The organism is Klebsiella pneumoniae complex sp. WS1778 (genome assembly GCF_049472055.1).
Lineage (GTDB): Bacteria > Pseudomonadota > Gammaproteobacteria > Enterobacterales > Enterobacteriaceae > Klebsiella > Klebsiella quasipneumoniae.
Genome location: NZ_JBKGTJ010000001.1, coordinates 280,152 through 334,820 on the forward strand (window position 1 = coordinate 280,152; position 54,669 = coordinate 334,820).

Annotated in this window: 63 protein-coding genes and 3 pseudogenes (2 of these 66 running past the window's edge); 48 read left to right on the forward strand and 18 right to left on the reverse strand. The window is 51.7% G+C overall.

The genetic code is table 11. From position 1 onward, the window contains the following. The 6 genes from ACLEXF_RS01435 to ACLEXF_RS01460 form a co-directional block, all read right to left on the reverse strand. Positions 1-733, reverse strand: the 5' portion of a protein-coding gene (locus tag ACLEXF_RS01435) for a DNA-binding transcriptional regulator YciT (protein WP_004203882.1). The gene continues 17 nt to the left of window position 1, outside the view; 733 of the gene's 750 nt are visible here — the first part of the coding sequence; its start codon is at positions 731-733; its stop codon lies beyond the left edge, outside the window. Between the two features lie 73 nt (positions 734-806). Continuing rightward, positions 807-986 carry a hypothetical protein gene (locus tag ACLEXF_RS01440; RefSeq protein ID WP_004203883.1) on the reverse strand — a complete coding sequence of 60 codons (180 nt, stop codon included), beginning with the start codon at positions 984-986 and terminating at the stop codon, positions 807-809. A gap of 158 nt (positions 987-1,144) precedes the next feature. After that, positions 1,145-3,079, reverse strand: coding sequence for an exoribonuclease II (locus tag ACLEXF_RS01445; RefSeq protein ID WP_004203886.1), 1,935 nt, complete (start codon positions 3,077-3,079; stop codon positions 1,145-1,147). Between the two features lie 81 nt (positions 3,080-3,160). Continuing rightward, positions 3,161-4,318, reverse strand: coding sequence for a CMD domain-containing protein (locus ACLEXF_RS01450; protein ID WP_371331807.1), 1,158 nt, complete (start codon positions 4,316-4,318; stop codon positions 3,161-3,163). Positions 4,319-4,506: 188 nt separating this feature from the next. Then, positions 4,507-5,295: an enoyl-ACP reductase FabI gene (gene fabI, locus ACLEXF_RS01455; protein WP_004203888.1), complete on the reverse strand. Its 789-nt coding sequence runs from the start codon at positions 5,293-5,295 to the stop codon at positions 4,507-4,509. 198 nt (positions 5,296-5,493) lie between these two features. After that, the gene (locus ACLEXF_RS01460; RefSeq protein WP_407259836.1) at positions 5,494-6,036 is read right to left on the reverse strand and encodes a HutD/Ves family protein; all 543 of its coding nucleotides are present in this window, start codon (positions 6,034-6,036) and stop codon (positions 5,494-5,496) included. 209 nt (positions 6,037-6,245) lie between these two features. On the opposite strand from ACLEXF_RS01460, the gene ACLEXF_RS01465 reads away from it, so the two are divergent. From ACLEXF_RS01465 to ACLEXF_RS01485, 5 genes are read left to right on the forward strand one after another with little or no spacing between them, the layout of a single operon-like run. Then, positions 6,246-7,091: a transporter substrate-binding domain-containing protein gene (locus tag ACLEXF_RS01465; protein WP_004203890.1), complete on the forward strand. Its 846-nt coding sequence runs from the start codon at positions 6,246-6,248 to the stop codon at positions 7,089-7,091. Between the two features lie 11 nt (positions 7,092-7,102). Next, entirely contained in the window at positions 7,103-7,822 is a 720-nt protein-coding gene (locus ACLEXF_RS01470; RefSeq protein ID WP_004203892.1) for an ABC transporter permease, read from the forward strand. 9 nt (positions 7,823-7,831) lie between these two features. Then, entirely contained in the window at positions 7,832-8,563 is a 732-nt protein-coding gene (locus ACLEXF_RS01475; RefSeq protein WP_004203893.1) for an ABC transporter permease, read from the forward strand. A gap of 1 nt (position 8,564) precedes the next feature. Then, a complete protein-coding gene (locus tag ACLEXF_RS01480; RefSeq protein ID WP_017900863.1) occupies positions 8,565-9,359 on the forward strand; it encodes an ABC transporter ATP-binding protein in 795 nt (264 codons plus the stop codon). Continuing rightward, complete coding sequence (locus ACLEXF_RS01485) at positions 9,356-10,855, forward strand: HAL/PAL/TAL family ammonia-lyase (protein WP_368760932.1); 1,500 nt, start codon at positions 9,356-9,358, stop codon at positions 10,853-10,855. Before ACLEXF_RS01480 ends, ACLEXF_RS01485 begins: the two co-directional genes overlap by 4 nt. Positions 10,856-10,884: 29 nt before the next feature. Here the strand turns inward: ACLEXF_RS01485 and sapF are convergent, their stop codons facing one another. The 3 genes from sapF to sapC are packed head-to-tail and all read right to left on the reverse strand — an operon-like array spanning position 10,885 to position 13,578. After that, entirely contained in the window at positions 10,885-11,694 is an 810-nt protein-coding gene (gene sapF / locus ACLEXF_RS01490; RefSeq protein ID WP_004203898.1) for a putrescine export ABC transporter ATP-binding protein SapF, read from the reverse strand. 1 nt (position 11,695) lies between these two features. Next, positions 11,696-12,688, reverse strand: a complete 993-nt coding sequence (sapD, locus tag ACLEXF_RS01495) for a putrescine export ABC transporter ATP-binding protein SapD (protein ID WP_004203899.1) — start codon at positions 12,686-12,688, stop codon at positions 11,696-11,698. Then, on the reverse strand, positions 12,688-13,578 hold the full coding sequence (gene sapC, locus ACLEXF_RS01500; protein WP_004151901.1) for a putrescine export ABC transporter permease SapC: 891 nt from the start codon (positions 13,576-13,578) through the stop codon (positions 12,688-12,690). The genes sapD and sapC overlap by 1 nt, the downstream gene beginning before the upstream one ends. Before the next feature lie 146 nt (positions 13,579-13,724). Between sapC and ACLEXF_RS01505 the strand changes: the two genes are divergently transcribed. Beyond that, positions 13,725-14,942 (forward strand): tyrosine-type recombinase/integrase, encoded by a 1,218-nt coding sequence (locus tag ACLEXF_RS01505; RefSeq protein WP_069734229.1) that lies wholly within the window; start codon positions 13,725-13,727, stop codon positions 14,940-14,942. A 220-nt stretch (positions 14,943-15,162) separates the two neighbouring features. Here the strand turns inward: ACLEXF_RS01505 and ACLEXF_RS01510 are convergent, their stop codons facing one another. The 7 genes and pseudogenes from ACLEXF_RS01510 to ACLEXF_RS01540 all read right to left on the reverse strand — a co-directional run bounded on the left by ACLEXF_RS01510 (position 15,163) and on the right by ACLEXF_RS01540 (position 20,893). Beyond that, the gene (locus tag ACLEXF_RS01510) at positions 15,163-15,402 is read right to left on the reverse strand and encodes a DUF4060 family protein (protein ID WP_022631172.1); all 240 of its coding nucleotides are present in this window, start codon (positions 15,400-15,402) and stop codon (positions 15,163-15,165) included. Positions 15,403-15,442: 40 nt separating this feature from the next. Further along, a pseudogene (locus ACLEXF_RS01515) lies at positions 15,443-16,599 on the reverse strand (RecT family recombinase). Next, the gene (locus ACLEXF_RS01520; RefSeq protein WP_423265700.1) at positions 16,562-19,600 is read right to left on the reverse strand and encodes a RecE family exodeoxyribonuclease; all 3,039 of its coding nucleotides are present in this window, start codon (positions 19,598-19,600) and stop codon (positions 16,562-16,564) included. The pseudogene ACLEXF_RS01515 and the gene ACLEXF_RS01520 overlap by 38 nt, the downstream one beginning before the upstream one ends. A 137-nt stretch (positions 19,601-19,737) precedes the next feature. Further along, complete coding sequence (locus ACLEXF_RS01525) at positions 19,738-19,893, reverse strand: YdaE family protein (protein WP_023282477.1); 156 nt, start codon at positions 19,891-19,893, stop codon at positions 19,738-19,740. 8 nt (positions 19,894-19,901) lie between these two features. Then, positions 19,902-20,093: a YebW family protein gene (locus ACLEXF_RS01530; RefSeq protein ID WP_423265701.1), complete on the reverse strand. Its 192-nt coding sequence runs from the start codon at positions 20,091-20,093 to the stop codon at positions 19,902-19,904. 243 nt (positions 20,094-20,336) lie between these two features. Then, positions 20,337-20,408: pseudogene (locus tag ACLEXF_RS01535) on the reverse strand (hypothetical protein); the annotation flags it as partial. A gap of 77 nt (positions 20,409-20,485) precedes the next feature. Continuing rightward, positions 20,486-20,893, reverse strand: a complete 408-nt coding sequence (locus tag ACLEXF_RS01540; protein WP_040088831.1) for a helix-turn-helix domain-containing protein — start codon at positions 20,891-20,893, stop codon at positions 20,486-20,488. A 120-nt stretch (positions 20,894-21,013) separates the two neighbouring features. Here ACLEXF_RS01540 and ACLEXF_RS01545 point away from each other — a divergent pair, with 120 nt between their 5' ends. The 18 genes from ACLEXF_RS01545 (at position 21,014) to ACLEXF_RS01630 (ending at position 33,606) form a co-directional block, all read left to right on the forward strand. Continuing rightward, complete coding sequence (locus ACLEXF_RS01545) at positions 21,014-21,235, forward strand: transcriptional regulator (protein WP_032712269.1); 222 nt, start codon at positions 21,014-21,016, stop codon at positions 21,233-21,235. A gap of 11 nt (positions 21,236-21,246) precedes the next feature. Further along, positions 21,247-21,783 (forward strand): toxin YdaT domain-containing protein, encoded by a 537-nt coding sequence (locus ACLEXF_RS01550; RefSeq protein WP_114501869.1) that lies wholly within the window; start codon positions 21,247-21,249, stop codon positions 21,781-21,783. A 345-nt stretch (positions 21,784-22,128) separates the two neighbouring features. Then, positions 22,129-23,046: a replication protein gene (locus ACLEXF_RS01555; RefSeq protein WP_117113979.1), complete on the forward strand. Its 918-nt coding sequence runs from the start codon at positions 22,129-22,131 to the stop codon at positions 23,044-23,046. Beyond that, entirely contained in the window at positions 23,043-23,780 is a 738-nt protein-coding gene (locus ACLEXF_RS01560; protein WP_423265702.1) for a replication protein P, read from the forward strand. The genes ACLEXF_RS01555 and ACLEXF_RS01560 overlap by 4 nt, the downstream gene beginning before the upstream one ends. Further along, positions 23,777-24,079 carry a helix-turn-helix domain-containing protein gene (locus tag ACLEXF_RS01565; RefSeq protein WP_348889794.1) on the forward strand — a complete coding sequence of 101 codons (303 nt, stop codon included), beginning with the start codon at positions 23,777-23,779 and terminating at the stop codon, positions 24,077-24,079. The genes ACLEXF_RS01560 and ACLEXF_RS01565 overlap by 4 nt, the downstream gene beginning before the upstream one ends. A 553-nt stretch (positions 24,080-24,632) precedes the next feature. Then, the gene (locus tag ACLEXF_RS01570) at positions 24,633-25,973 is read left to right on the forward strand and encodes an AAA family ATPase (RefSeq protein ID WP_052455097.1); all 1,341 of its coding nucleotides are present in this window, start codon (positions 24,633-24,635) and stop codon (positions 25,971-25,973) included. Positions 25,974-25,979: 6 nt separating this feature from the next. Beyond that, a complete protein-coding gene (locus tag ACLEXF_RS01575; RefSeq protein ID WP_086556247.1) occupies positions 25,980-26,615 on the forward strand; it encodes an RloB family protein in 636 nt (211 codons plus the stop codon). Between the two features lie 271 nt (positions 26,616-26,886). Beyond that, positions 26,887-27,462, forward strand: a complete 576-nt coding sequence (locus ACLEXF_RS01580) for a hypothetical protein (protein ID WP_052455098.1) — start codon at positions 26,887-26,889, stop codon at positions 27,460-27,462. 687 nt (positions 27,463-28,149) lie between these two features. Beyond that, positions 28,150-28,383: a DinI family protein gene (locus tag ACLEXF_RS01585; protein WP_257707919.1), complete on the forward strand. Its 234-nt coding sequence runs from the start codon at positions 28,150-28,152 to the stop codon at positions 28,381-28,383. A 413-nt stretch (positions 28,384-28,796) separates the two neighbouring features. After that, complete coding sequence (locus tag ACLEXF_RS01590; protein WP_032416152.1) at positions 28,797-29,393, forward strand: DUF1367 family protein; 597 nt, start codon at positions 28,797-28,799, stop codon at positions 29,391-29,393. Further along, complete coding sequence (locus tag ACLEXF_RS01595; protein WP_349443610.1) at positions 29,393-29,599, forward strand: hypothetical protein; 207 nt, start codon at positions 29,393-29,395, stop codon at positions 29,597-29,599. Before ACLEXF_RS01590 ends, ACLEXF_RS01595 begins: the two co-directional genes overlap by 1 nt. 2 nt (positions 29,600-29,601) lie before the next feature. Beyond that, on the forward strand, positions 29,602-29,898 hold the full coding sequence (locus tag ACLEXF_RS01600; protein ID WP_142485516.1) for a DUF1364 domain-containing protein: 297 nt from the start codon (positions 29,602-29,604) through the stop codon (positions 29,896-29,898). Then, positions 29,895-30,710 (forward strand): antitermination protein, encoded by an 816-nt coding sequence (locus ACLEXF_RS01605; RefSeq protein ID WP_371334049.1) that lies wholly within the window; start codon positions 29,895-29,897, stop codon positions 30,708-30,710. Before ACLEXF_RS01600 ends, ACLEXF_RS01605 begins: the two co-directional genes overlap by 4 nt. Before the next feature lie 252 nt (positions 30,711-30,962). Further along, positions 30,963-31,589, forward strand: a complete 627-nt coding sequence (locus tag ACLEXF_RS01610; protein ID WP_065762164.1) for a YagU family protein — start codon at positions 30,963-30,965, stop codon at positions 31,587-31,589. A 543-nt stretch (positions 31,590-32,132) separates the two neighbouring features. After that, entirely contained in the window at positions 32,133-32,528 is a 396-nt protein-coding gene (locus ACLEXF_RS01615; RefSeq protein WP_004213330.1) for a phage holin family protein, read from the forward strand. Next, on the forward strand, positions 32,515-32,796 hold the full coding sequence (locus ACLEXF_RS01620) for a phage holin family protein (protein WP_012967892.1): 282 nt from the start codon (positions 32,515-32,517) through the stop codon (positions 32,794-32,796). The genes ACLEXF_RS01615 and ACLEXF_RS01620 overlap by 14 nt, the downstream gene beginning before the upstream one ends. After that, positions 32,796-33,422 carry a glycoside hydrolase family 19 protein gene (locus tag ACLEXF_RS01625; RefSeq protein ID WP_371334050.1) on the forward strand — a complete coding sequence of 209 codons (627 nt, stop codon included), beginning with the start codon at positions 32,796-32,798 and terminating at the stop codon, positions 33,420-33,422. The genes ACLEXF_RS01620 and ACLEXF_RS01625 overlap by 1 nt, the downstream gene beginning before the upstream one ends. 7 nt (positions 33,423-33,429) lie before the next feature. Further along, positions 33,430-33,606 carry a hypothetical protein gene (locus ACLEXF_RS01630; protein WP_012967894.1) on the forward strand — a complete coding sequence of 59 codons (177 nt, stop codon included), beginning with the start codon at positions 33,430-33,432 and terminating at the stop codon, positions 33,604-33,606. A gap of 21 nt (positions 33,607-33,627) precedes the next feature. Here ACLEXF_RS01630 and ACLEXF_RS01635 read toward each other — a convergent pair whose 3' ends face one another. Beyond that, complete coding sequence (locus tag ACLEXF_RS01635) at positions 33,628-33,810, reverse strand: hypothetical protein (RefSeq protein WP_012967895.1); 183 nt, start codon at positions 33,808-33,810, stop codon at positions 33,628-33,630. An 85-nt stretch (positions 33,811-33,895) separates the two neighbouring features. Between ACLEXF_RS01635 and ACLEXF_RS01640 the strand changes: the two genes are divergently transcribed. Beyond that, positions 33,896-34,180, forward strand: a complete 285-nt coding sequence (locus ACLEXF_RS01640; RefSeq protein WP_032735912.1) for a DUF7681 family protein — start codon at positions 33,896-33,898, stop codon at positions 34,178-34,180. A gap of 97 nt (positions 34,181-34,277) precedes the next feature. Then, entirely contained in the window at positions 34,278-34,550 is a 273-nt protein-coding gene (locus ACLEXF_RS01645) for a hypothetical protein (protein ID WP_110227683.1), read from the forward strand. Positions 34,551-34,858: 308 nt separating this feature from the next. Here the strand turns inward: ACLEXF_RS01645 and ACLEXF_RS01650 are convergent, their stop codons facing one another. Continuing rightward, the gene (locus tag ACLEXF_RS01650; protein ID WP_139015922.1) at positions 34,859-34,978 is read right to left on the reverse strand and encodes a small membrane protein; all 120 of its coding nucleotides are present in this window, start codon (positions 34,976-34,978) and stop codon (positions 34,859-34,861) included. Between the two features lie 553 nt (positions 34,979-35,531). Here ACLEXF_RS01650 and ACLEXF_RS01655 point away from each other — a divergent pair. From ACLEXF_RS01655 to ACLEXF_RS01760, 22 genes and pseudogenes are all read left to right on the forward strand, one after another. After that, a complete protein-coding gene (locus ACLEXF_RS01655) occupies positions 35,532-35,891 on the forward strand; it encodes a hypothetical protein (RefSeq protein WP_042921403.1) in 360 nt (119 codons plus the stop codon). A gap of 1,275 nt (positions 35,892-37,166) precedes the next feature. Continuing rightward, positions 37,167-37,412 carry a DUF2560 family protein gene (locus ACLEXF_RS01660; RefSeq protein WP_038421382.1) on the forward strand — a complete coding sequence of 82 codons (246 nt, stop codon included), beginning with the start codon at positions 37,167-37,169 and terminating at the stop codon, positions 37,410-37,412. 558 nt (positions 37,413-37,970) lie between these two features. Then, positions 37,971-38,966, forward strand: a complete 996-nt coding sequence (locus tag ACLEXF_RS01665; RefSeq protein WP_038421381.1) for a terminase small subunit — start codon at positions 37,971-37,973, stop codon at positions 38,964-38,966. Beyond that, positions 38,944-40,248 carry a terminase large subunit domain-containing protein gene (locus ACLEXF_RS01670; protein ID WP_423265703.1) on the forward strand — a complete coding sequence of 435 codons (1,305 nt, stop codon included), beginning with the start codon at positions 38,944-38,946 and terminating at the stop codon, positions 40,246-40,248. The genes ACLEXF_RS01665 and ACLEXF_RS01670 overlap by 23 nt, the downstream gene beginning before the upstream one ends. Before the next feature lie 4 nt (positions 40,249-40,252). After that, on the forward strand, positions 40,253-41,659 hold the full coding sequence (locus ACLEXF_RS01675) for a DUF4055 domain-containing protein (RefSeq protein WP_142484353.1): 1,407 nt from the start codon (positions 40,253-40,255) through the stop codon (positions 41,657-41,659). Position 41,660: 1 nt separating this feature from the next. Then, positions 41,661-42,773 (forward strand): phage minor head protein, encoded by a 1,113-nt coding sequence (locus ACLEXF_RS01680; RefSeq protein ID WP_423265704.1) that lies wholly within the window; start codon positions 41,661-41,663, stop codon positions 42,771-42,773. A gap of 105 nt (positions 42,774-42,878) precedes the next feature. Next, positions 42,879-43,643: a DUF6651 domain-containing protein gene (locus ACLEXF_RS01685; protein ID WP_423265705.1), complete on the forward strand. Its 765-nt coding sequence runs from the start codon at positions 42,879-42,881 to the stop codon at positions 43,641-43,643. 87 nt (positions 43,644-43,730) lie between these two features. Further along, a complete protein-coding gene (locus ACLEXF_RS01690; protein WP_004184463.1) occupies positions 43,731-44,867 on the forward strand; it encodes a P22 phage major capsid protein family protein in 1,137 nt (378 codons plus the stop codon). Between the two features lie 39 nt (positions 44,868-44,906). Further along, positions 44,907-45,182 (forward strand): hypothetical protein, encoded by a 276-nt coding sequence (locus ACLEXF_RS01695; RefSeq protein ID WP_423265706.1) that lies wholly within the window; start codon positions 44,907-44,909, stop codon positions 45,180-45,182. A gap of 3 nt (positions 45,183-45,185) precedes the next feature. Continuing rightward, positions 45,186-45,596: a protein singed gene (locus ACLEXF_RS01700; RefSeq protein WP_423265707.1), complete on the forward strand. Its 411-nt coding sequence runs from the start codon at positions 45,186-45,188 to the stop codon at positions 45,594-45,596. Between the two features lies 1 nt (position 45,597). After that, complete coding sequence (locus ACLEXF_RS01705; protein ID WP_423265708.1) at positions 45,598-45,981, forward strand: glutamate 5-kinase; 384 nt, start codon at positions 45,598-45,600, stop codon at positions 45,979-45,981. A 1-nt stretch (position 45,982) separates the two neighbouring features. Further along, the gene (locus tag ACLEXF_RS01710) at positions 45,983-46,534 is read left to right on the forward strand and encodes a hypothetical protein (RefSeq protein ID WP_012967909.1); all 552 of its coding nucleotides are present in this window, start codon (positions 45,983-45,985) and stop codon (positions 46,532-46,534) included. After that, complete coding sequence (locus ACLEXF_RS01715) at positions 46,531-46,923, forward strand: phage tail terminator-like protein (protein ID WP_012967910.1); 393 nt, start codon at positions 46,531-46,533, stop codon at positions 46,921-46,923. The genes ACLEXF_RS01710 and ACLEXF_RS01715 overlap by 4 nt, the downstream gene beginning before the upstream one ends. A gap of 23 nt (positions 46,924-46,946) precedes the next feature. Further along, positions 46,947-48,119 (forward strand): phage tail tube protein, encoded by a 1,173-nt coding sequence (locus tag ACLEXF_RS01720; RefSeq protein WP_423265709.1) that lies wholly within the window; start codon positions 46,947-46,949, stop codon positions 48,117-48,119. A gap of 53 nt (positions 48,120-48,172) precedes the next feature. Beyond that, a complete protein-coding gene (locus tag ACLEXF_RS01725; protein ID WP_423265710.1) occupies positions 48,173-48,655 on the forward strand; it encodes a hypothetical protein in 483 nt (160 codons plus the stop codon). Between the two features lie 167 nt (positions 48,656-48,822). Then, on the forward strand, positions 48,823-48,990 hold the full coding sequence (locus ACLEXF_RS01730; protein ID WP_077270065.1) for a hypothetical protein: 168 nt from the start codon (positions 48,823-48,825) through the stop codon (positions 48,988-48,990). 88 nt (positions 48,991-49,078) lie between these two features. Beyond that, positions 49,079-49,270, forward strand: a pseudogene (locus ACLEXF_RS01735) (DNA translocase FtsK); the annotation flags it as partial. A gap of 715 nt (positions 49,271-49,985) precedes the next feature. Next, entirely contained in the window at positions 49,986-50,471 is a 486-nt protein-coding gene (locus ACLEXF_RS01740; RefSeq protein ID WP_423265711.1) for a hypothetical protein, read from the forward strand. A gap of 99 nt (positions 50,472-50,570) precedes the next feature. Continuing rightward, positions 50,571-53,225, forward strand: coding sequence for a phage tail length tape measure family protein (locus tag ACLEXF_RS01745; protein WP_423265712.1), 2,655 nt, complete (start codon positions 50,571-50,573; stop codon positions 53,223-53,225). Positions 53,226-53,308: 83 nt separating this feature from the next. Further along, on the forward strand, positions 53,309-53,644 hold the full coding sequence (locus tag ACLEXF_RS01750; protein WP_015958316.1) for a hypothetical protein: 336 nt from the start codon (positions 53,309-53,311) through the stop codon (positions 53,642-53,644). Between the two features lie 313 nt (positions 53,645-53,957). Next, complete coding sequence (locus tag ACLEXF_RS01755; RefSeq protein WP_023282516.1) at positions 53,958-54,431, forward strand: hypothetical protein; 474 nt, start codon at positions 53,958-53,960, stop codon at positions 54,429-54,431. Continuing rightward, positions 54,418-54,669: the 5' portion of a DUF1833 family protein gene (locus tag ACLEXF_RS01760; protein ID WP_135686844.1), read on the forward strand. Its footprint extends 231 nt past the window's final position; 252 of the gene's 483 nt are visible here — the first part of the coding sequence; its start codon is at positions 54,418-54,420; the stop codon falls past the right edge of the window. The genes ACLEXF_RS01755 and ACLEXF_RS01760 overlap by 14 nt, the downstream gene beginning before the upstream one ends.

Consider the following 54,669-nt stretch of genomic DNA (forward strand, 5'->3'; position numbering starts at 1 on the left):
TATCGACGGTCAGGCCGCTGCGCAACAACTGCTCACGGCAGTCGTTCGGCAGACGATCGTCGGTGATAACGCGATTAAAGCGGCCGGCTGGGCCAAGCGGATAGGGGTGCACCGCGCTGAATTTTGAGCTGTCGCTGAGGATAATCGCTTCGCAGTGCTTCTCCAGAACGGCGTTAACCACGTCCGCACGCATCATATCGCGGCCGGTAAAGCCGGTTTCCGCCTGCCAGCCATCGATCCCGATGAAGGCCTTACTGAAATGCACCTGTTGAATGAACTGGCGGGTCAGTGGGCCAACCATACTTTCACTGCGTTTCTGGTAAATCCCGCCCAGCAGGATCACCTCTCCCGGCGTCTCTTTCAGCAGATGGGCGATATAGCTGCTGACGGTGATGATGGTGATATCGCCGCGTTCAGCCAGGGTGCGCGCCAGCAGGGCGTTGCTGCTGCCGTTTTCGATAAATACCGTTTCGCCGGCATTCACCAGCGCCGCGGCGCGGCTGGCCAGTTCACGCTTAATGGCGAAATGGGTCATCATGCGGGTTTCGACATCTTCACTGTCCAATGGGACGGCGTAGCCATGGGTGCGGCGCAGATAGCTCTGCTTCTCCAGCAGGTTTAGATCCTGACGGATGGTGACCTCTGAGACACCGGTCATCTTCGCCAGATCGGCGACGCTCATGCGGCCTTTATCGATGACCACTTGCAAAATACTTTGTTGTCGGGCGTTCATAGCAACATCACTGTTAGGGGGCTATACGGCGAGCAACCGGTCAGCATCGCCGGTTGCGGCATGTGGGCGATAATCAGATTTCCCAGGGCGCTTTGGGTGGTTTGTTTTGCTCGGCGTCGTCTGCCGCCAGCGCCAGCAGTTCCGCTTTGAGGATTTCCAGATTATGGATCGCAGAGTGGTAATCACCGGCAACCAGAATATCCAGCACGGTATCGATACGTTGGGCGAGCAGGTGGGCATTCACATCTGACATGGCATTATCCTGGTAACAAAAACGAATGAAATCAATGATGCTAAAAATGGGTGAAAAAGAGAAGCGAAAAAAACGCACAACCTTAATCGTTGCGACGGAAATGACGGGACAGGGAGGAAAGAAGGAGCGGTTCCCGAAGGAACCGCTGTGAAGAGACGTCAGGCTGCCGGACGAGCAATGATGCTACGCGTTTCCATGCGGACTTCAGCGATAGTGACATCGATAACATCGGTCACTTTGTAGACCACTTCTCCCTTGATCTGCACGGTGCCGTTTTCCTGGCTGCAGACCAGTTCGTCGCGCACGGCGTGGAGGAACGGGGCCGGAATAAAGGCGACCGCGCCATTGTCCACCAGACGTACGCGCATTCCACCGCGGCTGATGTCGATGATCTCCGCCGCAAAGCGGGTGTCGGTACCGGCTTTATCGTTGAGGAAACGGGCATACAGCCAGTCGGCGACATCGCGTTCGGCCATGCGGTTGAGACGACGGCGCTCCGCCATCTGCACGGTGGCTTCATCCTGTGGGCGCGCAATGGTTTCGCCTTTGATGATGGCCTTCAGCAGACGGTGATTGATCATGTCGCCATACTTACGAATCGGCGAGGTCCAGGTGGCGTAGGCCTCAAGACCAAGACCAAAGTGGGGGCCCGGCTCGGTGCTGATTTCAGCAAACGACTGGAAACGACGTATGCGGCTGTCGAGGAAACCGGTCGGCTGAGCGTCCAGTTCGCGGCGCAGCTTGCAGAAACCTTCCAGGGTGAGCACTTCCGTTGGATCAACGTGTACGTCGTGGGTCTTCAGCAGGGCCGCCAGCTGTTCGGTATTCGCCGGGTCGAAGCCGGTGTGGACGTTATAAACGCCGAAGCCAAGCTTGTCGCGCAGCACGCGGGCGGCACAGATGTTGGCGGCGATCATCGACTCTTCGACAATACGGTTGGCAATACGACGCGGCTCCGCGACGATGTCCAGCACTTCGCCTTTTTCGCCGAGGACGAAACGGTAATCCGGGCGGTCTTTAAACACCAGCGCGTGGGTCTGACGCCATTCGCTGCGGCGCTGACACACGTCCTTCAGCAGCGTAATTTGCTGCGCGATCGCCTCGCTGCCCGGCTGCCAGCTGCCGCGGCCTTCCAGCCAGTCAGAGACATCGTCATAGGCCAGTTTGGCTTTTGATTCGATGGTAGCGGCAAAGAACTCGATATTGTCTTCGATGGTGCCATCGGCCGCCAGAGTCATCCGGCAGGCCAGCACCGGGCGCACTTCATTGGCACGCAGGGAACACAGGTCGTCTGACAGTTCGCGCGGCAGCATCGGGATGTTGAAGCCCGGCAGATAGTTGGTAAAGGCGCGTACTTTTGCGGCGTTATCCAGCTTGCTGCCTTCGGCAATCCACGCGGTCGGGTCAGCGATCGCCACCGTCAGCAACAGTTTGCCGTCGGCGCCAGATTCGACATACAGCGCATCGTCCATATCTTCGGTACTGGCGCTGTCAATGGTGACGAAGTCGAGGGCGGTCAAATCGCGGCGAGTCAGCCCTTCGTCAAGCATCTCGGTGGCGACGCCGTCCGGTGCCTCTTTCTCAAGATTATGGCGCGCCAGCGTCACCCACCACGGGACGAAGTGATCGTCGCTGAAGGTGATGAACTGGGTCAGCTCCGCGTAAAATCCGCGGTCGCCTTTTAATGGATGACGGCGCATTTCTGCGACGGCCCAGTCACCCTGTTTGAAATCATGCTCAACGCCACGGGCGGCGCGGCAGGGAATGGCGTCTTTCAGCAGCGGATGGTCAGGAACGATAGCGAGGCGATCGTCTTTCTTCTGGACTTTACCGACGAAACGGGTCAGGAAGGGCTCAACCAGCGATTCCGGTTCGGCGCTTTCGCGTTCTTTTTCAGAATGGATCACCGCAACGATACGGTCGCCATGCATCACTTTTTTCATCTGCGGCGGCGGAATGAAGTAGCTCTTCTGAGCGTCCACTTCGAGGAAGCCAAAGCCCTTTTCCGTGCCCTTAACGACCCCTTCCGCGCGCGGCGTCTGGGAATGCAGTTGCTGTTTAAGCTGCGCTAGCAGCGGGTTATCCTGAAACATAATTAGGTATTTTCGTGGCTAAAAGAGCGGCTGACATTTTTACGCGATTATGCCTGTCGCAGCAAGCGCTGTTTCAGCAATTTACGTCTGCTGACGCACATAGCCGAGGGCGATTTTCAGACGATTCATCCAGCCGCATAGTCCGCTCCAGGTTAACAGATCGATCGCCTGTTCCGCTGAGAGTCCATATTCGCCGAGGGGTGTTAACTGGGCGGCGCTAAACCGGTCCGGGGAGCGGGTTAACAACTGTACCGCGGTAACGAGCGCGCGCGACCGCGGATGCTGCCCAAGCCAGCGATGGAGAGCATGATCGCCCTCGCGCAAATGGCTGCCGAACGCTTCTTCACCGTGCCAGTGGGAGAGCCAGGCGTCAAAACAGGTGGCGCTGCCATTGGTGCGCGCGGTGAGTAAGGCGACCTGCGGGCCAAAGGTACCGTTGCCGCTGAGCTGGCGTAACAGCGTCTCCAGAGGCGCCATCAGCTGCGGGTCGCAGGCCAGCAATGGAGCCAGCGGGCCCAGGCCGGGCAGTGACTGCCAGCTGGCGATACGCCGCTGGCGCTCGTCATCGGCATACTGCAGATCGGGATCCTCAATGTCGGTTACCCACTCTCCTGGTGGGTTGACGAACAGGTCGGCGGGCGCCTCCTCTTGCTGCGGCATACCGGGGATCCAGCGCACCGGGAAGCCCTGGGCCGCCTGCAGCACGGCAATCGCCCGCGCCTGGAAGCCGACGAAACCGATAATCTGGTTGATCAGGATAATATCCCGACTGGTCAGGCCCACTTCGTCGAGCTGGCTGCGGGAAAGGGCGTTAATGACGGAGGGTGAACCGGCGAGCTGACGAGCGTATTGGGTGATCTGCGCCAGACGACGGTTGCTCTCGCGCGAAGAGTCGGGCCCCGGCAGGGGCGCCAGGCGGGCGGCATAGTGGTTACACAGCCGCTGGACGCCGTAGACCTGGGCGACGGTGAGCGCAGTGCTCAGGCGATCGTAGGCGGTAAAGGTTTGCAGGCGGCTCACCGCCACCTGGTCGGGAAACAGCCGCTCGGCCAGCTGGCGCGCGGGGCGTAGCCAGCCTGCGTGGGCGTGTAGCCAGGCGTCCGGCAGCGTCAGGTCCAGCAAAAAGCGGTCTTCAACATGGGCGGCTTCAGGGACGAGCGGCAGGACATCCACCGGGCAGATTGTTGACTGGGTTTCGTGATACCAGTGGTTTTTGCCATTCACGCGGCGTGGCTCCATGGGCTTTCCTTGTTCGGTATGTGGCGAACCGCCGTTCCGCGGATCGTTTATGCAGAACTATCCTGGCGTAACCCGGAAGCAGGAGAAAATATTGATACGTGCTAACAAATAGCCGATTGGAATAACAGGGGGTGCACAAGGCCTCGGAAGGGAGAGCCCTCCTCACCGGGGCGAGGAGGGTAAGGAACTTATTTCAGTTCCAGCTCGTTCATGGCGGCGATGCTGAACCCGCCATCAACGTGAACGACTTCACCGGAGATACCCGCAGACAGGTTGGAGCACAGGAAGGCTGCGCTGTTACCCACGTCTTCAATGGTGACGGTGCGACGGATCGGGGTGACCGCTTCGCAGTGCGCCAGCATTTTACGGAAATCTTTGATACCGGACGCGGCCAGGGTACGGATCGGACCGGCGGAGATAGCGTTGACGCGAACGCCTTCCGGACCCATCGCGTTCGCCATATAGCGCACGTTAGCTTCCAGAGAGGCTTTCGCCAGACCCATGACGTTGTAGTTCGGGATCGCGCGCTCGGCGCCCAGGTAGGAGAGCGTCAGCAGAGCAGAGCCCGGGTTCAGCATTGTGCGGCAGGCTTTGGCCATCGCCACGAAGCTGTAGGCGCTGATGTCGTGCGCGATTTTGAAACCTTCGCGGGTGACCGCGTTGACGTAGTCGCCGTCTAACTGGTCAGCCGGGGCATAACCGATAGAGTGGACGAAACCATCGAATTTTGGCCAGACTTTTTCCAGCTCGGTGAACAGCGCGGTGATGCTCTCGTCTTCAGCAACGTCGCACGGCAGCACAATGTCAGAACCCAGCGCGGCAGCAAACTCTTCAACGCGACCTTTCAGTTTTTCATTCTGATAGGTGAATGCCAGTTCCGCGCCTTCGCGGTGCATTGCCTGCGCAATACCGTAGGCGATGGACAGTTTGCTGGCGACGCCAGTGATCAAAATGCGCTTACCGGAAAGAAAACCCATAGCTTTAATCCTTATCGTTATTGCTTATTTTTACTTTAACAATCATAACGTTAACATTGTTATTTCAAAATAACTCAAATTTAGCCAGGAATTATATCCCACTGACGACCCCTTGTGTCACGATATTTTTCAGCCGGCCCGCGCCGCGCGGGGCAAAAGCCGATCGTGATGGCTCAAGTATACCCTTTTCTCAGCTGATTATTTGAGCGCAATCGTTGCCAGCAGGAGGCGCCCATCGGCACCGAGAGGCCGCAGCTCGCCCGGGGCGTTGCCGCGCCAGCAGAGACCGCTGCCGGCGGCGCAGCGCCGCCCGGCCAGATCCCACTCCCCCTGCAGCACATAAGCGACGCCTTCGGTGGCCGCTCGCTGCCGGTCGCTCACCACTTCAACCTTCGCTGAGGCTCGACCCCGCTGGGTCATGACATTGAAGTCCAGTCCAGGCTCAACGATCCCGACGCTGGACAGCTCCCATTCGCCGGGGAATGCCCACGGCTGCCAGAGCGCCAGCGGATGGTCGATCTCCTCCCCGCGCAGCCGTAGCGGTTGCCCCGCCAGCAGGACGATCGTCCGGTCGACCCCGGGAAAGGGGGAGAAAGGGCCATCGGCCTGCAGGGTGGCAATGCTCGCGCGCCAGAGAAAAGGGGCATCTACGGAAGGAACGGCGATAATTTCCCGCGTGGAGCCGGCACCGTTCTTCCACGGCGTGACGGGTAAAGTAGCGTAATCAAAATACGTGATCATAGTTTGCTCGGCGGAAATCTGGAGTGGATAGTATTTGTTACACGCTTGTCTCAATGTGCTTACAAATTATTTACAACAGGGCTCACAAATCCATCATTGAGCGCGTGTGCGGGTTTGTCAATGCTTGTATATACATGAGCAGTCATCTGCGAATTATCTTATCGCCGTGACCAGAGCCATCATGACAAAACGCGATCGGGAGAATGAAAATGCAACAGCGTATTACTTTCCGCCAGGCCTGCCTGGTCACCCTGTTTTCGGGGCTACTGCTGTCCGGTGGCTCAACATACGCTAAAGAGTGGAAATCGATCACCATCGCTACGGAAGGCGGCTATGAGCCCTGGAATCTGACGCTTCCCGGAGGGAAACTCAGCGGCTTCGAGCCCGAGCTAATGGCGAATTTATGCCAGCGAATGCAGATCGAATGCAAACTGGTGGTGCAGAACTGGGATGGCATGATTGCCGGACTTAACGCCGGAAAATATGACGTGATCATGGATGCTATCGTCGTCACCCCAGAGCGTTCGAAGGTAGTGGCGTTTACCCAGGCATACGCTGCCACGCCGGCCTCTTTCATTGCGGTAAAAGGGTCGCTGCTACCGCCGTCCCCGGCGGTCAAACTTCATGATGATGAGAAAGAGATTCAGGCGGCGATTGCGCCTCTGCGCGCGGCGTTGAAAGGGAAAACCATCGGCATCGCTTCCGGTACCGTCTACACCCCGTTTATTGATAAGTATTTCAAGGATATCGCTGACGTCCGGGAATATAACAACTCAGCGGATGCGATCCTCGACCTGCAGGCTGAGCGCATCGATGCGGTGTTTGATGATATTACCTTTGCCAACACCACCCTGTCGCGTCCGGAGAATAGCAATCTGGCATTGAGCGGTCCGCTGATGAGCGGCCCAATCTGGGGAGGCGGTGAGGCGATGGGTGTGCGCCTTACCGATACCGATCTCAAAGCGAAACTGGATAGCGCCATTCAGGCGGCGCTGGCCGATGGGACGGTAAAAAAACTGAGTGAGAAATGGTTTAAAAGCGACGTGACTCCCTGAGCGAGGCAACCATGTTAAATCTTCTGAGTTTGGGTGAAAACGGGTGGGGGACGCTGATCCTCAGCGCAACGCTGACCACGTTGCTGCTGTCGCTTGCAGCGCTGGCCGTCGGTGCGGGCGTGGGCGGCGTCATCGCCGCCGCGAAATTGTCCCGGCACGCGCCAGCGCGCTGGTTCGGCGCCGCCTGGTCGGTGGTATTCCGCGGTATCCCTGAATTACTGGTGATCTATCTGTTCTATTTTGGCGGCTCAGGGATGATTTCATGGCTGGGTCGCCTGTTTGGCGCAGACGGCTTTATTGAGGTGCCGCCATTTCTGATTGGCGCCCTGGCGATTGGCTTGATCTCCTCCTCGTATCAGGCGGAAGTCTACCGTGCTGCTCGCCTGGCGTTGATGCCCGGTGAAGTGGAGGCAGCTACCGCCATTGGCATGCCGCGCTGGCGGATCCTGCAGCGCATCCTGCTGCCGCAGATTGTCCGTTATTCGCTGCCGGGGTTGTCCAACGTCTGGCAGATGAGCCTCAAAGATTCGGCGCTGGTATCAGTGACCGGGATGGTTGAACTGATGCGCGCCAGCCAGATTGCCGCTGGCTCTACCCGCGATTATTTCCTGTTCTATCTCATCGGCGGCGGTTGCTATTTGATCCTGACGCTGCTCTCTAACCGCGCGTTTACCCGGGCGGAGAGCCATCTGAACCGCGCCTGGCTGCGTCGCAGCGCCGCGCAGGCGTAAGGAGCCCGTATGATTATCGATTTTGCCTTCCTCGGTGAGACGTTGTTGAAGCTCGGCGCGGCGCTGCCGGTGACGCTGGGGCTCTTTATCTGCTCTTTTATGCTTGGCGGCGTGCTGGCCCTTGGCGTTCTGGCGCTGCGAATGAGCCGCTGGCCGCTGGCAAGCGGCTTCGCCAAAGGCTATATCCTGATCTTTCGCGGCTCGCCATTGCTGATCCAGTTGTTTCTCATTTATTACGGGCTGGGTCAGTTTGGGGTGATCCGCCACAGTTTCCTGTGGCCGCTGCTGCGTGAACCCTTCATCTGCGCCGTTCTGGCGCTGGCGCTCTGTACGGCGGCCTATACCGCGGAAATTCTGCGCGGCGGGTTGCTGGCGATACCGCCGGGCCAGATTGAAGCCGGCCAGGCTTGCGGTATGTCGCGCTGGCTGCTGCTGCGGCGGATCATTGCCCCGGTGATGCTGCGCTATGCGCTGCCAGCCTACTCCACGGAGGCCATTTTGTTGGTCAAGTCGACGGCGCTGGCAAGCCTGGTGACCGTCTGGGACGTCACGGGGGTGGCCCAACAGATTATTCAGCGTACCTACCGGACGATGGAGGTATTTCTCTGCGCGGCGGCCATCTACCTGCTGCTCAATTTCATCATTGTGCAGTTGTACGCCCTGCTTGAACGGCGTTTAACCCCGCATACCCGGCCAAATCCGGCGACCGTGTCGCTCAAGCCGATAACCAAAGGAGAGTAAGATGCTCGATTCACGTCCGGTGACCTTATCGGTCAGCGATATTCATAAGTCCTTTGGCTCCCTGGATGTTCTGAAGGGGATCACCATCCAGGCGCAGCAGGGCGATGTTATTTCGATCCTTGGCGCCAGCGGCTCCGGTAAAAGTACGCTGCTGCGCTGCATTAACCTGCTGGAAACGCCCGATGCCGGAGTGGTCAGCGTCGGCGGGGAGACGATTGAAATGAAACACCACGCTCGCGGGCATCGGCTGGCGGCGAATCCCCGGCAGATAGAACGCCTGCGCTCGCGGCTGGGGATGGTCTTCCAAAGTTTTAACCTGTGGTCGCATATGACGGTTCTGCAGAATGTCATTGAGGGGCCGCATTATGTGCTCAAACGCGATAAACGGACCTGCATTGAACAGGCCGAGCAGCTGCTGGAGCGGGTGGGGATGTTGAACCGAAAGGATTTTTATCCGGCGCAGCTCTCCGGCGGCCAGCAGCAGCGCGTGGCGATAGCCCGCGCGCTGGCGATGGAGCCGGACGTCATGCTCTTTGATGAACCCACCTCAGCGCTGGATCCTGAACTGGTCGGCGAGGTGCTAAAGGTGATGCGCAGCCTGGCGGAGGAGGGACGGACGATGCTGGTGGTCACCCACGAGCTGGGATTCGCCCGCCATGTCTCCAACCGGGTGGTTTTTATGCACCAGGGGACGATTGACTGCGACGGCGCGCCTGAGGCGCTGTTTGGCAGCCAGGGATCCGCGCGCTTTAAGCAATTTATCTCCAGCCATCAACAGCCAGGACAGGTCGTATGAAAATGATCCAGTGGGGCGATGCGCCGATACGCTGGCAGGAGGTGGCTTGCGTCGCCCGGGGCGAGGCGACCTTGAGCCTCAGCGACAGCGCCTGGGCGCGTATCGCGCAAGGACGGGCGATCGTCCAGCATATCGTTAAAGCCGGCCAGGTAGCCTATGGGATCAATACCGGGCTGGGGGCGCTGTGCAATATTACGCTGCCGGAAGCGCAGCTGCACCAGCTGTCGCGCAATACGTTGCTCAGCCATGCCTGCGGGGTGGGACCGTTGCTGGAGGTCGCCCCAACCCGGGCAATTATGTGCGCCGCGGTGGCCAATTTCAGCCACGGTAAATCCGGGATCTCCGCCGGGATAGTGCAGCAACTGTTGGCGTTTTTGCAGCATGGCGTCACCCCTCAGGTGCCCTCCCAGGGGTCAGTTGGCTATTTAACGCATATGGCGCATATTGGCCTGGCCCTGATGGGGGTTGGCGATGTGCTGTGGCAGGGGCGAACGTGGCCTGCGGCAGAGGTCCTGTCGCAGCTGAATCTGCAGCCCATCGCGCCGGGAGCGAAAGAGGGGCTGAGTCTGGTCAACGGTACGCCGTGCATGACCGGTCTGGCCTGTCTGGCGTTAGACGACGCCGAGCGCTTAATGGACTGGGCCGATGTAACCGGCGCGATGAGCTTTGAAGCGCTGCGCGGCCAGCTAGTGGCATTCGATGCCGAGATCCTGGCGCTGAAAGCCAGCCCCGGGATCCAGACCAGCGGCCAGCGGCTGCGTGAGCTGCTGGCGGACAGCCCTCTGCTGGCCGAAAGTCAAGGACTTCGCACCCAGGATGCGCTAAGCCTTCGCTCGATGCCTCAGGTGCATGGCGCCTGCCGCGATCAGTTTAGCCACGTGCAGACGCAGATAAATATCGAACTCAACGCCTGTACCGATAATCCGCTGATCCTGGGGACCGTTGAGCAGTGGCGGGTGGTCTCCCAGGCGCATCCGCACGGCGAATCAGTGGCAATGGCCTGCGATTTGCTGGCCATTGCCATGGCAGAGCTCGGGGCCATCGCTGAGCGACGCCTTGATCGGCTGGTGAACCCTCTGGTGAGCGGGCTGCCGGCGTTCCTGGTCGCCCGACCGGGCGTAAATTCAGGCATGATGATTGCCCAGTACGTCGCCGCGTCGTTGTGCGCGGAAAACAAGCAGCTGGCGCAGCCGGCGGTGCTGGACAATTTTGTTACCTCGGCGTTGCAGGAGGATCATTTAAGCCTGGGCACCAGCGCTGCGCTGAAACTGCAGCGCCTGCTGGGCAACCTCTATCAGATCCTCGGCATCGAATATTTACTCGCTGCCCAGGGGCTCGATTTTCACGAGCCGCAGAAGCTGGCCGCGGGCACACGCCGGGCGCGAGACCTGCTGCGCGAAAGCGTGCCTGGCTGGGAGGACGATCGTTGGCTGGCGCCGGACATTGCCAGCGCGGTGGCCATCCTTAAGCGAACCGCTGGCCACGCGCCGGCGTGAGGTCAGCGGGCGAGGTGAATGAGGCGACGCTATTTGCCGTCTTTGCGCCAGGCGTCGGCGGTGAGAGCCTCACCAAAGTGGCCGGCAATCAGACGTCGGGTCAGGTCGTGCAGCGGTGAGGCCAGCACATCGGCGGTGCTGCCGCGCTCAACCACTTCCCCGTTATGCATCACCAGCACCTGATCGCTGATGTGCTTCATCATGCCCAGGTGCTGGGTGACATAGATGTAGGAGATGCCCTGTTTCTCCTGCAGCTCCAGCATCAGGTTGATGAGCTGGGAGCGCATCGACATATCCAGCGAGGCCAGCGCCTCATCGCAGACGATGACCTTCGGGCGCAGGATCAGCGCCCGGGCGAGGCCAAGACGCTGCTTCTGACCCGGGGCCAGCATATGGGGATAGTAGCTGACGTGGTCCGGCAGCAGGCCGACCATGCGCAGGGTGTCGATGATCTGCTTCTGTCGCGCTTCGGCGTCGAGATCGGTATTCAGCCGCAGCGGAAAATCGAGGATCTGCGAGATGCGCTGGCGCGGGTTTAGCGACGTCGACGGATCCTGAAAGATCATGCGAATTTTCTGGCTGCGGTAGGAGTAATCCCCGAAGGTCAACGGATGGTCGTCGATCAGCACCTCGCCGCTGGTGGGCTCCACCATGCCCGCCAGCATCTTCGCGAGGGTGGATTTTCCGGAGCCATTCTCGCCGATAATCGCAAGCGTCTGCCGTTCGCGCAGGGTAAAACTCAGCGGCTTAACCGCCTCCACCGTCTGGCGGTGAAACCAGCCGGTGCGGTAGCGAAAGGTCTTACTGAGTTGGCGCACTTCCAGCAATGTTTCGACCATTTCACTCTTTCTCCATGTTCAGCGGGAAATGACAGGCGTACAGGTGATTGCGCACCCCGGTAAGACGCGGCGTTTCAATACACTCGCGCTGGGCGTACGGGCAGCGGGGCCCCAGCCGGCAGCCGATGGGCAGCTGCTCCAGCAGCGGGATCGCCCCCGGCAGGGTGTTGAGGCGGCTTTTATGCGGCATGGCGCTGCCAAAATCCGGGATCGCGCGGATTAACGCCTGGGTGTAGGGGTGATGCGGCAGGGTGATCAGCTCTTCGCTGGGCCCGCTCTCCACCGTCTGCCCGCAGTACATGACGTTGATTTTATCCGCCCATTTGCTGAGCATCTGCAGGTCGTGGCTGATCAGCAAAATGGTGGTGTTGTTGTTCTGGTTGAGCCGCGTCAGCAGGCGGATAATCTGCGCCTGCGTCGTTGGTTCCATGGCGTTGGTCGGTTCATCGGCGATCAGCAGGCGCGGCTGGTTGGCCAGGGCGATGGCAATCATCACCTTCTGGCACTCGCCTTCGGTCAGCTGATAGGGGAAGCTGCGCATGGCGTCTTTGTGATCTTTAATTCCGACGCGGTGCAACAGCTCGATAGCCCGCCGCTTGCGCCAGCCCAGTCGCTGCCACCAGCGCCCTTTGTAAGTCCAGCCGGGAATACTCTGGATCAGCTGCTGGCCGATGCGCTCAGAGGGATCGAGGCACGACTGCGGCTCCTGGAATATCATCGACACGTTGTGGCCGATCAGTTTTCGGCGTTCGCGGTTCGACAGCCGCAGCAGGTCGATGTCGTCGAAGCGCATGCGGTCGGCCGTGACCCGCCAGTTGTCCTTTGTCACGCCGCAGATAGCTTTGGCGATCAGGCTCTTTCCGGAGCCGGATTCCCCGACCAGACCACGGATTTCGCCTTCGGTCAGGGTCAGGCTGACGCGATCGACGGCTTTCACCCAGCCTTCGTTGGTTTTAAATTCGATGGTTAAGTGACGAATATCGAGTAACGGCATTATTCTACCCCGGCAATGATCGCCCGGCGAATACCGTCGCCCAGCAGGTTGACCAGCAGTACGCTGAGCATAATCGCGGCCCCGGGCAGCATCACGGTCCACGGCGCAACATAGATAAGCTCCAGCGCATCGCCCAGCATCGCTCCCCATTCCGGCGAAGGCAGCTGAGCGCCGAGGTCAAGAAAGCCCAGCGCGGCGATATCCAGAATAGCCATCGACAGGGCGCGGGTGATCTCGGTCACCAGGCCTGAGGCGATATTGGGCAGAATGGCGAACAACAGAATATTCAGCGTCGACGCCCCGTCGAGGCGGGCGGCGATGATGTACTCTTTCTCCAGCTCATCGTGGACCATGCTGTAGACGGAACGCACCATCCGCGGCAGCAGCGCCAGCCAGACGGCAAACATCGCATGGCTGAGGTGCGGCCCGGCAAAGGCGACGACGATGATGGCCAGCAGCAGCGAGGGGATGGAGAGTAGGGTATCGAGGATATGGTTCATCACCGCCGAGCGCAGGCCGTGGGTCGACCCGGCAATGACGCCCAGCACCAGGCCAAACAGCGTGGCGCCGAGGGTGACGACAAAAGCGCCGCCGACGGTCGGCGCCGCGCCGCTCAGCAGCCGGCTGAGCACATCGCGCCCCAGGTCATCGGTCCCGAGGAAGAAAGAGACTTCGCCATAGCGCGACCACGATGGCGGCAGTAGCTGGTAGCCGAGGAACTGCTGGTCGATGCCGTAGGGGGCGAACCAGCCGCCGAAGACGCAGAGCAGCAGCAGCCCCGCGCAGCCGTACAGGCCGATCATCGCCGTGGTGTCGCCATAGAATTTACGCCATACGGTGCGCAGCGCGCCGGGCGGACGCTTTTCCAGATAAACGCTATCGTAGGGCATATGAATCCGTTTTAAGTTTGTTAGTCATGCTTTAAGTCTTTTCAAAAATCCCGCTAATACCAACATCTTGCCAGCATTGAGTGCTTTAATTTTGTGTGTTCTGCATTGATTTGAAGGTTATCAATTTAACCAAAATGTGTACACTGATGTGTATATCATCTTCCGGAGTGTACACATTGCTTACCGACACAAAATTAAGAAAAGCTCTTGGCAAAAAGAGAGACCAGATCGAGGTCATATCGGACGCTCATGGTCTGAATGTCCGGTTGTCTACTTCCGGCAGTATAACATTCTTTTACCGCTACAGATGGAACGGGAAAGCCGCTCAGCTAACGATTGGCGATTATCCCACCACCTCCTTATCTCAAGCTCGCGAACGTAGACAGCAGTTCAGGGCCTGGTTGACAGAGGGACTCGATCCGAGACGGCAAACAGTTCTGGAGAAACAGAAAAAAGTCGAAGCGCTCACCGTCAAAGAGGCTTTCGATTACTGGGAAAAGTATTACTGCATCCCTGAAGGTCTTGTGAAAATCAAGGTTAACCGGCGGGACTTCAATAACCATATAGCGCCTGTGCTGGGGAACATGATTGTTGATCAGACCACTAAAGCACACTGGCTTAACCTTTTTGATGGCATGGGGCGAAGAGTTGTCACTGGTCAGATGCTTGGGCTGATGCAGCGTACGTTCCGTTTTTGCTCCAATAGAGGGGTAATTAATGTGAACCCAATTGAGAGCCTTAGGCGCTCTGACGTAGGTCTCACAGCATCCGTAAAAGATCGCAGATTGAGTGATGAGGAAATCAAAACAGTTTGGAACATCCTTCCTGAATTGAAGTACAGACAACAGCTGATAATGAAGTTTCTCATCATGACTGGCTGCCGGAGTACGGAGATCAGGACAGCAAGATGGGAGTGGTTCGATTTCCATGAGCAAACGTGGACCATTCCGGCAAGCGATTATAAAACCGGGAAATCGGTCAGAAGGGCACTTCCCGAGGCAGTAGTAAGAATGATGTTAGCAGAGAAGCAAACGTCAGTTTCGAAACACGTTGTGACACTGTCACGCTACAGAGGGCCAGAAGATGACAGACCGCCACTACAACCAAACGTCGCTCTGTTTTCTGCTCAGATTATAGCTAAAACAGGCATGAAGCCCTGGTCTCTCCATGACCTCAGAAGAACAGTGGCGACACGCCTTTCTGAATTAGGTGCGCCGCCACATGTTGTGGAAAAACTGCTTGGCCATCATATGGCAGGTGTCATGGCACGTTATAACCTGCATGATTATCTGGATGATCAGCGTCACTGGCTTGCTGTTTGGCAGGATCACCTTGAGAAGCTGGTTGGTCAGCCTCTGGTTTGATCCCCACGTTATCTTCCCAGGCCAGCAGGTCTGAAAGTCTCCACCTTTTAGGGCTGCCATTTATTTTAGGCTGCGGGAATGGCTGAGCAAAGTAAGAGGGCATCCGGGATGGGGTGCTCCAGAAATAGAGTGTGCTGCGCGATATTTTGTATCTGGACAGAACGTCATCGGTTATCAAAATTTCATCTGATTTATGAGATGTATTAGTCATAAAAACCCCTTAGTTACATTGTCCAGGCAGATGGTGTAGCCGGCGCGCGCAGCTCATGGCTGTGGCCACATAGCTACTTTTTCTGTTAACAACTTCTACAGTGATCTTTGAGCCTTGAACCACCACCGTATAAGTTCTCTTCGTTTTCTGTCGCCCGTAAGCTCCATAAAGCTCAACGTGTTTTGCCAGCGCGGCATCGCACGCCTGGCGGCCCAGAGGGGAGTGTCTGCTTCGGTTAATCAATCGCATATACATTCCTTTATCGGGAGAGTTTCCTCTCCCGATCTGGTTAGCCCACGTATTCCGGTTTCATGTCGTCCAGGGTGATGCGGAACTGGTCATACAGTTCATCGCCGAGGTGGCGTTTCGCGCCGTTGAGAATGCCTTCAGCTTTAGCGAACAGTTCGACGGCTTCCGGTTCTCCGGGATTGGGTAGAGAGTTGATCGCGGCCTCAACTTTGTTTCGGGCGTCTACCATGAAATAACGCTGCACGGCTTTACCTTTCAGCTCGGTGAAAAGAACAGTGCCCAACACAGCTTTCTCTTTATCCAGATCCGCCCTGATGGCTTTTGCTGCATCGACCGATTCGGCGCGCTCAATGCGGTCACGGAAATCATCTGCCAGGGAAATATTGAGAGCTGCATCCTGCGTGCTGGTGGTGATGTCTGTTCCTCTGGTGATCTCTGCCACAGACATTCTTTGCGCCGGCGCCGGGTTTATTTCTCGCTCGGGTCTTTGTTCAACTTCATCCGGGCTGTAAACACCCAGGATGACTTCCGGGCAGTACAGGCGAGCCCAGTATTTGACGCCCAGATAAGCGATTTGCTGTTTCGGGTTAGAAACCCACAAAGGAGAATTACGTGTGACGACTCCAGAGAGATAAAGTGGCTCCCCCCAAGTGATTTCTGATTCACCGCGCAGAATCGCGCCGACCTGGACGAATAACCCGATTTCGTCCTCATCTGTCCAACCTCGTACACGCTCGGTGACATTGTATTTCCCGTTTTTGCCGTGCTTTTCCCGGGTGACCTCTTGAGTCCTGGTGCAGCGCTCCCAGTCGCCGCCGTAACGATAGTGAAAGCGGCCATGAATGGCGCTTGAGCTGGCGATTACCGCATTGACCAATTGGGCTTCATACCCAAGCACACCGTTTACCAGATGCGTTTTTTGCGCTACTGCGTAGGGATTCATGCCCCATTGCATTGCCTGCATAACGATCGCCATGCAATCGGCTGGTTTACCCGCGAGGTGTGCAGGTACCGTCACCTGAGAATCTGCCATCAGGTTTGCAAATGCCGTTAGCTGGCCGAGCGCCTGCACATTGAAGATGGCGTTACTGGCAGAAATGGTATTTGGAGCCTGTTGCTCAGTGGTAACAATATTGGTGTTTTCCATCGTCATATCCCCTTATGCCTGTCCGCGCAGCGCTTCGAGACGGCGCACATCAAAATCGTTGAGTTCTTCGGCGTAATCCTCAGTGATTGGCGCCGGCCATTCGCCAGTGTCGAAACCGTTCGCGATGACACGCATTGCTTTGCGATATTCCAGCATGCCGAGTTCCAGCAGTTCTTCGGATGCCTCGATGATGGCGATCCAGTGGTAGTTCTCGTCTTTGTTAACGAATATCCAGAAGAACTGGTCAAGGGCTGCGGTTTCGCAGTACATAGCCGCGCTCAGGTGGTAATCGCGCTCGATGATTTCCCGGTGCAATTTGGCGCGCAGGCCTTCCTGCTTGATGTTCCACATGCTGATGGTTTTAAGGTCCGCACCGATGCGCAGGCCGCCCATGTCTATCTCAAGGTCAGGACGCACGCGAACTTCCAGCCCGGTTTCCTCATCAATGCCGAAATAGCTCACCTCGACGGCACGGCTCGGGTGCGTCAATAACTTGCCGGCGGTCGGGTGATTCAGGAGTGCTTTCTGAATGGCCAGCGCAGTACTTAGTTGCTGATGGGTAACCAGCACTTTTCCTTCAGGGTTTTCGTGCCATGCATCCAGCAGCTCATCGGCAAACACGGCATCCGGTTTAACCGATTTCACGGCCTGAATCAGATCGGCCTTTGTGCCAGAGACTTTCAGCGGCTGCGCCTTCTGTGCTTCCTGAGCAACCAGGTCAGGGTTAATGATTGCCAGCTGTTCCAGTAAGGCATCGCGGCTGCCGCTGGTTTTCACCTGGGCGGGCAGAGTAGCGTTATATTCCTTGATGCATGCCTTCATTGCGGTAGCGGTTTGCTTTTGACCGTCTTCAATGCGCTGGAACTCAGCAGGCAAAGACATATAACCCTGGCCGGTTTCTTCAACTGATGTACCCAAAGGAACCTGGGCGGGCAGGGTCGCGTTGTATTCCTCCAAGAATCTCTTGATGTCATCTGCGCTGAGCAAAACCGGAAGCCCGTTGTTGTATTCGTCGATAAACGCGCGGATCGTCGCAGTCGTGGTGAAGGCGCCTTCCGGGATTTCCGGCTCGATGCTGAACTCTGTTTCCAGCTGCTCAGGCTGCAGCGCCAGTGCATGCACCAGATTTCCCATATCCAGAACAGGGGAGCGTACCTTCTGGATGGTTTTAGATACGTGGCGTGCCTCGAAATACATCAGCGATACCCGTGCATCTTTAACCATCGTGGAGCTGATACCGTTAGCGGCGTGGTAGATCTCATTTGGCACGCCTTCATATCGACCAGGCTCGAAATACTCCGGCCATGCTGGCGCTGCTTGTTCAGCCACTTCCTCTTCATCGCTATGAGCACTCTCGGAAACCTGGCTTTTCAGCACTTCGGCGGTAAGATCCGGGCAGCGTTCAGCCAGTATTTTGCTCATGTTCACGGCAGTTGTTTGCGCAGGAGGCTCATCAGCGCCTTCGCCTGCTGATACCGTATTATCATTTTCGTCTTCGACCGGCTGAGCCGTTTCCATCTGCACATTGCTGGTGGTTCCTTCTTCGGTGGCATTAGTAGCCGGTGAAGTCATAAGGCCTTCAATTGAAAACATTCCGCCGCCGAGATTTGAAATTTCCGGGGCTCTGGGTTTGGTAAGGTCTTCGGTTATCCACTTCGGATCCGTGGGGTCACTGATACCTTCGACATATTCGCCACGTTCGGCGGCCAGAACCTGATCAGCGTCAGGACGTTTCTTTTGAGCTTCTTTCACCAGTTCGGTGCCAATTACCTGAAAGTCAGTTGGGAGAGTTTCCAGGTCAGGCACACCTTCATCTCCATCGATAGCCTTTTTCACAGCGTCCAGAGTGACGGCGGCAAATGAAACATGACCGGCTTTTTCAAGCGTCTCAGCAGAAGGGGCGTCATGCTTATGCTCGGTCAGGTTCGCATTGATATAGGTCTGCAGGCTTACCGGGAAATGGTGAATATCGCTGGTGGCGCCACGAATAAGGGCAAAAATGGCTGCGCGTGAATAATCCAGGATGCCTGCGACCTTGCGCAGCGCTGCAGACCATTCCTTGAACGGACTTTCTTTCTTCTGAACGATCTCTTTGGCCCGGCGGTGAATTGATGCCGGGAAATTGTAGATATCGAAATCCATTGGCATTGTGGCCAGGGCTATTTCTACATCGAGCGTATCAAGGGTATGGGTGTAGTCAGGGTTGCGATCGGTTTTATTACCGCCGCCAGCATTCGTACCTGCATCAGTTTTCATAACCGAAGAAATGCAGTTACCGGCAGCCCATTCCCTGGTGAGAATGCCGCGGTCGATCGCGTTCGTGGCGAACCACAGCTTTGCAAACTGGATACGTTTGCCGAGCTCATGCCGTTTCCCTTCCGGGAAGACTTTTTTATTGGCGCTGGTGAATTTCCAGAGCGCCGGCATATCGTATTTTTTGATTTCAGGGACATTCTCGGCGGCCAGAATCAGATCCTGGACGGCTGTGTTATCAGTGTCCATTTCAAGAGCTGACAGCTCCTGCCGGTGAGGCATGCTGATATGATAAACGTGACGTTCTTCGGCCATGTACTGCGCCAGCAGCTGAGCGCGAAAGGGGAGCTCGGCCACGTTAAAAAGCGCGCTGGAATCGTCCTGGTATTCGTCACTACCGAAAGTTTCCACGGTCTCACCTTGTGCCGCGTCGCCATTAGTATTGGCATCAACCAGCTCGCCACTAACGGGCTCAGCGGATACTCCGGCATCATTGATGTGATGCTCCGCAGGCGCCTGACCTGGCTTCAGAGCCCAGGTGCGACCATCGTCGCCGAGCTGGTAGCGTTGGCACCATGAGTAATCGAGAACACCTTCCGCCTGAAGGTCATTGAATACCGGGAAATCGGTGCGAATTGGTTTTTGATAGTCTTTGCCGCGGCCTGTTTCGATCCCAGCGTCTTCCAGATCGACGTCCAGCTGCAGAAGGGCGCGAGCTTCTGATTTATTGGTACGCCAGATTACGGCATCAGCTTTACCCGATTTTTGAGTCGCTTTTATCAGATAAAAATATTCCATGTGATAGCCTCTATTTTGGATGTAGAATCCCCCGGGCCATTGGTAGCGCCCATTCAGGGTGGTCATTGGTTTTGGTAATTTCCGGTGTAACTTTGGTCGGTGGCACCGGACGTACAGCCCGCTTCGGCGGGTTTACGTTAGCCCTCGTGAGCCATCTGGTCGTGAGAGGCGCAACGTTCAGAGCAATACTCTTTTTCTTTCCGTGCGAGCTGGTTCCCCTGGAGATATAACAGGGTGCTTACTACTGGTTTTCCCTCGATTGCTTTACGGCAATAACCGCATTTCTTCTGCATTCTTCCCCCTACATATGTACCGTGAACCCGGCCGGATGCTCGTCCAGTACACCTTTCAGCGGATAACATTCGGCTTTCACGTGTTGCTCTTCTGCAGCTGCCTTGCAGTCATTCTCACTGTCGTAAACGCCGAGCAGGACATCCTGATTACCGCCCGTCAGCATGCTGACGGTGAGAACCAGGGCAAACATCGTGCTCATGAAGGGTCTCCTTTTTGCGCGAGCATGTAGCACACCCGGCGGATGAAAGCTGACAGCGGACTTAAACGAACAGCCTGCTGACGAACGGGTTTGCGTGCGAAATCAATCATGTAAATAACTCCCTCAGTGCGCAGAAAAGCGCGATCCAGATGAAGAGCCCAATTACTGCCGAAATGACCATGGCTCTGATGCCTTGTTTACTCATTTCAACCTCTGCCTTGTCGCCGGCCAGCGGAACGTTTAACACCTGACAACAATGCGTTTGTTGTCGATGAAGGGAAAGATACAACCATTGGTTCGATGTGTAAAGCTAAAATAGAACTTTTGGTTGCATTTTTGGGTTTTAAAAAAACACCCAGTGGGTGCCTTTTAGTTTGGGGGGAGGTGACCGATTACTTTTTCAAATCGTTCATGATGTCGAAAACATCATTCTTTAGATGGTCAATTTCATGAAGCACTGCTTTGGTGTGCAGAATCAGACGAAGCTTTTCAGCCTCTGGTAATTGGTTAAAGAGAGAAAGGAGAGTTTCTTCTTTCTCATCCAAAACCCGTGGAACACTACTTGAAGAGTTTGCATCTTCATCGTTAGGGTCCATGAAAAACCAATGCTCAGGCCTGCCTGTGGCAGCTGAAAGTCTTTTTAGACGTTCGCCACTTGCTACAGAAGCGCCATTAGCCCACTTCCGCACCGATGTGTGCGAAAGCATCACGCGCCGAGAAAGGTCGGCCATCGTCCAGCCGTTTTCATCCATTACTTGCTGGATGCGTTTGGCAAACACTGGGTGAGAGTTTTTATTCATTTTTCCATTTTACAACCAATGGTTTCGCAATTCAGTAGAACTATTGGTTTGATTTTTGTTGGAACCTAAAGTTTTAAATGTTATTCTCCAGCCACAATCACTTGAAACTGGAAAACCTCGATGGACAAACAAACCAAAGAAAAAATTAGTAATCGCATGTCCCAGGTAGGCATTGGCGAAAAACTCGGTGTGTCTTCTCAGGCAGTAGGTAAGTGGCTGAGGAAAGGGAACATTCCACCAAGGCGCGTTATTCCTCTTTGCCAGATCCTTGACTGGGAAGTAACTCCTCATGAGGTAGACCCTATGTCATACCCAAACCCGACTGATGGCCTGCCGAAATAGGGAGACGGACCATGCAAACACTATCCTTTCAACAAAATACCGGATTCAACGCCGGCGCCCTGATAAAGCGAAATCAGCTGAGAGAGTCAGATCACGACGGTATTCGCTCTGCCGTTCGCGCCTGGGCAGCAGCTGAAGGGCAGGATGTTGTCTCGGCATACATCATCGATGAGTGGCGACAACAGGGCGGCGAGGAGATCGAGTTTCCTGATGACATCAGCCGTGCCCGCCAGAAGCTTTTTCGCTACTTGGACAATCCGGCCGAGTCTGAGCGCTATCGCGAGTACGTTCGCCTTCTTACCCCGGCAATCATGACCGTTCTTCCGTTGGAGTTCCGCCATCGCCTGATGCCTCAGGACGATATTTTGTCGCGCCTGTCTTCGGCCATGAAGGAATGCGCTGAAGCAAAGCAGGCGGTGATGCTGAACGCGCCAGAGCACCAGAAACTGAAGGAAGTGAGCGAGGGTATAGCGTCGCTTTTCAGGCTAATGCCTGAGCAGACAGGAGCACTGATGACGATCGTGAGCTCAATGCTCGGCGTGATGTAAGCGGGGTATCCATGAATCACATCGAATTTATTGAGAAGAACGTCCGCGAGGAACTTCTTCGCCAAGGCTTCACGCAAGCAGTGGCTCAGGGGGGGCATACCTGGCGGTCGATATGTACAAGCGGATGTCACAGGCAAGCCGCAAAGGGGGAATGTTTGACGATGTTATGCGACACGCAAAGTTATGGGCTGAGAAGCAGACCAGCGCAGCTGAACGTCGGGAAGCAAAGCGCAAAGTGCGAAAGGGCGGCGACCAGGCTGGGTTGTTCTGAAAGGGTGAAGACTGTTGTGCGCCAACACAGCCAGTCTTCGGGTGAATTAATTGGGTCAATTCACGGGATGAAGTATGTCAAATACCGCTGAAGTTATCAATTTTCCAATCAAAACCGAACTAACGGGAGGTCGCATGGCCGACCTGTCCAACGGCTACACCAGAATCGCCAATGAGATACAGAAACTCAAGCCGCGGCTGCGTATGTCCGGGCGCGAGTGGCAGTGTCTTGAGGCTGTTATCTGGCTTACCTACGGATGGAACAAAAAACAGGATCGGGTGACAAATACCGTCATTTCTGAGTTAACCGGGTTGAGTGATTCTCATGTTTCAGATGCGATAAAGCTACTCGCAGCACGGGGAATTATTTTTAGTCACAAGCATGGTGTGATGAAAACTGTCGGTATAAATACTGAGCTATCCGCCTGGATTTTGGACAAACCGAAAACGGGAAAACTCTTCCCGAAAACGGGAATTTCCTTCCCGGAATCGGGAAAAACCTTCCCGGAAACGGTAGACACCCAAGACTATAACAAAAACAATATTAAAAGATCTTCGTCTCGGAATTCTAAAGAATCCCGAAACGAGGAAACTTTGAAGTTTCTCTCTCGTCATCCAGAAGCGGCCGATGGGATTTATACCCCTGCAGGTAAATCCTGGGGAACAGCTGACGACCTCAAAGCCGCACGATGGATTTTCGATAAAGCTCTCACCGTGAATGCCTCCCTCTCAGAGCCGAACTGGGTTGAATGGGCGAATGCCATCCGCCTGATGCGCCTGCAGGACAAGCGCACGCACTATGAAATCTGCGAACTGTTCAAGTGGGCAAATGAGGACGGTTTCTGGCAGGGAAACATCCTCTGCCCCTCAAAACTACGTAAGAAGTGGGACCAACTCACAACTCAACGCCTGCGCAGCCATGGTCCATCAAAAACCACATCAGGCGCCAGTGCGCTGGACAATACCGACTGGATCGACGGGGTACTCGAATGAAATCAATCGCTGAAACCATGCACAACTTCGACCGGGAAAATTTCCAGCGTGTGGCTGCCGGGCTTCCTGAAATGCAGGACGAGCATGCAGTAAAGCGCCAGGCGGCCAAGACTGCGGAGATCTTCAACGAGCTGTTCCGCCAACTGCTTGCCGTATTCCCTGTGCTGGCCAACAAATCTGTGGAAGACCTTAACGAGATGCGTCGCCAGTGGCTGTTGGCGTTCAAAGAGAACGGGATCACCACAGTTGAGCAGATTAACGCAGGGATGCGGGTTGCGCGCAAACAGGAAAAACCATTCATGCCATCACCGGGACAGTTCGTCGCCTGGTGTCGTTCTGAGGAGGCGGTAACTGTAGGCCTGCCAGATGCGAGTGAGCTGGTTGAAATGGTTTACCAGTATTGCCGCACCCGCGGCCAGTATCCAGACGCTGAGTCGTACCCATGGCCTGAGCACAAAATCGAACCGTTAACGCTGAAACACAAAGCCTGCTACTGGATGGTTACTGGTTTGTACGCAGACATGCGCGCAAACGGCCTCAGCGACATTGAGCTGCGATGTAAGGCGCAGGATGAGCTGCTGCGTATGGTGCGTCGTTTAAGCGTAGGAGAAGCGATTCCAGAGCCGGTTAAGCAGATTCCAAAACTTGGTGGCCGGCCATTAAGTCAGGAGCAGGGGTTAAACAAAATCGCAGAAATTCGGGCGAAATTTGGACTGGGGAGAGGGCGGTCATGAAAAAGAACTCTGGCAAACAAGCCGTTATTAACTTCATCGGCCTGCATCCTGGATGCAGCTTTCAGGATATCCGCCGCGGCACCGGTCTTGATTCTGCAGTGGTCAATTCCTCCCTTTGGCAGATGAACCGTGACGGCCAGGTTAAGCGTGAGGGTGAGTGCAGGAGCTATCGCTACACCCTGATCGACACGACAGCCGTAACCGAAAGCGATCCGTCTGATCAGTATCGCCAGCGTCCTGGCGGCGTAAACCCAATGACCAACCTGTTCAACCAGTGCCTGACTGGGGTAAGTAACTGATTTTTATCAAATTATTACAAATTATAACGCTAAAGCTCCAGAGCAAATATGGCTGGGAACTTGAAACAGTTTTCGATCCTATATTTCATGCTGCAGAGGACATAGTAAGCATGACTCCGAATGGCATTTTAACTCTGAAAATGTCCTCTGGTGAGCATTTCGACGGTAAAGAGACAGCTGAAGAAATTATCGACTTGATTAACTGCCACCCATCTGATGGCAAAATCAGTTTTTGGTCAAATCTAGGAAAATCATCATGAGCGAACACATAGCAGCAATGGAAACCATCGAGATATGTTTCTAGCTTTCAGACTGCCCCACTGGCTTAGGTCTGTGGGAAAGGGTGAGGCAACTATCGGGCAGAATCGTCTTCCGAAGGGATCTGCCCAACTCTTGTAGTAACCCAATATGACGGTTGTATTCTTCTTGTGCTTATAAGGGTACAAAACCAAGAAAAAGTTGTATAAAAGTATCTTTTGTTAGATTACACTCTCGTGATTGGGCTTTTTTTGTCATTTTTTGGCTGTAAAATCACGTTTTAGAGGATTGTGTCATGATAGTTTCCTTAAAAGTTGAGAACTTTAGGTCGATCAAAGAAGAGGTTAACTTTGACTTGCGAAGTTCAACAAGTAACCACTTAAGCAATAATTTACTTGTGCTCCCCAAAAGCAATGAGCGGGTTGTTCGTACCGTTGGAATTTATGGTCCCAATGCTTCAGGGAAGTCAAATCTTCTAAAGGTATTTTCTGCATTAAATTATCTTGTTGAGGATAGCTTTTCATTGAAAGAGGGTGAGGATATCCCTTGTTTTGAACCATATTCTCTTTGTCAAACAACAATCTCAAAGCCAGTTAAGTTTGAAATTGACTTTGTGGTTAATGATTTAAAATATAAATATAAAATACATTATCTTCAAAAAGAAATTATATTGGAGAGTTTAGATTGTTTTTACTCCAAGCAATCTTCGAATTTGTTCTATCGTGTGAATAATGGTTGGGAAAACATTAAGTTTGGGGCGCAATTCAAGGGTGGAGTAAAGAAAATTCCATTTTCTAAAAATAACTCATATCTATCGAAGATCGGCACCGTTGCTGAGGCTCCCGAAATCGCTAAGGTAGTATATGAGTATTTTTCGCAGTTAATTTGTCCTATTGGAATGGATTCTAGTTTCAATGTACTTCATCTTGAGGATGAGAAATTTAGAGACATACTTATTCGTTTTGCCGGTGACTTCTTATCATTGGTAGATACGGGTATAAACAAATTAAGGATTGTTGAAAATAAAGAGTTGGATATTAAGCTACCTGATGAAATGCCAGAAGAAATGAAGCGTAGAATTTTGGCGGAAAATCGATTTAGCTTTAAGTTTGAGCATGACATGGAAGGCGGGGAATGTGCTGATATAGATATTGAAAATGAATCAGCAGGGACCCGTAGGTTATTTGAATTAACCCCTGCACTCCTTTCTGGTTTTTTTATAAATCGTGTATTAATTATTGACGAAATCGACCACAGCATGCATCCACACTTGGCTGCACTTTTAATCCGACTGTTTAACGATAGTGAAGTCAATAAAGTAGGTTCTCAACTCATATTTACTACTCATAACATTGAGTTGATGAAATCAGAAAATATGAGAAGAGATCAGATTTGGTTTACTGAAAAGAAAAAAGGTGTAACCGAAGTTTATAGTTTAGATGAGTTTGATAAAGAAAAGGTTAAGGCAAATTCACCTTTTAATAAGTGGTATGATGAAGGGCGCTTTGGAGGTGTTCCACTTATTAACTATATGAAAATAAAGGATTTCTTTATTTCTTTGACAGATGAAAAGTCTGAAGATACTGATTTAACAGTATTTGGTGACATCGATGATATTCCTGAAGATTTAAGGTGATGGATCATGGCAAAAAACGTGAGAAAATTAGAAAAAAGAATGCATATTTTTTGCGAAGGTACAAAAACAGAACCTCTGTACTTGCAGGGTTATATTGATGAATTTGCTAGTGAGAAAGCAAAGGTTATACATATACCGGATATAAAATATAACACACCAATAGCCTTGGTAAATGCTGCAATTAAGCACAAGGAAAGTGGTTATACCTCTGGTGATGATGAGTTTTGGGTTGTATATGATAGAGAGGCTGTCTCTAAATACCCGCATGCATTACACCATGAAGCATGGGATTTAGCCCTTGCAAACAATATTAATATTGCGTTGTCAAATATTTGTTTTGAATTGTGGGTTTTGCAACATTTTGCATTTAAAAATACGCCTTACTCAAGTTTTGATGATCTAAAGAAGCACTCTACTTTGAAAAAAGATTTACTATCAGTGGGTATAAAGGATTATAATAAAGCCGATGCTACATTGTATAAGAAAATTAGGCTTGGCATTCCTAACGCCAGACAACGAGCAAAGGCACTTAATAAACAAAGTTTAAATGCAGCCCCCCCTCATTCTAATAGGCCATTTCTTCTTGGGTGTTACACGAATGTGAATGAGTTGCTTGATGCTATAGATTCATTTGAGCCGTAATTTTTTCATTATATAAAAGCCTCAATGTTTGAATTGAGGCTTATTATAAATATAGTAATATAACATTTATCTTGCCACTTCCGGTAGACCTTACAAAATGTTTGAATATGCCGATGACAGCGGAGCGGGTAGCTAGATAATAGCCAGAGAATATGTGCGATTACTCGATGGAGCGCGTCCGCTACTACCGCGAGCAGAGCATGCAGTCACCCCGCGTATCTGATCCGTGCTATCTCGAAATGGAAGAGGCTAACAAAAAGTAGGAGGTATTATGGACGCGTGGATTGGATCAATGATCGGAGGGGTTGCCGGTGCTGTTATAGGCCATGCTACGAACCACTTTGTCGGGTGGTATAAAGAAAATAAGCAGTCTTCACCAGAAAGGAAGTTTATATGCACTGAGCTTATATTTCTCCTCGAGGATTATGCAAATAAATGTGCAGAAATAGCGAATGACTATGGTGAGTATACTGGTGACCAGGGGGAAGCTCAGCCGACTACCTCGCCTCCAGAGCTACTTGACTACTCTTCGATTAAGGGAAACTGGAGGTCACTTAGCTCCGACATTATGTACCGGGTATGTAGCTTGCCAGCGGAACAGAAAGGCGCACGGAAAAAGCTTTCAGTATCATGGGAGTTAGAGGCGTATCCTCCTGATTACAAAGACTATTTTGAAGAACGTCAGTATCAATATTCTCTTCTTGGCCTTAAGGCAGCATACATCGCGGAAGATGTAAGAAAGCAAAATAGGTTCCCTGATAGTGATTTATGGGATTATGTGATTCCCACGATGGAGAAGAAGGTCAAATCTTACGGGAAAAAACCCCTAAGAAGAAGTGATAATTAGCTTTGATTTTACAGTGGTGACCAGCCATAATTACCTCGTCAGCCTGAGCAACTGACGACTTACTTCCGGCGCCAAGTGGGGACACATGGCGCACAAAGTAAAAAACATCCGGATTAAATATTTGCATGCAATAACCCTTCTGATCGTGATGATTGTTCAGGTTGTTGTAGTAAATGCAGTATTTGTCTGCGTGGGGCTTGGGCTTCTGGGACTATCTGATGATGCCCTGACGATTTTCGCGGGATGCTCAATGTCTAATATCTGTGGTCTTGTTTACTGCGTTATCCAATCCGTTTTCCGAGCAAAAAAATGAAAAGCCCTCTCTGCGGAGAGGGCTTTTTTATTGTTGATTAAAATGAAAATCTACGCGGATCGGGGTTCTCACGGCGGAACATAATTGACATGTATTTCTGCAGTGTGAAGTGCGCTAAAGACAAGCAGGTTGCCGCTGCGGAAATGCCGTTCCGTCCCCGTTCGCTGAGGCGCTGGTTAGGGCTAATTTACCTGATATGTGGCTGAAAAAAGACATTGCAGCATGATAAAACCCGCTTCAGCGGGTTTTTTATTATGGAAAAACATCAATCTAAACATAAGCATGGTGTTGGCAAAAAGTGCTGCAGAGGGGTTGAACATTTCATGCAACCGGTATACTGTTTATTTATACAGTGTCTCTGTGGGGTGCTAACCATGAAAGTTGAAGTTACAATTGATAAACATAAAAAACTCCCTGATGGCGCAATACCAGCACTTGAGCAAGAATTGCTGCGCCGTTTGTCCCAATCTTATGATGACTGCAAATTAACCATTAGACGCACAAGCAACGATGGCCTTAGAGTTTTGGGCGGCGCTGATGGCGATAAAAAACACGTTGAGCAAATTCTGCAAGAGACATGGGAAAGCGCAGACGACTGGTTTTATTAGTTTAATTGTGATGGTGGCGGCTCTTATCCCAGAGCATCGCATACGCGTTTCCCTTGATGCTGCTACCCGTTTTTTATGAGTGCGTCTGTATGTCGCTCAGGGGGTAATGTGACAGATGGTATTGACCCAAATCAGCAGGGGAATGTGTGGGCCACCATTACGGACGGATCCGGACATGTGTTGTGCTCATTCCGATTAGCTTTGAATGACAGAATCCTTTTATCGAATATTAATAGTGAAGTATCGGTTAGGAAAATTGCTAAAGATGAACACCTCTGGACAAGAAAATCATTAGTGGAGGTTATTAAGGAAATGAGCTCTAAAAATTGACTCTTAACAGTTAGCAACATCATACTTGCAGTGCTGGTCTGAACAACCAGCCACCTGACAGTAATGCGCCACCGGAGAACGTGATGGCGCAGCTTCACTTAATAAAACAATCTCAAGGTATCCTGATCCCCGCGACGCCGGAGACCAGTGATTTTCTGCAATCAAAATGCAAGCTCGGCTCCGTTCTGGAAGCCGATTATAAGCTTGTCCGTAATCCGGCGTTTCACCGCCGTTACTTTGCTTTACTCAATCTCGGTTTTGAATATTGGGAACCTACCGGCGGGGCGATTTCGTCTAATGAGCGCAGGCTTATCACAGGTTACGCCAAATACCTTGCTGCATATGGCGGGAGTGAATCGGCGTTACTTGATGCCGCCGGGCAATATCTCGACCGTATAGCCGAGAAGCGATCCGGTTCAATCAGTATTTGCAAATCTTTCGATGCTTACCGGGCGTGGGTCATCGTAGAAGCAGGCCACTATGACGCCATACAGCTGCCGGACGGTACGCTGAAAAAACACCCTCGCAGCATTTCTTTCGCCAGCATGGACGAATGCGAATTCCAGGAACTGTACAAAGCATCGCTCGATGTTCTCTGGCGATGGATCCTCTCTCGTTCGTTCAACAGCCTGCAGGAAGCTGAGAACGCCGCCAACCAGCTTTTAAGTTTCGCGGGGTGATGCCGATGAAACGCTCATGGTTTCACCATCACGAATGCACAACGCAGCAGGCCGAAGAATTGGTAGCGAGATATCGTCAGCGGGGCGTTAAGGTCGAACGAAGCTTAAACCCTGACTTTATGACATGGACCGTCAGCGCGCAGCTGGTGGAGGACAAAAATCCGCCGCGGGCAGACTCTCGCTGGCGTAACAGGATGTGGGAGTGAGTATGGCGAACCTTCGCAAAGCGGCCCGAGGCCGCAAATGCACAGTACGTATTCCCGGGTACTGCAATGGCAATCCGGAAACCAGCGTACTGGCGCATTACCGCCTGGCGGGTACCTGCGGAACTGGATGCAAGCCTGATGATATCCAGGGAGCGATAGCCTGCAGTGCTTGCCACGATCTCATTGATGGCAGAACGAAAACCACCGATTACACCCGCGACGAACTGCGTCTGATGCATGCCGAAGGCGTGCTCAGAACTTTGGCTATATGGAAAAAAGAGGGGTTACTGAAAGCATGAAACTCGAAGGATCCTTAAAACATTTCAGCCCTCAGGGTATGCACATCAGCGACGATGTGAAAAGCACATCACCTGATCGTCTCAACGGTACGGATGTTATGGCTGGTATTGGGGTGACAAGCAGCAGGGCAAGGTTCGGACTGGCAGCGTTCTTTGGAAAGACTGGCATCAGCAAGACAGATGAGCAGTTGGCCGTCCAGGCGCTAGCGCGGTATGCGATTGAAACCGCACCGAAGAACGTACGCAAAACCGCGGGTAAAGAGCTGGGGCACTGCTGCCTGATTTTGGCGAAGTTTGCTTTTGCGGAGTATTCCCGCTCCGCGGAAACAACGGGAGCCTGCAGGGTATGCAATGGCACCGGGAAAATTGAAACAACCACTACGGAACGCAAAGTCTCTAACCCGTGGGGCAAAGCTCCATATTGGGCGAAAAAATCCCGTGCTGTCCGTCCTTCCGACTGGGATAAGTGGACTGAAGTAACAGCCATCATAAGCGCTAAGTGTGAAGCCTGTGACGGTAAGGGGAAAATTAACGCTCGCTGCCGCTGTGGTGGTTCTGGCCGGGTTCTGGACCGCAAAGCGACAAGAGAGCAGGGAGCACCGGTATATAAAATCTGTGAGCGCTGTTCGGGGAATGGCTTTTCAACGATGCCGTCTACGGCTGCTTATAAAGCGATTCTGACGCTTGTCCCAGACCTGCACATCCGAACATGGACACGCAACTGGAAACCTTTCTGCGATGCGCTGGTGGACCTATGCTGGAGGGAAGAGAAGAGGGCAGATAAAGAGTTTCAACGAGCAACAGCTGATTGAGTAAATGGGCACATTATTTTGCATTTTAAGTGCAAGGTGCTTGATTTTGTCCGAAGTTGTCGTGTATATTTTAAATCGTGGAATAAAACGCCTGAACGAAAACATTCATATAAACCCTGCTACTGCAGGGTTTTATGTTTTTGAAAACAAATGCCTGAAATCGGCTATAAAGTGTGATCTGAATCAAAATGTCATGCGCCAAACTTAAGGAATATTAAGGAACTGTAAATATTCTTTATAAGTGATGGCTTTATGGCGTTAAAAGATATTTTTGTGCGAACCGAACCTCGCAGACGGCATTATGGTGTTGCATTGTTTATCGGGCTTATTTCTGGGGTGGTTTCAGCATTTGTAAAATGGGGTGCTGAAGTACCATTACCACCGCGTAGTCCTGTCGATATGTTTACCAGTGCCTGTGGACCAGAGTCATTAATTCGAGTTGCCGGGCAGATTGATTGCTCCAGAAACTTCCTTAACCCTCCTTATATTTTTCTGCGTGATTGGTTAGGGCTGGTCGATCCAAATGCGGCTGTCTATACCTTCGCCGGACATGTGTTTAACTGGGTAGGCGTAACACATATCATATTCTCCATCGTGTTCGCGGTTGGGTATTGTGTAGTTGCAGAGGTGTTTCCAAAAATCAAGCTGTGGCAGGGTTTGCTTGCAGGTGCACTCGCACAACTGTTTGTCCATATGATTTCGTTTCCGCTTATGGGCCTAACCCCTCCGTTGATTGAGCTTCCATGGTATGAAAACGTTTCTGAAATATTTGGTCACCTGGTGTGGTTCTGGTCAATTGAGATAATTCGCCGGGATCTGAGAAACAGAATTACGCACGAACCGGATGCTGAAGTTTCTCTGAATTCAGCATTCAGATAATCTAAGCTGCAAAGTCAGAAACCCGCATAAAATGCGGGTTTTTTATGCCTGTGATTAGTCGCTCTTCGATAGCAATGTATGCAGAGTGTATTGACGCTAGCTATGTTTACAGCATAACGTATTGATGTGGTGAATCCCCCTATGCGGAGGGGCGACCAGTCAGTTACAGAAACCTGTAAATGCAGCGCGGGCCATGCCGGCTGGGGCATGCTCACCGGGAGGCACCCGGCACCACACTGCCACATAACATATTTAAGATTTATGGAAGGTTTACTTCTGCGGTTGCCTGTCTATGTTTATAGAACGTAACGGCAAAAGTGAATGCTTCCTGGTAAATCGGTAGCTCGGACTATTAGGAGTGCCTTCGTTTCGTTACTACCTAGAATGCCTACTTTCTGCCCGTTCCTCTGAGCGGGCTTTTTTTCGCCATGAATAAGTCTCCTCGGAAAGCTGAGGTACAAATCATTTGAGGCTGCGCTTATGCGTGGCCTTTTCTTTTTCCCCTCAATTCTGAGAGGACTCACAGCAATAAGAGGGGGCTTAATGTCCGATCCTTTAACTGGTACCGGCCTGATTTTTGGCGGCGGTTTAATTGGTTCCGTCGTATATGGCGTTATCACCCACACCGATTTTGGTGTGGTATTTGGGGCTTTTGGCGGCGCGGTGTTTTATGTGGCAACGACCGCAAACCTGACACGTGGAAGGCAAATAGCTTACTTCATGACGTCGTTTATTGTCGGTGTTCTGGCTGCCGGATTATTAGGCTCAAAATTTACTACCTGGACAGGCTATACAGATCGTCCGCTTGATGCGCTCGGTGCGGTGGTGGCATCTGCTGTCACCATCAAGGTCCTGACTTTCATTAACAGCCAGGACTTGAGCAGCCTGTTCGGATTACTTTCCCGATTAAGGGGAGGAGGTTCGAATGGTAATAAATGACCCGGCAGCGCTGGCCAATGCGGTGATATGTGCCGTTATTGTCTGCGCTTTGATGTTTTATCAACGTCGCGGTGCCAGGCATCGCCCTGGTATCTCCATCATTGCTTACTTGCTTGTACTGATTTACGCGAGCATACCTTTCCAATTTATCTTCGGTCTTTACGTACAGTCCCACTGGCTGGTGGTAATGGCAAACGTGATGATATGCGCCGCCGTGCTATGGGCTCGGGGTAACGTGGCGCGTCTGGTCGATACACTGAGGCACTAATGAATCAAACACAATTCCAGAAAGCGGCTGGCATCAGCGCCGGGTTAGCTGCGCGCTGGTTTCCGCATATTACAGCCGCGATGAAAGAGTTTGGCATCACTTCCGCTATCGACCAGGCAATGTTCATTGCCCAGGTAGGGCATGAAAGCACGGGATTTACCCAGCTTGTTGAGAGCTTCAATTATAGCGTGGCTGGCTTGAATAATTTTGTCCGCGCCGGGCGGCTGACGCAGGGTCAGGCTAATTCGCTCGGCCGCCGGCAGGGTGAACCATCGTTGCCACTGGAGAGGCAACGAGCGATCGCCAATCTGGTGTACAGCAAACGCATGGGGAATAACGGGGCAACAGACGGCTGGTTTTACCGCGGGCGCGGGCTCATCCAGACCACCGGCCTGAACAATTACCGCGAATGCGGGAATGCTTTGAAGATTGATCTGGTTAAACAGCCTGAATTGCTGGCACAGGATGAGTATGCGGCGCGCAGTGCTGCCTGGTTCTATACCTCACGCGGCTGTTTGCGTTATCCCGGTGACCTTACACGCGTCAATCAGATTATCAACGGCGGACAGAACGGCATTGATGACCGTAAAGCCCGCTATCTCCTGGCAAAAAGTATTCTTGTTTGAGGGAAATATGAACTATCTCATTAATCGACTGAAAGAGCCGTCAACCTGGCGCGGCATCATCCTGGTCATTGCCGGTGTCTTCGGCTATCAGATGCCTCCGGGCATTCAGGAAACCGTCATCGCTGGCGGCGTAGCGCTGGCTGGCGTTGTTGGTGCGGTGATGCCGGACAGCGTTAAGAAGTAACCTGGCCAGAAACCAGCAGGCCTACAGAAAGCCGCTTTCCTTCAGTTTTTTAGCCAATAAGTAATTGGTGATTACTCCAAGAGAAACCCCAACAATCCACGGCACAGCTGAATTAAGCATTAGCGAGTTGTTCACATTAATGCTGGCGGTGATGCAGGCATAGGTATTTGTAAAAGCAAACCATGTAAATAGTATCTGTTTCATTTGGTTATCTCCATGCTTTCCTTCCCAACAATATCCACCTACGAGCTAGTAAAAGCAAACCAGGTACAACCGAAAGGGCTACGAAATGAGTGAAGCAAAACCGCAGGACGGCAGCACTGTAAAAGGCTACCGCACATTAACCGCTGGCGACATTGAGCGGATGAACCGCCTCAAAGGTGTCAGCCGGCATTTTTGCAGTCTGCTCGATACTGAGCGAGAGGTTACAACGGCTGAAGTTGTCGAGCGTGGTAGTCAGGCCGAAACCGAGAGAGCAGAGGCTTTGCGCTGCATGGCTATCGCGCGCACCAAAATGCAGGAAGCCTGTATGTGGGCATGTCGTGCAATAGCAAGGCCTGATAGCGATTGTTGATGCCGTGACATGTCACAACAAGCCCACCGATACGTTGGCTTTTTTTTTCATCCTATTTGATATCATCACCAATAATAACAATCAGGGTGAGATGACAATGAAACAGAAAATTACAGATGCATTTGTTAATTTTACGCATAGCTGGAACGACGTGCTTCACGCTTCCATTGAAAGGAAAATCTCAGACGGTTACGACCTGGCATATCCTAATAAGAATGATTTTGAACACCGCGAGTCCACTACAAAAGCCATGCGAGAGTTTTACTACCAGCGGATGATGAATACGGCCTCGTTGCTGCTCACTGGTGTGTCACTACTGGTGGCATTGGTTGCACTGATCGTTGCGATAGTGGCCATTAAATATTCTTAGGCCCATGGGTCGTACTCGCTGATCACGTTGGGCTGCTTACCGCGGGCAGTAGGAAAGTCTGAGCGTTTCGTCACCCGATATGCGAACGCCAAACGCGTACTGGTTATTAGCGGCGATGATGTGACATGAACTCAAGGGCACGGGCGCAGAGCACTGCGAGAGTGTGGTTGTGTAATCAGGTCATGGATCTTGCGTATAGACGTTCTCTGCGACACCAGGGTGACTTAGGCCTTCTTACTGGAAGGCGGTAGTTAGAAAGCAGGGATAGTGCCGGTTGACTACCCCTTTTGTGCAGAATTGGGTAAAAGTTAATACCTTTTTTTAAAAGTATTTTTATATTTACTCGTTTCTCGCAAGTATGAAACCAGTGAACCCACTGCAACTAAAAGAAGAACTACAGCTAACGCTATCATCAGTATGGTTATCATGTGAGTTAACCCTCCTAAGGACCATGGATATTATGGTTCGCATGAGGGGTAGTGTGGGATTTAAGTGAGAAAATTCCTAACTGGAATTTTTTCTTAATTTGAAACCTGATATGAAACTTTATTGTTGGTTTTGTAATGATTCAATATGAAATGATTAATTATTGTCTGCCAGGATATACAGTTTTCCGAAAGAGGTGTTTTTACTGGTTACATCGGATTGACTATGCACTTATCGCATAGCTAATGTAGATGCGTGGTGAATCCCCCTGTGCGGTGGGGCGACCAGCCAGGTTTTCTCTTTGAGCACACACGCAGGTCTGTTGGCTGGGGCAGACTTACCGGGAGGCACCCGGCACCACAACATACTGCATAACCCCATAAAGGCCTTCCATTACGGTAGGCCTTTTATCTTCTGGTTGTATCTAATACTGTGGGCAGGTCAGCTGGCTTATGCAGGACAGATTATTTTTTCTTGTTGAATGCCGCTTCTGGTGTGCTTATATTCTACCTAAAAATGGGTAGGTGTGTTGTGATTAGAAAATGCTATGCAAGAATGTCTGACCCAGCATCGAATGACAAGCTGACACTGGAAATGCTTGTAACTGACGGTGGGCGTAAGATTTTTATCTGGGATTTTGATAAAGGGGTTGCAATTTTCTCTGAGGGTATAACAGGTAAGCAGTCTAAATACATAGTACAAGGTGAAAAGCATGCAGGGCATATCAATCTTATCAGAGATAACACGATTGAGCGCACTATTTATGGGGTTAAGGAGCTAACCTGTGGAAATGGTGATTCCGGTAAATCCTCTCCTGTGTTTTGCTCATTGTGCGAGGGGCAGATACTCATAATCGAATGCCAAAAGGCTTTTATAAGAAAACCATTAAGGCTTGATGAACTCACCTTTGAATAGAACTACCTACGATACATTCCTCATATGATCGAAGGATATAACATCTCTCAGGTATCCTGCTTCTGGATGCCGGGAACGTGTACCGCTGGTGGGCTGGATTCTTGGAGCCTTTGCCCAGCAGTTTCAGGTGATAAAAAAACCCGTGGAGTAAATCCGACAAATTGACGGGGCGCTGCAGAGGCAGTCAATGTCGGAGTTTAGTCAGATTTCGAGGTGTTTTTCTACTGGTTTTGAGAAAAAATGGATGGTCTGACACTACAGGAAGTGGCTCATCCCTGAGCTCACGGGTAGAACAGTAGACTTTGTCATGGCAGAGCAAAGTCATAAGTAAGTGTAGAATGTGTTTCTGATTTAACAAGCTTAGTGAGTGTATGCTTCATGGATTGTACGTCTGTAACTTTCATAATATTTCTACCATTTCAAAATTAAGACATTAGGTAAAACCTTAGGGAATTTAGAGGGTAAGAGAAGCTGTGAACAAAAAAATCTCCTCGCGAAGCAATGTTTTTCACTTTAACGAAATATATTGTTTGCAATGTGGGTTTTTTAGTTCATCATACATGCTACATTGAGTTCTTATAAAATGAGCTGCTAATTATGACTGAGTGCAAACTTCCACAACTTCCAGAGTATTATCGATATGGTACTGAACAAATTAACAAGTTGCCTGGGAGTGGGGATGTTTTTCCTCCTGCGGGTAGTATAATAAAGTCAGTAAGTTTAAATGAAGGTGTATTTGTTTGTGTTCCGGTGCAGCGTTATATACACGGGTTGAATATTTGGGTTGTAGTTGAATCTTCTTGGTAATGATTTTTGTTTGGCAAGAGTGATTTTTCGTTAGTTTGATGGTTTCTATTTATTATAAATTCGCTGTTGGAATTTAAAATTGGCATCATTGCAATGCTTTCAAACACCGTAGAAGGATTATGATGCTAGTGCAAAATAATATTTATAATAATTCGGAGTCATATGCTATTCTTTTGTTTAGTATGTGGCCTGTCCTTATTGTACTTCTTGTCGTGATATCTTGCGCCTTTTACGGTGTATTGATGCATAAAACTGCAATTTGTTGTTTTCTGTCAGCTATGTTCCTTGGTGTCGCAGGCTGGTTTTATGGATGATCACTAATAGCTCTAATATGAGTCACTTTTTAGTATAAAGTCAGGGTGTCATTACTTTACCTGGCTTGTAGCGTTGGTTCCCTAAAGTTTGACGATAAAAGGCCCTGTTAATACAGGGCCTTTCTGTATGTATTATTTATCAAAGAGGTAAGACATGTCAGAGATCACCGCATCTGAGCAAATCCGCCTGGATATTATCAAGAAAGTGAATTACGACACTGCAGCGGCGAAGTTAGCCATTGACTGGGTAGGCGACAGCTATCTGAAGTCTGAGCTATTTGCTGACTCTTTCGATCGTGTTTTCACGGAAAGTGAGATTGTCTCGAAGACCCGTAAGGCAATCCAGGAAGCGACCGAAGCGCTGGCGCTGTTTGATACTGCCGCTGAGCAGATCAGCTAAGGCATTACAGCAGGCGTTCATAGAGTGCCTGTGATAATGACCATCAGACAAATCGTCTGAGCTGACAGTTCAATCAATCACCAATTACCAGTTACACGGGGTAACTGACATCATTGTCTGTTTATCCCGGTGAATTTTGAAATACTCACTACTCTCATAACGTCTCTGCCTGCCAACACCAGAACGGCAGAGGTCAGTTAGCCGTATAGATGAACCTCTCCCGGGTGGCTCCTGAGAGATTCTTTATACGCTAGCTGGTAGTAACTAAAGGCCGCATATTTTTGCGGCCTTTTTCATCATTTGTAAAATGAAAGCCCTCAGGCGATTAACGATGCTCAGGACCATGGAAGTGATCTCCACCATGTCCGCCTCCATGGGGACCAGGGGGAAGGATACATCCTGAAAGTGACAGCGCACCACAGATCACAAAAACAGCAAGCATAATTCTTTTCATAATAACTCCTGAACTAAAGAGCCTTAATTCCAAAACATAAAAGTGAATATTTTATGGAGAATCAGTAATTCCTTTTTCTCCCTCACGTTAAATAGGAATAATCCATGGCAAAACCGGACTGGGGCGAGCTTCAGCAACGGTTCCTGTCCGATCATGCCGCAACCGGCGTATCACCGAAGGATTGGTGTGAAGCGCAGGGACTGAATTACGCTACCGCCCGCCGATACATCAAGAAACCCACTGCGCAAAAACCTGCGCAGAAGAAACTGCGCACTGCGCAAAAGGAAAAGTGCGCAGAAGAGTTGGTGGATGATGATGGCCTCACCGATCAACAACGTTCATTTGTCGCGGAATACCTGAAGGACAACAACGCCACACAGGCCGCTATCCGTGCCGGGTACAGCAAGAAGACAGCGAATGAACAGGGAGCAAGGCTGTTAGCAAAAGTTAGTATTGCGCAGGCCATTGCGCAGCAGCAGAAAGCATCCATTGTGCGCACGCTTGGAAGTGCCGATGAAGTGCTTGAGCAGATGTGGCGCCTGGCAACGTTCGACGCCAACCAGCTATCACAGTATCGCCGCGGGAGTTGTCGTTACTGCTGGGGCTTTGGTCATCAGTATCAATGGCGTGATGCCGTGGAGTACGAAGAGAAGCGACTCGAAGCGCTTGAGCGAAAACGTCGCGAGCCCGTAGATGTTGGTGGTTACGGTTACGACCACACCAGCGCACCTAACCCGGAATGCCCCCGCTGCAATGGTGATGGTGTAGGCCAGCCTTTCTTCGCCGATACGCGTAAGCTGGCGCCGGATGCTGCGCTTGCCTATTCCGGTGTGAAGCTTGGGAAGAATGGCGTAGAGATTACCGCTATTAGTCGCGAGCGAATGTACGAGGCGGTGATGAAACGGCTCGGCCTGGCTGATAGCGAGTTCGCCCAGCGTCTGCAGCTGATTGAAATTGAGCGCCGGCAGCTGGAGGTCGAAAAATTACGCAAAGAGCTGGCTGCTGATCCGGAGGATGACGAACCAACGCCAGTTGCAATCAATATCAACGTAGTCGATGCACGAGTGAGGGAAGAGGATGGCGATAGCACCGACGCTTAACATCCCTCAGGCCAAATTTCTTGCGATGCAGTACAAGTTTAAGGCCTACGTCGCCGGCTTCGGTTCCGGTAAGACGTGGGTCGGTTGTGGTGGCATCTGCAAAGGGATGTGGGAACACCCCAAAATCAACCAGGGTTACTTTGCGCCAACGTATCCGCAGATCCGAGACATCTTTTATCCCACTGTTGAGGAGGTGGCCCACGACTGGGGGCTGAATGTCAAAATCAACGAGGGGAACAAAGAGGTTCACTTCTACGCCGGGCGCCAGTATCGCGGCACGACGATCTGCCGCTCGATGGAGAAACCACAAACCATCGTTGGTTTTAAAATCGGTAATGCGCTGATTGATGAGCTGGACGTAATGCCCGCCAAAAAGGCGCAGTTAGCCTGGCGAAAAATCATTGCCCGTATGCGTTACAACGTAGCCGGTCTTCGTAACGGGATCGACGTCACCACGACACCAGAAGGCTTTAAATTCGTTTATCAGCAGTTCGCAAAGGCTGTACGCGATAAGCCTTCGCTCTCAACGCTGTACGGCCTGGTGCAGGCCTCGACGTTCGACAACGAAAAGAATCTGCCGCCGGACTATATCCCGTCGCTGATGGAGTCATACCCGCCGGAGCTGATCAAGGCTTATCTCCGTGGCCAGTTCACCAACCTTACCAGCGGGACGATTTACCATCAGTTTGACCGTAAGCTGAATAACTGCCGGGAAGAAGAGCAACCCGGTGAACCCCTGTATATCGGTATGGATTTCAACGTCGGGAAGATGGCCGGGGTTGTTCATGTGTTACGTCTGGGGCTTCCGTTTGCGGTTAATGAAATCGTTAAGGCTTACGACACCCCTGACATGATCCGCATCATCAAAGAACGGTTCTGGCTGTACGACGGCAACGATTATCGCAAGGTACGGGAAATCTATATTTACCCGGACGCTTCCGGCGATTCCCGTAAATCCAGCAATGCCAGCGCCACGGATATCGCTCAGCTTAAGCAGGCTGGCTTCAATGTGGTTGTTAATGCATCAAACCCGCCAGTGAAAGACCGCATCAACGCGATGAATGCCATGTTCTGCAATGGTAACGGTGAACGTCGCTACAAAGTGAATGTAAAGCGATGCCCGGTGTACACCGAGTCGCTTGAGCAACAGGTTTGGAGCGAAAACGGTGAGCCGGATAAAACGGCGGATAACGATCATCCCAACGATGCCGGTGGGTATTTCATTGTGAAGCAATTCCCGATTATCAAACCGACTGGAAAAGTCACCCAACTGCGGATGTAAAACCATGCCTGATATTTCAACGCCCAACCTCGACTATAACGACATGGTTGAGGCATGGGATATTAATGATGCGCTGATGGGCGGCACGCTGGAAATGCGCCGGCAGGGCAAGAAGTATCTCCCGAAATGGCCGAACGAAGATCCTGAAAGTTATAAGGAGCGTTTGGCTTCGGCAACGTTACTCCCTGCCTATGAAGAGGCCATTAAACAAAACATCGGACGAGTGTTTGCTGAGCCGACGGTATTGAGTGAGGATTCTCCTGAACAAATACGGGAGCTGTCGCCAGATATTGATATGGAAGGAAACCGGCTCGATGTCTGGGCACAGCAATTTTTCAGCATCGGATTCCAGTATGGTCTGGTACATGCGCTGGTGGATTTCCCGAAAATTGACCGGGAGGCAGTAAAAACTAAAGCCGACGAAAAAGCCGCGGGATCCCGCCCGTATGCCACGATGTTAAATCCTCGCCAGGTCATCGGCTGGAAATCGAAAGTGGTTAAAGGGAAGGTTATGCTGACCGATCTGCGTATCAGAGAGGTCATCATTATTGATGGCGACGATTACGGGCAAACGAAAGTTGAGCAAATACGCCATATTATGCCGGGCAAGGTTGAAATTTATCGCCGAAATAAAGGTGATAACGGCGAAAGCCAGTGGCAGATTCACGACGAGTGGGAAACCAGTCGCGATGATATTCCCCTGGTGACGCTTTACACGAAACGCACAGGCTTTATGCGCGGTTCACCGCCACTGCTTAATCTCGCCTTACTGAATATCAAGCACTGGCAGAGTCAGAGTGAACAGGACAACATTCTTCATGTCGCTCGCGTGCCGTTGCTGGTGGCTTACGGTCTGGCTGATGGCGAAACGTTGACGATAGGTTCTTCCTCTGCGACTCGTTTCGATGACCGACAGCGGCAGGGACTGGAATATGTCGAGCATACCGGGGCTGCGATTGAAGCCGGTAAGATTTCCCTTGAGGATCTGGAAAACCAGATGCGTCAGGCCGGCGCAAAACTGCTGCGAGCGGAAAACACATCGACTAAATCCTTAGACCAGACTCACGAAGAGCGGATGCAGGAGAATTCACCTCTTTACACCATGGCAAGCTCGCTTGAGGATGCGCTCGATAATATCCTGCAGATTATGGCGGAATGGCTGGGCGAGAAAGAAGGCGGCAATGTCGATGTACGCACCGAACTGGATGTTTCAGCCCAGACGTTTGATGCCGCAGCTGCAACAGCTGTTCAGTCGCTCCGCCAGGGTGGTGATATACGTCAGGTCGATGCGGTTCGCGTTCTTCAGGCGCTGAAATTTATCGACCCGGACGCGAAACCTGAAGAGGTGATCGACGAACTGAGGAACCAGCAGGTGACGCTTGTCGGCGGCCTGAATAATCCAGGTGGTTGAGATGGCGACGGCGAATGAGAAACTCAGTGACGAAAGCCTGGCTCATGCGATTTGGGTGAGTCAGTACAGCACCGGTGTCGCGAACAGGATGATAAAAATCCTGAATGACAGCGATGCAGAGCTTACGGCCAGGCTGCTGGTGGCGATAGATACCCTCGATGCGGAAAGTTTCACGGTGTCGAGGCTAGAATCTCTTCTGGTCAGCGTCAGGGCGTTAAATCGTGATGTGGTTCAATCGATGAGCGAAAGCCTCGCCGGCGAGCTGCAGGAACTGGCGCAGCATGAGGCAGGCTATCAGATGAGCCTGTTTCAGTTCGCTATCCCCGACGATGTTCTGGCGCTTCATCCGCTGGTGGGAATCTCCCCTGATGCTGTGTATGCGGCGGCGATGGCCAAGCCATTTCAGGGACGCCTGCTCAGTGAATGGGCTGATAGCCTTGAAGCCGATCGCATGACGCGCATCAGTAACACGGTGCGGCAGGGATTCCTGCTGGGCGATTCGCATGAACAAATCGCCAGAAAGGTGCGTGGTCATGCTAACCGTGGCTATCAGGATGGCGTGCTGCAGATGAGCAGGGCCAACGCCGGCAGCATTGCCAAAACAGCTGTAGGGCATCTTGCGGCGACGGCGCGAAAGAGCTTTGCGGATGCTAACGACGACATTCTGAAGGGTAAGCAGTGGTTATCCACTTTGGATAACCGGACATCAAAGGATTGTCGGATACGCGACCGTCTCAAATACACCCTGGATAACAAGCCTATCGGCCATAAGGTGCCGTATCTGCAGGGGCCCGGGAAAATCCATTTCTGCTGCCGCAGCGTCGAAACCTACATCCTGAAATCGTCTGATGAGCTGGGTATTGCTGTTGGGCAAATATCAGATAGCTCACGTGCCAGCATGGACGGGCAGGTGCCTTCGGATACCGATTATCAGGTCTGGTTCTCGCGCCAGTCGTTCACGCGACAGTCACAGATCGTTGGCGTAACCCGGGCCCGGCTGATTCGTGACGGAGGTATGTCGCCCGATGACTTCTACAACGACAAGGGCGAATGGCTGACTCTGGAGCAACTTCGTAACCTGGATGCTCAGGCGTTCAGTAACGCCAGACTTTAAAGCTTTTTAAGTCTTCAATCAGGCTGCCTCCGGGCGGCCTTTTTTATTGCCGTGATCCGGATGGTGAGCGGTGCAACGGTCGGATGACCCCGAAAAGGTAACCACATGAAACTGAAAACAGTCGAATTTAACGGCAAAAGCTATGCAGAAGTCGATTCCAGCGGTTTACCCGTCTACGTCCACGATGACGGCCAGGAAGTTGGTTTTGATGCTGTGCAGGCCGTTGGAAAAATCTCCTCTCTGAATGGCGAGGCAAAATCTCATCGTGAAGCCAAAGAAGCCGCTGAAGCCGGTCTGGCTAAGTTTGCCAAAATCGGCGATCCGGCAAAGGCGCTCGAAGCGCTGGAGATGATGACTAAAATCGACCAGAAAAAACTGATCGACGCAGGCGCCGTTGATCAGGTTAAAGCGGATATCACCAAATCATTCCAGGCCCAGCTTGATGAAGCTACTCAGCGTGCGACGACCCTTGAAGGCCAGCTTTATCAGGAAATGATCGGCGGCCGGTTCTCTGGCTCGAAATTCATCGCAGATAAAGTAGCAATTCCGGCAGATATGCTTCAGGCGCGGTTCGGTCAGTCCTTTAAAGTCGAGGACGGCAAAGTCGTTGCCTATGATGGCTCTGGCAACAAAATTTATTCCCGCTCGAAGCCGGGCGAACTGGCGGCCTTTGATGAGGCGCTGGAGTTCCTGGTGGAGCAGTACCCGCAGAAAGACCACATTCTGAAGGCCAGCGGTAACCAGGGAGGCGGCTCACGGCAGTCTCAGCATTCACTCGGGCAGAAAACGATGAAACGCGATGCGTTTACCAGTTTGAGCCCGACAGATCAGCAATCAACTCTCAAAGACGGTATCACCATCGTCGATTAATTCTTTGCCAGTCGCCGGATGGCAGCTGGTGCCGGAGCTGGATAGCTCAACCAACCCTATATTTTAATCTCCAAGGAATCCATACACATGGCTAATACGCTTACCGGGTTGATCCCGACTATCTTCACAGCTCTGGATACCGTATCTCGCGAACAGGTCGGTTTTATCCCGGCTGTATCGCGCAATGCGAAAGCTGATGCGGCGGCGAAGGACCAGACTGTTACTGCGCCGGTTGCTCCACCGGCAACCACTGTTGATATTACCCCGGGGGCTACTGCGCCAAATGACGGCGACCAGACGATCGGCACCGTTGATGTCAAAATCACCAAATCCAAAATGGCCCCGGTCAAATGGAACGGTGAGGAACAACTGGCACTGGGGCCCGCAGGGACATACAACACCATCCTCGCTGATCAGTTTAAGCAGGCTTTTCGCGCGCTGGCTAACGAGATGGATGCAGATCTCGCGGCTCTGTATTTCGCATCCTCCCGTGCTGTTGGTACGGCCGGCACCGCTCCTTTCGGTATTGCAGGTGATTTGTCGGATGCGGCCAATGCGCGCCAGGTTCTCTCTGACAACGGTTCGCCAACAACTGATCTGCAGATGGTTCTCGGTTCTTCGGCTATCGCAAACCTCCGCGGTAAACAGTCTGTTCTGTTCAAAGTAAACGAATCCGGTACTGATGCGCTTCTGCGCGAAGGTATCGTGGGGCGACTGGAAGGTTTCAATATCCACGAATCCGCACATGTTAAGAAACGCGCTGCATCTCCGGCTGCCGGATACCTGGTGAATGGAGCAAAAGCTGAAGGCGATATTCTGATTGCCATTGATACCGGCACAGGTGCTTTTGCAGCAGGTGACATCGTGACGTTTGACGGGGACAGCAATAAATACCTTGTTGCTGCTGCGACGGCCACAGCAATCACCCTGGCTGCTCCTGGCTTACGTCAGGCACTGGCCGACAACACCGCTATTACCGCTGGTGGCGCCTATACCGCAAACATGGCGTTTGATCGCAATGCATTCCTGCTTGCATCCCGAACCCCGGCAATGCCGCAGGGCGGCGATACCGCGGATGATGTGATGAACGTTACTGACCCGGTATCTGGCATCACTTATCAGGTAGCACTGTACCGCCAGTATCGCCAGGTGCGTTACGAAGTCGGTTTGTCCTGGGGCGTAGCGGCAGTTAAGTCGGCGCACTCAGCGTTGTTGCTGGGCTGATAAACAGGGGCTTCGGCCCCTTTTTTTAGTGGAGGGCTTATGGCCGGATTAACCAAAGAGCAGCGTGCTGAACGTGCTGCAGCAAAACTTGCGACCGCGCAGGTTGATGCCAATGCTCCTGAACAGCAGGAAAAGCAGGAAAAGCAGGAAAAGCAGGAAAAGCAGGAAAAGCAGGAAAAGCAGGAACAGCAGGAACAGCAGCTGGTGGCGATGGTTACCGATTTCCCAGTATTCCCGGGAGCGCCCAATACCGCCAACGTTCACCCTGATGAAGTGGAGAACTGGAAGGCGCACGGCTGGAAAGAAATGGAGTGATGCATGATCACTTTCACCACCGTTGAAGACGTCAATTCGATTCTCGGTGCCACCTGGACAGATGAAAGCAAAAAAGCCAAATCTGTGCTGATGGCCAATACCTGGATGAATGGACTTAACCTGAAACTGCCGTGCAATAAGGCAACTCACGAAACCATTATTCCTGACGATGTGAAACAGTCTGGCGCCTATGCAGCGCTGTCGGCGGCAAATGGCGGGCTGTATCAGCAGAAAATTGATTCGGGGGTATTGCTGAGTAAGACGGTTGACGCTGACGACGTTTCTGTTTCAAAGACCTTCGCAGAACTCGCTACCAACAGCTCTGCATTGCTTGATTCTGACCTGCAGCTGGCGCTGGCCATGCTTAAGCCCTATGGCGCTAGTCAGTCACAGGTGCGGCTGGTGAGGGGGTGATATGGGCATTCGTGACGAGTTGCAGACCGATGTCGCCGCAGCCTTCGATACAGACCTGCAGGATGCCGTTAAGGATTTCACTGGGTCATACACCGTTCGAGGTGCCTGGGACCCGGTGACGGAAACCGGCATTGAAACGCAGGTGACTTACTCGGGGCGTGGAGTGCTGGCGCGTTATAAACTGCGCCGTATCGATGGCGTTAACATTCTGCATGGTGACGTGAAGCTAACCGCCCTGGTCAATGAGGTGACTGACATGCCGGCAGTCGGGCATATCATCACCGCACCGGATTCTATTACGGGTGAGCTTCAGCGTTACGAGATCATCACCGCTTCTGCCGACTCTGCTGGAGCTGCGTACTCCATTCAACTGCGGAGGGTGTGATATGGCTAAGGGCTGGAACATTGACCCGGCGGCATTCGCCGGGCTGGTGGCCGAAGATGTCAAACTACGCCAGCGGACAATCGCCATTCAACTGCTGAATGAAATTGTTCAACGGTCGCCAGTAGGAAACCCGGAGCTGTGGGCCATCAACGCCACCGCGGTTCAATACAATAAAGCTGTTGGGGAATGGAACGAATCTCTTTATGCCGACCCTGCTAACCTGACCAAAACCGGAAGGCTCAGGAAGAAAGTCCGTGTTAATGACAGCATGGATATCAGGCGGCCGGCTGAGTATCGCGCAGGAACCTTCAGGGCATCGCATTTTGTCAGCATCGGCGAACCCGACCACTCCGTCCCGACCGAGCCGGATCCGCGTGGGACAATGACCTTTCTTAATGGCAAAAATATCATTGACCAGGCGCCAGCCTACTCGGTGATTTACATTCAGTCGAACCTGCCTTACTCCGTGCCTCTGGAGAATGGTCACTCAACGCAGGCGCCAACAGGCGTCTATGCCGTCTCGTTTAATGGTGTGATTCAGGCCTACAAATGACCCTTACAGAAATCAGAAACGCTGTCATTTCCCGAATGGCGGCACAGACCGCTATTGCCTCTGATGCGGTGGATTATCCCAATGGTCCGGTATTTGACCCCAGCAACCGCGATATCTGGGCCCGCCTCACCAACATTGCAGGGCAGGCAGGCGCAACCGAGATCGGGGATGGGCCGGTCGTCCACAGGACGGGCTTGCTCATCATTCAGCTTTTTGTTCCGGTCGGCTCCGGGACGTTGCTTATCTCCCGAACGGCCGATCAGCTAACGGAGCTATTCGAGTTCAGGGACGATGGAAAGCTGAGTTATTTCGCTGTTTCTGCTGTGCCGGCGGGTGAGACCGATGGCTGGTTACAGCTCAATCTTCAAATTCCTTATCGCGCTCTGTAGCGCACAAAAAACAGGAGGCTCCTGTGAGCTCAGGTGCAAAAGTAGTAGCCGCGTTTATTCGCGAGACAACGCCAGGAAACACGCCAACAGCAGGGGCGTGGAACCTGCTGCGTCGTTCTTCATTTGGTCTGAAACCAACGCAGAACACCAACGACAATGACGAAATCGCTGGTGACCGCATGGCGCAGGGTGTTTCACGCGGCACAGTGGATGTCGGCGGCGATGTCGGCACGCGGTTTCGCTGGAACCAGCATGACGATTTTCTTGCCAGCTGTTTCGGCGCCGAATGGGTAAATAACGTGCTGACGATGGGTAATGGTCGTATTACGTTCTCCGTGGCGACCTTTGCCAGTGATGTGGGGATCGCCCAGATTGCCCGCGGTTGCCAGGTTGGTACCTTCCAGATGGAAATCCCGGCCGATGGTGATATCACTGCAACCATTACGTTTGCAGGGCTGGACTGGGAGACGAAGGGGGACGATACCAGCTATTTCACCACGCCGGTTGATTTGGCGGGGGCGCTGCGTTACTCCTTCAAGGAGGTCACGAATATCCGGCTGAATGGTGTTGATGGCGGGACAGGTTTCTGCGTCGACACTTTTAACATCCAGTTCAACAACAATATGCAGACTCAGCGCTGCATCGGTACCGGTTCGGCGTTCGCCGGCGCAAACATTCCGACAACCTTTACCCCGTCAGGTCAAATCACGCTGTCATGGTCAAAGGCTGCATGGGAGGTTTACAAAAAAACGTTCACCGGCGAAAAGGTGCCGTTTAGCTTCACCCTGGAGAATGCTGAAGGCGCCTATACCTTCGATTTCCCGGAAGTGCAGATCTCCGGCGACTGGCCGGATGCGGGGAGCACTGACATTGTTCAGGTTCAGCTGGATATCACCGCGGCCAATACTCCGCCAACTATCACCCGCGTCCCCAAAGTGACGGCGACGGCAATCAGTGTTGCGCCAGCCACTTCAACTGGAGCAGTGGGATCTACTGTGACGTTAACCGCCACGCTTACGCCAGCTGATTCAACTGATACCGTCCAGTGGACGTCATCGGATCCGACTATCGCCAGCGTGGTTTCTACCGGGCAGAAAACAGCGAAAGTCACACGTAACGCAGCCGGCACTGCAACAATCACCGGTAAGGCCCGCACCTTTACGGCAATGTCTGAAATCACCGTTACCGCGCCTTAATTTACCTGGCCCGTTCTGCAGTCATCGCGGATCGGGCTTTTTTGGGAGTCTTTATGCTGATTATTTCTTCTCAAATTGATTTGAACGGAGAACGCTGGTTTTTCCCTTACAAAAAGCCGGCAGGCAGTAAAAAGAAATTCACGCCGGAAGACGAGGCGCTATTTAAACTCCGTCTGCTGGTGGCCAGTATCGAGAATCCGCAATACCGCTCACGCAATGCGCTGGTGCGGCGCCATATCGACAAAATGGACGCGAGCTACCAGGTCGGTACGGATGCTTTCGATCTCGCCAGTGTGGGAGAGATTGACTCGGTTGATGATCTTCTCATCGACAATTGCGCGCGCTTTCTTCTGAGAGACTGGGAAGGCGTGGGGGAGCTGGTGGATGGTACGGAGACGGCGGTAACTTACACGCCGGAGCGTGGTGTTGCGTTACTGAAGCAAAACCCCTCTCTGTACTGGCTTATTCTGGCTGAGGCGGCGGACATTGCTCAGGGTAAGGAGCAGCAGACTCAGGAAACCGTAAAAAAGCCATAGAGGCCCAAAAGTGGCTAAAGGAATTCGCCGGCGAGCAGGGCGAGAAAGCAAAGTGGCGCAGGGAGAAACTAAATCTCCCGCCCATTCCGGAGCCTGAAATCGATGCAGTCACCGGGGAGATCCTCAACGCTTACGCCATGATATCGCGCGGCAGGAAGTATGCCGGCATGGCCGGAGTGCCGCTCCCTCTATCCCTGAACGATATTGAGCTTTACCTGGCATCGCGCACCATCCTGATCGACCGCATTGAGTTTGACGCGGCGATACTGGCTCTCGATGATGCCTGGAGGGATGAGTGGGCCGAAGAGCAGAAAAGACAGGCAAAAGTGAAGTAGTCATATCATTGTCTACATCTATTCCTGTGCTAACCTGTGTGCAAATGTTAATGATGGGGATAGGGATGTGGAAAGCGATAATTTCGATGACCCTTTGCTTGATCAGGCAATTAGCTTTGTAATCGAAAAGCGGAAAGCATCCGTAGCTGGACTGCAGAGGCAGTTCAGAATCGGGTACAGCCGTGCATCGCGGTTAGTTGAACAAATGGAGGAGATTGGAGTCGTTAGCACCCAAGGGAGTGACGGAAACAGAGACGTCTTGGCGTTCTCGCAATTCGACATAGCCGCTCTTAACTTGAAAGCTCTTAGAGAGGAAAAGGAAAGGCGGCGTCAAGAAGAATTATCAAGGCAAGCCAAAATTGCAAATTCAGTTGATGAACAATTAAGGCTTTCAGCAATTACAAATAAGAGAATTGTAATTTGGCTCAAAGATACAGGAAATGTAGCGCCATCAGGCAATAAGGTGTTTATCCTCAAATCCTCATCGCCTTTTGAATATTTGGCGCAGCAACAGAAAAACAAATTAAAGCCAGGTGACGCAGAGTACAGTGAGATACTTGATGGGTATAGGTTTTCTGCCACAATGCAGATGCGGACGCCTACCAGCGTTCTGTGTCAGCATGGCAGGATAGAGAAGCTTCCTGCTCATAAGTTACCTCGTATTGTAAAGCAGGATTGGCAAGGCATTTGGCTTCCGCACCTAAAACCTGCCGCAGAACTGGGAGCATGGGCAGTTGATGTTAACGGGGCTATGGCCTCTGATGTTGGTTATGTTCCTCAAGATGGTGGAGATTTCTTGCGATTTATGCTTCTGGCTCATCAAATTGTTGATGACGGGTTAGGTCGTGATGAAGCCATAGAGTGGATGAAAATCTGTAGAGATATGGTAGGTAGCGATGGCGAGTCTATTGGTAAATTCATTGAACGTTATGGTAATACACCAGAGTCGGCATGGTTTCGCATCTCATCCATGATAAAAAATAACGGATAATGCTATGACTTTTTTTAAACTTACATTCTCAATCTGCATTTTATTACTCGTTTCTCTTATTTCTACTGGTTGCGACGATAAATTTCAGATGTCGAAGTTATTGCCCCCAAAAGACCCACTAACTATTGCTGAAATGATAGCCACAGGAAAAGAGGAAATGGCGTCAGAGTGCAAAAAAGGCGACGTTTCTTTTAACTGTGAGTTCCTCACTGGCGACTTGACTGGCAATGGTAAATGGCATCACACAAAGCTTTACCTGTATAACGGCGGTAGGGTAGATATGGTTGTTGACGGTAAAGCTTACTATCAAAGCGATATCCGTAGTAACAATTTTGCTGGCCAGGAGACAACATCTTTCACTATGAAAGGTGTTGATGGCGATCATGGTGAAGTAAATATTGTGAGATCAAATGAAGGAAAAGCCTTAAATTTTGAAGCCTATGACAAAGGCGGCAAACGGTTTGTTATGGGAGGGATTAAGTTACCGTAGCTCACGCGATTGCTGAATATAGCAGTCATTAATTTTTAATGTTTAATTATTTCCTAACCCGCCAAATTGGCGGGTTTTTTATTGCCCGGAGAAATGTATATGACAGAGCAAACATCTCGTCTCGCAATTATTCTAGATAGCTCCGGGGCAGAGAAGCAGGCTGACAATCTCGCAACTGCACTTGTAAAAATGACTCAGGCAGGTGAACGTGCTGCCACCAGCGCAGTGAAGGTGACAAAGGCCACTGATGAAGAAAAACAGTCTCTTTCTGAACTCTTAGATCGCATCGATCCGGTAAACGCCGCCCTGAACAAACTGGATAAACAACAGCAGGATCTTGCTAAATTCAAATCTAAGGGGATGGTAGATGCCGATACATTCGATCTTTATTCAAAGAAAATCGAGGAAACACGAAACAGGCTAACAGGATTTCGCGACGACCTTGGTAAAACCGGCCAATCCGCCGCCCAGACTGCCTATGCCATGCGCATGATCCCTGCTCAGATGACCGATATTGTTGTCGGTCTTTCTACCGGGCAGTCACCGTTTATGGTGCTGATGCAGCAGGGCGGGCAGTTGAAAGATATGTTCGGGGGTATTATTCCTGCAATTAAAGGTGTATCCACCTACGTCATGGGGTTGGTAAATCCATTTACAGTAGCTGCGGGGGCGGTTGGTCTGCTCACTTATGCTGTTTATCAAAATCGGCTGGACATTGAAGCGGCAACTAAAATTGCTACAGAGTCGCTTGGCACTAACGGTGATGCTGCCGAGCGTCTTGCACTTAATATGGTTGCGATATCCGATAAGACAGGGCTGGCGATCGAAGACGTCAGCAATATGTTTATCACTACGAATGACGGTGCCAGCGAGGCAGTAAATAAATTAATTGATGTGGGGTTTAGTTACGATGAAGCACGACAAAAAGTCTCACAATATAAAGATTCGGCTAATTTTACGGCTCTGAATGCTGATATTGATATGCATCGTCGAGAGATCCTGGAAATAGGCGACTCATGGACGGCTGCGGCTATAAAGGTCAAAAATTATTACACAGCAGCTGACAATGGTAAGCAGAATGTTGCCCTTGGTGGTGCAATAGACCCCACAATGAGATTTATCGGCCAGGCTATCGACCTGCAATCAACGATGAATGCTTTGACCATTCAGGGTAATAAAGCTGTTGCAGAGTCTGTTGACTGGATTAATAAGGAGTATCTGGCGGCAGACAGAGTTGCCGGTGCAGAAGCTCGGTTAAAGGAGGCAAGAGAGCAGTCCAGAAAAATTGCTTTCTCAGGAAATAAAGAAGCCATCGATCAGGCAAATGCGCTAATTGCTGTACGAGAAAAGGAACTTGAGCAGGCTAAAAAGGCTGAACAGCCTAAGACCCACAAAGGAAAAGCCTATACAGAGGACGCGGCAACCCGGCTGCTTGATCAAATAAACCAGCAGACAGCTGCCTTGCAGTCCCAGCTGGATGCCAGTGACAAGCTTAACAGCGCAACCCAGGCGCGGGTAAAGTTCGAACAGCAAATTGCTGACCTCAAGTCTAAAACGCAGCTCACAGCCGACCAGAAGTCGATTCTTTCCCGTTCAGATGAAATCCTCCAGGCGTATAAGCAGCAGGAGGCACTGCAAAACTCCGTAAAAACACTGGATGATTACCGGAAAATGCAGGAACAGGTAAAGACGAAGGATGAGCGAACCAACGATCTGCTTAAAACCCGTCTTGAACTGCTGGAGAAAGCCAAAGCAACCGGGCAACTTAAACCCGGTGAATATGAAAAAACACGGGCAGATATTTATCAAAACACCGATATGCAACTGCCCTCGACGGTTCGTAATGTTGTAGGAAACCTGATACCCACAGGAGGGCGACTCTCTGGAACTTTTGAGGGGATGCAGGGGCAAATTAACGAGTATGACCAAGCTCAGCAAGAGCTCCAGCGCTGGCTGGCAGCTCAGGAGGAAGCTTATGCGAAGGCCGGCGAAATAACTGCCGAGGGTGAGGCCAGAATGACCTCGATTCGTCAACGTGCAGCGGATGCAAATCAGGTCATAGAGGCTCAGAAAAACACCATCATATCTGCGGCCACGCAGTCCTTGTTTGATAGCACCGCCGAAATCATGCGAACGGGGTTTGGTGAGCAATCGGCAATCTACAAGGTCGCTTTTGCTACGAGCAAGGCATTCGCTATCGCGGACTCGATGGTGAAAATCCAGCAGGCTATAGCAAGCGGTGCAGTAAGCGCGCCTTATCCGGCCAACATCATCGCTATGGCCTCAATCGCTGCGCAGACTGCCAGTATCGTCTCAAATATCCAGGCTGTTTCAGGAGTTGGCTTCGCCTCCGGCGGTTACACCGGCCCCGGTGGTAAGTATCAGCCCGCGGGTATTGTTCACAAAGGTGAGTACGTCTTCGACCGGGCTTCAACGAACAGGATCGGCGTGTCTCAGCTTGAGGCACTTCGAAATGGCCAACCGCTTGATGCAACTCTGGGGCGTACAGGGTTTGGTACTGGTGTTCAGAACGTTAACAGCGATAACCGTAGGCAAACAACGGTACACGCGCCGATTAATCAGGAGTTTCATCTCCAGGGTATTACTCCGGAGCAGTTGAGCGCTACACTCAATCAGAATAATCGACAGCTTTCCAGGCAGTTAAAAGGTGAACTCACAAAGGAGGTTACCATGCCACAAGGAGCTTTTGGCAACGCTCTAAAAGGAAACTATACACGACACGGTCCTAGGTAAGCTAAACTGCATTAGCTGAGACTTGATTAGGTAGGTAAGTCTAACAATCTGAGTAGGTGCAAGAAAACACAAGGATCTTATTAATGGAAGCGTTGTTAACATTTACATTTAAAGACTTTATAGCTTTTATGATTCCTCTTTTTATTGGCGGACTTATCTTCAATAGGAGACGTAAACGTAAGGAGGTCCGAGTGAAGTTTTCATTTCTTTGGCTTGTTTTGATAGTTGGTGGAATTCTTGAAATATGCGATGATATCTACACAACTTATTCCTATAGGCATAATCACTTATATAATAATGATACGCTTACAACCGTGTTTAACTATGATTTTGCAAAAATTGTTTTTTGTGGGGTTTTGATCTTTGTTTCTATTGCGCTTCTTCTTCAGGAGTTGCTTTTAAATAAGCAGTCACATTGACGAATATTTCCTGTCGGCACATTGCCCTTTTTTATTTTGATATGGGGCTGTGCCGAAATAATGTAAGCTCAAATTAAAGTCAATAAAATTAGTGTATTGATAATGCTGTGTTTTTGATTTCTTTTAGCTCTTGAGATGAGTTGATAAATATATCGCCTTGTGTGTTTGTGTCGGTTTAAAAAGATTTTTATCTTCGTTAATCTGAACCAAAAAATCAGAGTTTTCTTCGATTCCATAGTGCTTTATTCTGAAAAGAATACCCTCCTGAGGTTAATGGTGAAATTTTATTCGAGATACTTTACCGGGAGACTGCATGACTGATATCTACTACCCACATGACAGCCTCCCCATGCCATTACAGGAAGGATACGGATTTCAGCCTGTAAGCCCGTTAAAACGAACCCAGTTAACCACCGGTCGCGCGAGGCAAAGGCGAGCTTTTACGTCCACGCCGACGCAGGCCAGCATCACCTGGTTTATGGAAACCGATGCGCAGGGCCTGGCGTTTGAGTCCTGGTTCCGTGATGCGTTATCTGACGGGGCTGCATGGTTCATGATGAAGTTGCAGACGCCGTCAGGCATTAAGTTTTACAAATGCCGCTTCACAGATATTTATCAGGGACCGGTGCTGGTGGCCCCGATTTACTGGAAGTACACGGCGACGCTTGAATTATGGGAACGCCCCCTTGCTCCTGCCCCATGGGGTAATTACCCGGAATGGATCGTCGGCAGCTCACTGCTGGATATTGCGCTGAATAAGGAGTGGCCAAAGCATGACGCAGATTAAACGCCTCTACGCCAGCAGCGGGCCGGAGGTGATCATTGAAACGCTGCAGATCACCATTGGCTCTGATGTTCACTACCTTTGCCAGGGTTACGACAACATCACGGCGACGACGGAGAACGGCGATACAGTAACGTTTTCAGCCTGTGCGATAGACATTGCGCTGCCGGCGCGCAATGCGGACGGCACGCAGGACCTCAAATTTGCCTTGTGCAATATCGATGGTGTTGTGTCCACGGCG

Bases quoted from the DNA above. Each gene is read 5' to 3' on its own strand.
- ACLEXF_RS01555 (WP_117113979.1), top strand. From the start codon at position 22,129: ATGTCAAATACCGCTGAAGTTATCAATTTTCCAATCAAAACCGAACTA.
- ACLEXF_RS01675 (WP_142484353.1), top strand. From the start codon at position 40,253: ATGCCTGATATTTCAACGCCCAACCTCGACTATAACGACATGGTTGAG.
- ACLEXF_RS01450 (WP_371331807.1), bottom strand. From the start codon at position 4,318: ATGGAGCCACGCCGCGTGAATGGCAAAAACCACTGGTATCACGAAACC.
- sapC (WP_004151901.1), bottom strand. From the start codon at position 13,578: ATGCCCTACGATAGCGTTTATCTGGAAAAGCGTCCGCCCGGCGCGCTG.
- ACLEXF_RS01690 (WP_004184463.1), top strand. From the start codon at position 43,731: ATGGCTAATACGCTTACCGGGTTGATCCCGACTATCTTCACAGCTCTG.
- ACLEXF_RS01730 (WP_077270065.1), top strand. From the start codon at position 48,823: ATGGCCGGAGTGCCGCTCCCTCTATCCCTGAACGATATTGAGCTTTAC.
- ACLEXF_RS01745 (WP_423265712.1), top strand. From the start codon at position 50,571: ATGACAGAGCAAACATCTCGTCTCGCAATTATTCTAGATAGCTCCGGG.
- ACLEXF_RS01485 (WP_368760932.1), top strand. From the start codon at position 9,356: ATGAAAATGATCCAGTGGGGCGATGCGCCGATACGCTGGCAGGAGGTG.
- ACLEXF_RS01570 (WP_052455097.1), top strand. From the start codon at position 24,633: ATGATAGTTTCCTTAAAAGTTGAGAACTTTAGGTCGATCAAAGAAGAG.
- ACLEXF_RS01545 (WP_032712269.1), top strand. From the start codon at position 21,014: ATGGACAAACAAACCAAAGAAAAAATTAGTAATCGCATGTCCCAGGTA.
- fabI (WP_004203888.1), bottom strand. From the start codon at position 5,295: ATGGGTTTTCTTTCCGGTAAGCGCATTTTGATCACTGGCGTCGCCAGC.
- ACLEXF_RS01600 (WP_142485516.1), top strand. From the start codon at position 29,602: ATGGCGAACCTTCGCAAAGCGGCCCGAGGCCGCAAATGCACAGTACGT.
- ACLEXF_RS01480 (WP_017900863.1), top strand. From the start codon at position 8,565: ATGCTCGATTCACGTCCGGTGACCTTATCGGTCAGCGATATTCATAAG.
- ACLEXF_RS01740 (WP_423265711.1), top strand. From the start codon at position 49,986: ATGACTTTTTTTAAACTTACATTCTCAATCTGCATTTTATTACTCGTT.
- ACLEXF_RS01590 (WP_032416152.1), top strand. From the start codon at position 28,797: ATGGCGCAGCTTCACTTAATAAAACAATCTCAAGGTATCCTGATCCCC.
- ACLEXF_RS01575 (WP_086556247.1), top strand. From the start codon at position 25,980: ATGGCAAAAAACGTGAGAAAATTAGAAAAAAGAATGCATATTTTTTGC.
- ACLEXF_RS01665 (WP_038421381.1), top strand. From the start codon at position 37,971: ATGGCAAAACCGGACTGGGGCGAGCTTCAGCAACGGTTCCTGTCCGAT.
- ACLEXF_RS01470 (WP_004203892.1), top strand. From the start codon at position 7,103: ATGTTAAATCTTCTGAGTTTGGGTGAAAACGGGTGGGGGACGCTGATC.
- ACLEXF_RS01540 (WP_040088831.1), bottom strand. From the start codon at position 20,893: ATGAATAAAAACTCTCACCCAGTGTTTGCCAAACGCATCCAGCAAGTA.
- ACLEXF_RS01725 (WP_423265710.1), top strand. From the start codon at position 48,173: ATGCTGATTATTTCTTCTCAAATTGATTTGAACGGAGAACGCTGGTTT.
- ACLEXF_RS01595 (WP_349443610.1), top strand. From the start codon at position 29,393: ATGCCGATGAAACGCTCATGGTTTCACCATCACGAATGCACAACGCAG.
- ACLEXF_RS01615 (WP_004213330.1), top strand. From the start codon at position 32,133: ATGTCCGATCCTTTAACTGGTACCGGCCTGATTTTTGGCGGCGGTTTA.
- ACLEXF_RS01715 (WP_012967910.1), top strand. From the start codon at position 46,531: ATGACCCTTACAGAAATCAGAAACGCTGTCATTTCCCGAATGGCGGCA.
- ACLEXF_RS01510 (WP_022631172.1), bottom strand. From the start codon at position 15,402: ATGCGATTGATTAACCGAAGCAGACACTCCCCTCTGGGCCGCCAGGCG.
- ACLEXF_RS01560 (WP_423265702.1), top strand. From the start codon at position 23,043: ATGAAATCAATCGCTGAAACCATGCACAACTTCGACCGGGAAAATTTC.
- ACLEXF_RS01610 (WP_065762164.1), top strand. From the start codon at position 30,963: ATGGCGTTAAAAGATATTTTTGTGCGAACCGAACCTCGCAGACGGCAT.
- ACLEXF_RS01685 (WP_423265705.1), top strand. From the start codon at position 42,879: ATGAAACTGAAAACAGTCGAATTTAACGGCAAAAGCTATGCAGAAGTC.
- ACLEXF_RS01705 (WP_423265708.1), top strand. From the start codon at position 45,598: ATGGGCATTCGTGACGAGTTGCAGACCGATGTCGCCGCAGCCTTCGAT.
- ACLEXF_RS01670 (WP_423265703.1), top strand. From the start codon at position 38,944: ATGGCGATAGCACCGACGCTTAACATCCCTCAGGCCAAATTTCTTGCG.
- ACLEXF_RS01650 (WP_139015922.1), bottom strand. From the start codon at position 34,978: ATGATAACCATACTGATGATAGCGTTAGCTGTAGTTCTTCTTTTAGTT.
- ACLEXF_RS01655 (WP_042921403.1), top strand. From the start codon at position 35,532: ATGTCTGACCCAGCATCGAATGACAAGCTGACACTGGAAATGCTTGTA.
- ACLEXF_RS01525 (WP_023282477.1), bottom strand. From the start codon at position 19,893: ATGCAGAAGAAATGCGGTTATTGCCGTAAAGCAATCGAGGGAAAACCA.
- ACLEXF_RS01445 (WP_004203886.1), bottom strand. From the start codon at position 3,079: ATGTTTCAGGATAACCCGCTGCTAGCGCAGCTTAAACAGCAACTGCAT.
- ACLEXF_RS01680 (WP_423265704.1), top strand. From the start codon at position 41,661: ATGGCGACGGCGAATGAGAAACTCAGTGACGAAAGCCTGGCTCATGCG.
- ACLEXF_RS01630 (WP_012967894.1), top strand. From the start codon at position 33,430: ATGAACTATCTCATTAATCGACTGAAAGAGCCGTCAACCTGGCGCGGC.
- ACLEXF_RS01645 (WP_110227683.1), top strand. From the start codon at position 34,278: ATGAAACAGAAAATTACAGATGCATTTGTTAATTTTACGCATAGCTGG.
- ACLEXF_RS01660 (WP_038421382.1), top strand. From the start codon at position 37,167: ATGTCAGAGATCACCGCATCTGAGCAAATCCGCCTGGATATTATCAAG.
- ACLEXF_RS01700 (WP_423265707.1), top strand. From the start codon at position 45,186: ATGATCACTTTCACCACCGTTGAAGACGTCAATTCGATTCTCGGTGCC.
- ACLEXF_RS01695 (WP_423265706.1), top strand. From the start codon at position 44,907: ATGGCCGGATTAACCAAAGAGCAGCGTGCTGAACGTGCTGCAGCAAAA.
- ACLEXF_RS01640 (WP_032735912.1), top strand. From the start codon at position 33,896: ATGAGTGAAGCAAAACCGCAGGACGGCAGCACTGTAAAAGGCTACCGC.
- sapF (WP_004203898.1), bottom strand. From the start codon at position 11,694: ATGGTCGAAACATTGCTGGAAGTGCGCCAACTCAGTAAGACCTTTCGC.
- sapD (WP_004203899.1), bottom strand. From the start codon at position 12,688: ATGCCGTTACTCGATATTCGTCACTTAACCATCGAATTTAAAACCAAC.
- ACLEXF_RS01550 (WP_114501869.1), top strand. From the start codon at position 21,247: ATGCAAACACTATCCTTTCAACAAAATACCGGATTCAACGCCGGCGCC.
- ACLEXF_RS01605 (WP_371334049.1), top strand. From the start codon at position 29,895: ATGAAACTCGAAGGATCCTTAAAACATTTCAGCCCTCAGGGTATGCAC.
- ACLEXF_RS01710 (WP_012967909.1), top strand. From the start codon at position 45,983: ATGGCTAAGGGCTGGAACATTGACCCGGCGGCATTCGCCGGGCTGGTG.
- ACLEXF_RS01625 (WP_371334050.1), top strand. From the start codon at position 32,796: ATGAATCAAACACAATTCCAGAAAGCGGCTGGCATCAGCGCCGGGTTA.
- ACLEXF_RS01580 (WP_052455098.1), top strand. From the start codon at position 26,887: ATGGACGCGTGGATTGGATCAATGATCGGAGGGGTTGCCGGTGCTGTT.
- ACLEXF_RS01520 (WP_423265700.1), bottom strand. From the start codon at position 19,600: ATGGAATATTTTTATCTGATAAAAGCGACTCAAAAATCGGGTAAAGCT.
- ACLEXF_RS01460 (WP_407259836.1), bottom strand. From the start codon at position 6,036: ATGATCACGTATTTTGATTACGCTACTTTACCCGTCACGCCGTGGAAG.
- ACLEXF_RS01505 (WP_069734229.1), top strand. From the start codon at position 13,725: ATGTGTATATCATCTTCCGGAGTGTACACATTGCTTACCGACACAAAA.
- ACLEXF_RS01565 (WP_348889794.1), top strand. From the start codon at position 23,777: ATGAAAAAGAACTCTGGCAAACAAGCCGTTATTAACTTCATCGGCCTG.
- ACLEXF_RS01585 (WP_257707919.1), top strand. From the start codon at position 28,150: ATGAAAGTTGAAGTTACAATTGATAAACATAAAAAACTCCCTGATGGC.
- ACLEXF_RS01755 (WP_023282516.1), top strand. From the start codon at position 53,958: ATGACTGATATCTACTACCCACATGACAGCCTCCCCATGCCATTACAG.
- ACLEXF_RS01635 (WP_012967895.1), bottom strand. From the start codon at position 33,810: ATGAAACAGATACTATTTACATGGTTTGCTTTTACAAATACCTATGCC.
- ACLEXF_RS01750 (WP_015958316.1), top strand. From the start codon at position 53,309: ATGGAAGCGTTGTTAACATTTACATTTAAAGACTTTATAGCTTTTATG.
- ACLEXF_RS01620 (WP_012967892.1), top strand. From the start codon at position 32,515: ATGGTAATAAATGACCCGGCAGCGCTGGCCAATGCGGTGATATGTGCC.
- ACLEXF_RS01465 (WP_004203890.1), top strand. From the start codon at position 6,246: ATGCAACAGCGTATTACTTTCCGCCAGGCCTGCCTGGTCACCCTGTTT.
- ACLEXF_RS01475 (WP_004203893.1), top strand. From the start codon at position 7,832: ATGATTATCGATTTTGCCTTCCTCGGTGAGACGTTGTTGAAGCTCGGC.
- ACLEXF_RS01530 (WP_423265701.1), bottom strand. From the start codon at position 20,093: ATGAGCACGATGTTTGCCCTGGTTCTCACCGTCAGCATGCTGACGGGC.
- ACLEXF_RS01440 (WP_004203883.1), bottom strand. From the start codon at position 986: ATGTCAGATGTGAATGCCCACCTGCTCGCCCAACGTATCGATACCGTG.